The following is a 56,927-nucleotide window of genomic DNA, read 5'->3' on the forward strand; positions in this document are numbered from 1 at the left end:
CACCAGAGCTCGCCTTGCCTTCTGGAGCGTCCCCTCTCCCCTCGAGGGAGAGGGACAGGGAGAGGGGGTAAAGCCGGCCACTCAGGCGGCCGAGTCGGCCATGAACTCCTTGGCGAACTTCTGCAGAATGCCGCCGGCGCCGTAGACCGACACTTCCTCGGCGGTGTCCAGGCGGCACAACACCGGCACTTTCTCCACATCGCCATTGGCGCGGTGAATCACCAGGGTCAGGGCGGCGCCCGGCGCCGGTTCACCTTCCACGTCGTACACTTCGGTGCCATCAATGCCCAGCGTCTTGCGGGTGGTGCCCGCTTCGAACTGCAGCGGCATCACGCCCATGCCGATCAGGTTGGTGCGGTGAATGCGCTCGAAGCCTTCGGCGACGATCGCTTCCACGCCGGCCAGGGCGACGCCCTTGGCGGCCCAGTCGCGGGACGAGCCCTGGCCGTAGTCGGCGCCGGCGATGATGATCAGCGGTTGTTTGCGTTCCATGTAGGTCTCGATCGCCTCCCACATGCGCTTCACTTCCCCGTCCGGTTCCACCCGCGCCAGCGAGCCCTGAATCACTTTGCCCTGCTCGTCGGTGACCATTTCGTTGAACAGCTTGGGGTTGGCCAGGGTAGCGCGCTGGGCGGTGAGGTGATCGCCCCGGTGGGTGGCGTAGGAGTTAAAGTCCTCCTCCGGCAGGCCCATTTTATCCAGATAGGCGCCGGCGGCGCTGTCCAGCAGGATGGCATTGGACGGCGACAGGTGGTCGGTGGTGATGTTGTCCGGCAGCACCGCCAGCGGGCGCATGCCTTTGAGCGCGCGCGCCTCGGCCATGGTGCCTTGCCAGTACGGCGGCCGGCGGATGTAGGTGCTTTGCGGGCGCCAGTCGTAGAGCGGGCTGGCGGCCCGTTCGTCGCCGCCTTTCTTCTCGAACATGGGAATGTAGGTGGCTCGGAACTGCTCCGGCTTAACACTGGCTTTGACGATGGCATCGATCTCGCTGTCGTCGGGCCAGATGTCCTTGAGGCGGATCGGCTTGCCGTCGGCGTCGTGGCCGAGCACGTCTTTCTCGATGTCGAAGCGGATGGTACCGGCGATGGCGTAGGCCACCACCAGCGGCGGCGAGGCCAGGAACGCCTGCTTGGCGTAGGGGTGAATGCGGCCATCGAAGTTGCGGTTGCCGGACAGCACGGCGGTGGCGTACAGATCGCGGTCGATCACTTCCTTCTGAATCGTCGGGTCCAGCGCGCCGCTCATGCCGTTGCAGGTGGTGCAGGCAAAGGCCACCACATCGAAGCCGAGGGTCTGAAGCTCGGGCAGCAAATTGGCTTCTTCCAGGTACATCTTCACGGTCTTGGAGCCCGGCGCCAGGGACGATTTCACCCAGGGTTTGCGCACCAGACCCAGCCGGTTGGCGTTGCGCGCGATCAGGCCGGCGGCCACCATGTTGCGCGGGTTGCTGGTGTTGGTGCAGCTGGTGATGGCGGCGATGATCACCGCGCCATCGGGCATCTCGCCTTCTTTTTCTTCCCATTTCCCAGCCACGCCACGGCTGGCCAGCTCGCTGGCCGGCAGCAGTGAGTGCGGGTTGGAGGGCCCGGCCAGGTTGCGGCCGACACTGGACAGATCGAAGCGCAGCACGCGCTCGTAGTCCACGTTCTTGAGGGCGTCGGCCCACAGACCGGTTTCCCGGGCGTAGGTTTCCACCAGCGCCACCTGGTCGTCTTCACGACCGGTGAGCTTGAGATAATCGATGGTCTGATTATCAATAAAGAACATGCCGGCGGTGGCGCCGTATTCCGGGGTCATGTTGGCGATGGTGGCGCGGTCGCCCACGGTCAGGCTGTCGGCGCCTTCGCCGAAGAATTCCAGATAGGCCCCCACCACGCGTTCCTTGCGCAGAAACTCGGTGATCGCCAGCACCAGATCGGTGCCGGTGATGCCCGGCTTGAGCTTGCCGGTCAGTTCCACGCCGACGATATCCGGCAGGCGCATCATCGACGGATTGCCGAGCATCACGTTTTCCGCTTCCAGGCCGCCCACGCCCACGGAGATCACGCCCAGGGCGTCGACCATGGGGGTGTGGCTGTCGGTGCCCACGCAGGTGTCCGGGAAGGCCACCCCACCGTTGACCTGCACCACCGGCGACATTTTTTCCAGATTGATCTGGTGCATGATGCCGTTGCCCGGCGGAATCACGTCCACGTTATCGAAGGCGGTCTTGGTCCAATTGATAAAGTGGAAACGGTCCTCGTTGCGGCGCTCTTCCACCGCCCGGTTTTTCTCGAAGGCGTTGTCCTCGAAACCGGGATGCTCCACCGCCAGCGAGTGATCGACGATCAGCTGGGTGGGCACCACCGGATTGATTTTCGAGGGATCCCCGCCCTGCTCGGCGATGGTGTCGCGCAGGCCGGCCAGATCCACCAGCGCGGTCTGGCCGAGAATGTCGTGGCACACCACCCGCGCCGGGTACCAGGGAAAATCCAGATCGCGCTTGCGTTCGATCAGCTGCTTGAGCGAATCGGTCAGCGCCGCCGGCTCACACCGGCGCACCAGCTGCTCGGCAAGAATGCGGGACGTATACGGCAGCCTGTCGTAGGCGCCGGGCTGAATCGCCTCCACCGCCGCGCGCGTGTCGAAATAGTCGAAGTCGGTGCCGGGAAGGCGTTTGCGGTATTCGGTGTTCATGGGTGGCCTTGGGGTTACCTGGGTGGGTGGAAAAGCGCCGGACGCCGGACGCCAGACGCCGGACGCTAGACGCCGGACGCTAAACCCCGGCCTGAAAGGCTCGGCTTGTTTCCTGCCAGACAGCGAGGCGTTGGCGGGAAACACGCCAATCCTGGACGCCTAGGGTTTAGCGTCCGGCGTCCGGCGTCCGGCGTCTAGCGTGTCGCATTAACGCTCAGCAATCGGCACAACCTTACGCGGCTCCGGACCAACGTAATCCGCGCTGGGACGAATAATCCGGTTGTCGGCGCGCTGTTCGAACACATGGGCGGCCCAGCCGGTCAGGCGGCTCATCACGAAGATCGGTGTGAACAGCTTGGTGGGAATGTCCATGAAGTGGTAGGCGGAGGCGTGGAAGAAATCCGCGTTGCAGAACAATTTCTTCTCGCGCCACATCACCTCTTCACAGCGCACCGAGATGTTGTAGAGATTCTCATCACCGACATCCTTGGAGAGCTTTTCCGACCAGTGCTTGATGATGGCGTTGCGCGGGTCGGATTCGCTGTAGATCGCGTGGCCGAAGCCCATGATCTTTTCCTTGCGCTCGAGCATCCCCAGCATGCCTTTCTCGGCGTCTTCCGGGTCCTTGAACTTCTCGATCATCTCCATCGCCGCTTCGTTGGCGCCGCCGTGCAGCGGGCCACGCAGGGTACCGATGGCGCCGGTCACGCAGCTGTGCAGATCACTCAGCGTGGAGGCGCAGACGCGGGCGGTGAAGGTGGAGGCATTGAACTCATGCTCCGCGTACAGAATCAGGGAAACGTGCATCACCGTTTCGTGCAGCTCGTTGGGCTTCTCGCCGCGCAGCAGATGCAGGAAATGAGCGCCGATGGAATCGTCGTCGGTTTCCGTTTCCACCCGCACGCCATCGTGGCTGTAGCGATACCAGTAGCAAATAATGCTCGGGAACGCCGCCAGCAAGCGGTCGGTGGCATCCTGCTGCTGCTCGAAGTTCTGCTCGGTTTCCAGATTGCCGAGCATCGAACAACCGGTGCGCATCACGTCCATCGGGTGCGCGTCCTTGGGAATCCGCTCAAGCACTTCCTTGAGCGCCTGGGGCAGGCCGCGCAGGCCCTTGAGCTTCTTCTTGTAAGCGTCCAGCCGTGCCTGGTCGGGCAGTTCGCCCTTGAGAATCAGATGCGCGACTTCCTCGAACTGGCAGTTTTCCGCCAGGTCTTTCACGTCATAGCCGCGATAGGTGAGCCCGGAACCGGTTTTGCCCACCGTGGAGAGTGCCGTTTTGCCGGCGACCTGGCCACGCAGGCCGGCTCCGCCGAGTTGCTTCTCTGCCATCGTCCTTTTCCTCTTTATCGGTTGAAACGAATCAGTTTGATGCGGCCGACGCGGTTACGCCTTGCCTTTGGCGAACAGCTCATCGAGCTTACGTTCGTAGTCGTGGTAGCCAAGGAAATCGTACAGTTCCATGCGTGTCTGCATGCTGTCCACCACGTTTTTCTGGGTGCCTTCTTCGCGGATGGCGCGGTACACGTTCAGTGCCGCCTGGTTCATCGCCCGGAACGCGGACAGCGGGTACAGAATCATGCTGGCGCCGGCGTCGCGCAGCTCATCGCGGGTGAACAACGGGGTGGCGCCGAATTCGGTGATGTTGGCCAGCAGCGGCGCGCCGTCGAGCCCCTTGGCGAACGCTTGGTAGTCTTCCAGGGTGTGCACCGCCTCGGCGAAAATGCCATCGGCGCCGGCGTCCAGGCAGGCGCGGGCGCGGTCCACCGCCGATTCCAGGCCTTCTTTCTGGAACGCGTCGGTGCGCGCGATGATAAAGAAGTCGTCGTCGGTGCGGGCGTCGGCGGCGGCTTTGATGCGGTCCACCATTTCTTCCTTGGACACGATCTCTTTGTTGGGCCGGTGGCCGCAACGCTTCTGCGCCACCTGGTCTTCCAGATGCACGGCGCCGGCGCCGGCGCGGATCATCTCTTTGATCGCCCGGCCAATATTGAAGGCGCCACCCCAGCCGGTGTCGATGTCCACCAGCAAGGGCGTGTCGCAGGCGGCGCTGATGCGGCGCACGTCCTCGAGCACGTCGTTCATCGACGTCATGCCCAGATCCGGCAGCCCGTAGGAGGCATTGGCGACACCGCCACCGGACAGGTAAATCGCCCGGTAACCGGTCTGTTCCGCCATCATCGCGGTGTACGCGTTGATGGTGCCGATGATCTGCAGAGGTTGTTCCTCGGCCAGGGCTCGGCGGAAACGGGCGCCCGCGCTTTCGGTACGGCTCATGATGCTCTCCTGATTACGATTTAAAGCCGGCGCCGCCGGCCTGCTGTTCAATGTTTTCCCGCGCACGGCTGATGTGGCGGCGCATCAACAGCTCCGCCATTTCGCCGTCCCGGGCCTCGATGGCCTCGACAATGCGGCGGTGCTCGTTGAGGGCTTTCTGCGGCCGGTTGGAGGTGGTGCTGAACTGGTAGCGATACATGCGTACCAGGTGATAGAGCTCGCCGATCAGCATGCGGATCAGGGTGCCATTATGGCTGCCCTGGATGATGCGATAGTGAAAATCCAGATCCCCTTCGCGCTGAAAATAGGCGGTGTCCTCGCGCAGATCCTGCTGCTGCTCGTGCTGGCCCAGCAAATCGGTGAGCCCGGCGACCTCGGCGGCACTCATGTTTTCGGCGGCGAGCCGCGCGGCCATCCCTTCAAGTGCTTCGCGCACATGGTAGATTTCGATCAGGTCGGCGAAGCTCAGCGACGCCACCCGGGTGCCGACATGCACTTCACGCTCCAGCAGCTTGCGCGACTCCAGCCGCCGGATCGCCTCTCGCAGCGGCCCACGGCTGACGCCATAGCGGCCCGCCAGCCCGGTCTCGCTGACCTTGCTCCCCGGGGCGATCACACCGCGCACGATGTCGTCCTGCAGACGCGCGAACACCCGCTCCGCCAGGGTGCGGGTGGTGTCCTCGGAAAGACGATGCGGATCGGACGCCATGGAGCCTCATTGTCGACAATGAAATGAACTGGGGGCGACTTTATACCTGAAAGGTCTCGGTTTCAATTGCCATTGTCGACAATCATGCCGGTCGCGTCCGTGCGCCGGGATCGCTAAACTAAGCCGCTTCCCGGGCCATCGCGCGCCCCTGTTTGCACGTCGGTGCCCTGTTTCTATGCCCGCACAGCCCCATGCCGCCTTTGTCAGAGAGGGTTCCCTGGTCACCCTTGGACCACCGGACGCCCGACTTGAAGCCGCCGGCGCGGACGCGTTGCGCGCCCTGCCCGGCCGCGTGGCGGCGGCCATGGCGCAAGGATTCCGCTTCGCCTGTGGGATGATCCCCTATGAATGCGGCGCCCATCTGCACCGGGTACCCGCCGCCACCGCCGCCGCCCGGGTGTATTTGTACCGCCAGCCACCGCACGACAGCGCCCTACCCTCGCCAGGGCCGTTCACCCTCACCGCCGCATTCCGCGCTGAACAAAGCGCGCGTCAGTACCAGGCCGCTCTGGCCCGCATCAAGGCGTATCTGAGCGCCGGCGATTGCTATCAGGTGAATTACGCGCAGCGCTTCTCGGCGCGCTGGCAGGGCGATCCGATGGCGGCCTTCCTGCGCCTGCTGGCCGCCCACCCGGCGCCACACGCCTGCTTTATGCGCCACGGCGACGACGCCGTGTTCGGTGTTTCGCCGGAACGCTTTCTGCGCGTTCGCGGGCGCCGGATCGACAGTGAACCGATCAAGGGCTCAAGGCCACGGGGAAAAGATCAACACGAAGATCGGGCGCTCGGCGAAGCCCTGCTCGGCCATCCCAAGGACCGGGCGGAAAACCTGATGATCGTGGATTTGCTGCGCAATGACCTGGGCGAGTTCTGCGCCCCTGGCTCGATCCGTGCCGAACCGCTGTTTGAACTGCGCCGTTTCAGCAACGTGCAGCATTTGGTCTCCACCGTGCACGGCACCCTGCGCGAGGGCATCGACCCGCTCACCGCGCTGATCCGCGCCTTTCCCGGCGGCAGCATCACCGGCGCCCCGAAAAAGCGCGCCATGCAGATCATCGAAGAGCTCGAACCCGCCCCGCGCGGCGCCTATTGCGGCACTTTTTTCCACCTCGACGAACACGGCAACCTGGACAGCAACATCCTGATCCGCACCCTGCAAACCGACGGCGAGCGCATCCACTGCCACGGCGGCGGCGGCATCGTTTACGACTCCAACGCCGATGAGGAGTATGAGGAGAGTTGGTTTAAGGTCAGGAAATTGATGGAGGCGCTGGAAATTCAGTGTTGAAAGTTGAAAGTTAAAAGTTGAAACGCGGTAGAGGCTACCCGGTTCGACAAGGCAGTGCCCGCGCTTGCCAAAAACACACAGTTTCGGCCAGAGGCCGCGGTACGACGTTTCGGTATCGGCCTTTCAACTTTTAACCTTCAACTTTCAACTCTGTTATACCGGCAGCGCTCTGTCGCTGGCCTTAACAATCTCCCGTTTCAGGTCTTCGTAGCTGTGCACGGCGGGGAATTGGGGGAATTCGGCGATCACGTTGTCCGGGGCGTGGAACAGGATGCCCTGGTCGGCTTCGCTGAGCATGGTGGTGTCGTTGTAGGAGTCGCCGGCGGCGATGATGCGGTAATTAAGCGTGTGCAGCGCTTTCACCGAGGCGCGTTTGGGGTCTTTCTGGCGCAGCAGGTAGTCGGTGATGCGGCCGTTTTCGTCCACCGCCAGCCGGTGGCACAGCAGGGTCGGCGAGCCCAGCTTGCGCATCAATGGCCGGGCGAATTCGTAGAAGGTGTCGGAAAGAATGATCAGCTGAAAATGCTCGCGGGCCCATTCCACGAACTCCACCGCGCCGTCGAGTGGTTCCAGGGTGTCGATCACCGCCTGGATGTCCGGCAGGCCGTAGCCATGCTGATCGAGAATGCCGAGCCGCATCTTCATCAGCTCATCGTAGTCGGGGATGTCCCGGGTGGTGGCGCGCAGTTCCTTGATGCCGGTTTTTTCGGCGAAGTTGATCCAGATTTCCGGAATCAGCACCCCTTCCAGATCGAGACAAAGCAGTTCCACGGTGATCCCCTTGGCGGTTGTTTGGCGGGCACAATGTAGCCGCCGGCCCGACGCATTGCAACGGCGCCTGGCGGGCTGTTAGCGCACCGGCAAGTCGAGCCCGGCGAACAGGGCGTCGCGCTCCTCGCGGCTGCCGGCGTGCACGGCGGCGTCGACCCGCTCGCGGGTCAGATGGGGGGCGAACAACTGCAGGAACTCATACATATAGCCGCGCAGGAAGGTGCCCTTGCGGAAACCGATGCGCGTGGTGCTGGGTTCGAACAAATGGCCCGCGTCCAGATTCACCAGGCCTTTGTCTTCCACCGGGTCCACCGCCATGTGCGCGACAATGCCCACACCCATGCCCAGGCGCACATAGGTTTTGATCACGTCGGCGTCGGCGGCGGTGAACACCACCTTGGGCTCCAGGCCCCGTTCGGCGAAAGCGTCGTCGAGCTTACTGCGGCCGGTGAAGCCGAATACGTAGGTGACCAGCGGGTACTCCGCCAGTGCATCCAGGGTCAGCGGTTTAACCTGGGTCAGAGGGTGGCCTTCGGGCACCACCACGGTGCGGTTCCAGCGGTAGCAGGGCATCATCACCAGGTCGCTGAACAGATCCAGCGCTTCGGTGGCGATGGCGAAATCAACACCGCCGTCGGCGGCCATCTCGGAAATCTGCATGGGCGTGCCCTGATTCATATGCAGCGAGACATCCGGGAAGTGCCGGGTGAACTGCTGAATCACCGGTGGCAACGCGTAGCGGGCCTGGGTGTGGGTGGTGGCGATACTCAGTTCGCCTTTGGTCTCGTCACGGAACTCCTGCGCCACCCGTTTGATGGCGTCGGTTTGCTGCAGGATGCCGCCGGCGATTCTGAGAATCGCCTCCCCGGCTGGGGTCACGTGGGTCAGGTGTTTGCCGCTGCGGGCGAACACTTCCACCCCGAGCTCGTCTTCGAGCATGCGGATCTGTTTGCTGATCCCCGGCTGGGAGGTATAAAGCGCCTGCGCGGTCGCCGACACATTAAGGTCGTGGCGCGCCACTTCCCAGATATAGCGGAGTTGCTGCAGCTTCATCAAAAGCTCCTTGCCAAAGGCAATTCGCGGTGCCCTGGGGAACCACGGAAATCAGGTACCGCCGGGCCACGATGGATCAAGGCCAACCCGGCGACCCGTCATCATGGCCACCAAGACCGATTGCGTTATAAAAATATAGGCAGCTATTCATTCAAAGCATAGATGCAGTGAACCCGACTGGCAACGGCGTCGATCACGGCTCCGAGCGGCGATTGGAAATGCCATGGGGCACGTGCCCGGCGGCGACGTGCTCGCGGGCGGATTCGCAGTGGCCCTGTTGATCGTCGAAAAACACATCGGCGCCGAACGCCTTCAAGAACGGCCCTTTCGGCAACCCGCCCAGGAACAGGCTCTCGTCAATGCGCACGCCCCAGGTGCGCAGCGTGCGCACCACCCGCTCATGAGCCGGCGCCGAGCGCGCGGTGACCAGCGCCGTGCGGATCGGGCAGTCGTCCACTGGAAACGCCTTTTGTATCTGATGGAGCGCGTCCAGGAAGGGTTTGAAGGGCCCGTCGCTGAGCGGCTGACGCGCCGCCAGCCGTTCGTTCTCGGCGAACGCTTCCAGGCCGTCGCTTTGGAATAACTGCTCGGACTCATCGGAGAACAGCACCGCGTCGCCATCGAAAGCGATTCGCAGCACGCCATCCTGGGGGTCGAGCGGCCCGCCGGCGAGGATGGTGGCGGCCGCGTAGCCGGCGTCCAGTACCTGGCGAACGTCCTCCGGATCGGTGGACAAAAACAGATGGGCGCCAAACGCCGACACGTAACGGTGCGGGCTCAGACCGCCGGCGAAGGCGGCGCGGGTAATCGGCAATTTATGGTGTTCGATGGAGTTGAACACCCGCAGACCGGTGTCCGAGCTGTTGCGCGAGAGCAGAATCACTTCCACCCTGCCACGCCCGGCTTCGTGCTGATTGATCGCCAGCAGCTTGGTGACCAGCGGGAACGCATCGCCCGGCCTGAGCACATCGTCTTCGTGGGCGGTCTGGTATTCCTGGAACGCATCCAGCCCCTGGCGCTGGTAAACCGCGTGGCTGTCGCTGAGGTCAAACAGCGCCCGCGAACTGATCGCGACCACCAGTTTGCCATCGAATGAGACCGGCATAGCACACCTGCTGAACGTGGATGAAAAAGTATTACCGCTGAACCGGCAAACCACAATGGCCGGCCGGCCTTTTCGCCCGGTTACGAAAATTGACCGGAAAGCCGTGATCCGCCCGCGCGCGGCGGTTGTCCAGCCGAAAAATGTGACATACAGTTTCAGGCAATCCGGTGTTCGGATTGCATCGATACCACCACGGGGAAAGGGAGTGATTCATGGCCGCTAATAAAGTACGAGATCGTCTCGACGAACTGCAGTCGCAAATCCGTAAACTCGCGGAGCGCTTCGACAAAGAAAGAGAGAAACAGATCAGCCAGTTGGAATCGCAATTGGATAAATCCCGGCAACGGCTCAACGATGAAGTTCAGCGTCGTCGGGAAAGCCTCAACCGGGTGGAAAAACTGCAAGCCGAATACCGTCAGAAAGCCAACGCCACGGTGAAGCGTCAGCTCGACCGTGCACGCAACACCGTCGACGACGCGCGCAAACGGGTGGACGAATCCGAAGCCCGCAAGCGTTTTCTGGAAACCGAGGTGCGGGTGCTGAAAGCCACCGCCAAACAGGCCAACAGCCTGGCCCGCGTGATCAGCCAGTATCAGAACGACCTGGAGAAGCGGGCCAAGGAGATCGAGAGTAAGGTTGCGCCGGCGAAAAAAGCCGCCAAAAAGAAGGCCGTGGTGAAGAAAGCCGCCGCGCGCAAGACGCCGGCGAAAAAAACGGCAAAAAGCAGCGCGTCAAAAAAAGCGGCCTCGAAAAGCAGCTCCGCGAAAAAGAGCCCGGCAAAGAAAAGCGCCGCCAGGAAACGTCCGGCCAGGAAAGCAGCGGCTAAAACCACCGCCACTACTCCCTCCGCCACCTCCTGACTCACCACCGCGAGCCTCGGCCAGGCCGGGGCTCGCGGTATCCGGGTCGCCCGCGATCAGGGCCGCAACGATTCTGGTTGCAACTATTCTGGTTGCAACAACAGCGATTCGAAGTACGCCACCACCGGCTGGCGGTACTGTTTTTCCATGGCGGGAATGCCGCGCTCCACCGACGATGCCGACGCCTTCTTGATGGTCGCCCGGGCGCCAGCCACCAGCCCCCGGTTGATTCTGCCCAGTTCCAGATTGCCCACGGTCTTATCCAGGTAATTTTCCACCGCGCCACTGCTGATACCGTCCATCACCTCGACCAGATGCGCCATCTGCCCATCGCCGTTGGCGAACTCCTGGAACACCAGCGAGGCGCGCTCGGCCAGCGACGGCGCCAGCGGGTAGCCCACGTACACCTTGCCGTCTTTTTCCAGGCGCAGCGCGGCGAAGTGTTTGGCCAGGGCTTGCTGTTCGCCGCTGCTGGTCTTGCGCATTAACCTGGATGCCAGGCCGTGGGCGGCCTTGCTGATCACTTTCATGGCCCCGAGCATGACGTTCACCGCGGTACCCTTGGCCTTGACCGCATCGATGGGCCCGGTGAAATAGGTGTGCAGCACTTCGTCGAGAAACGGGTCCATGATCGCCTCCAGTCTGGCAACGTGGTTACCGTCAGGCTGGCTGTTCACCGCTTCGATAAAAGCATCGATGCGCTCACGCAGAAGATCGGAGGCCGGGAAGGCGACATAGAGCGTGGATTGAGTCATGGATATCTGCTCGGCTTACTTGGGAGCCGCGCATGATACTTCAAGCCTTTTGTTCAGCGGGCCGCCACGCCGACTGGCGGGCGCGTCAATAGAGCCAGTCTCCCCCACGGCCAGGCCTTGACGGCGCCCTCACGACACCGCCAGGCGCCAGTCATCGATGACCCCGGCCAGCCGCTGGGTGGCCGCGCGCACCGCTGGCGCTTGGGCCAGCTCCAGGTCGCGACGGCGGCGGTCCTCGCCATCGCGGGCAACACGGCTCAACTGGCGGCGGTTCTCACCGCGGTGGAACACCGCGCAATCGTGGGCAAGGCGATGCAAGGCGGCGACATCCACGCGCGGCTGCAGGCCACCGGGCAAACAATCCAACAGCACACTGATGCGAATGCTCGCCTCGCTGCTCTCAACCTGATTTTCCAACAGCGCCCGGCACAGGATGCCGAGACTGTCGAGGATCTCCCGGTAGCGCCGCGCCTGATCCCGCCGCCGCTGGCGCCGCGCCATCCATCGCCACGCCAGCGCGCCGAGCGCCGCGCCAATGGCCAGCCCGAGCAGCGCCGCCAGTACTAACTTCCAGGCCATGGCCAGACATCCTCCGGGTGAAACGTGACGTCCACTTGATGGCCGTGCCGTGCCGCGCTGACGCGGCGCCGCCAATCCCACGCCGGCAGCTGCCAGCGCGGTGTTTCTTCGCTGATCCAGTAGCCTTGGCGCAACAATTCCCGGGCCACGCCGCGACCGGCGGATTCCGCCAGCGCCCGGCTGACCAGCGGCCCCTGACCGTGCTCGCGTTGCGGCCGCGCGGCATCACCGGCCAGCGCCACCAGGTAATGACATTCCACCTGCAACGCCAGTGGATGCAGCTCGACGCGCTGTTGCCCGCGACGCAACACCAGGGGCCAGTGGAGCGATTGAATTTGTTCATCCATGGCGCCATTGTACATGCCGGAGCACCGCCCGGAATCCACCTGGCCAGTGTGCTTGCCGTTCATTCCGCCACGCCCTGGAGATCACCCCTTTGAAGACCGCCCTGCCCGCCTGGCTGGCGCCTTGGATCGACGTGCTGGAACCCTGGCTGCCCGTGCTCACGCTCACCGGCGTGGTGATGGCGATTGTCTCCACCTTGGCGATACCGTGGATGGTGGTGCGCATGCCCCAGGACTACTTCAACAGGCGCCGCCGCCCCACCGGGCTGCGCGGACCGCTGGCGTGGCTGGTGTGGGCGCTGCGCAACGCGCTGGCGGTGCTGTTGCTGGTGGCCGGCATTCTGATGCTGGTGTTGCCCGGCCAGGGTTTGTTGACCCTGCTGATCGCCCTGATGGTCAGCACCTTTCCGGGGAAATACCGCCTGGAACGCGCTATCATGCGGCGCCGAAGCGTGCTGCGCGCGGTCAACTGGATTCGCCGCCGCTACCATCGCCCGCCCCTGAATCCGATCCAACAGCAAGAGAGAGCCCCAGATGCCGATTGACAGCCCCGCCATCCGCTGGTTGGACGATCATCTGCTGCTGCTCGACCAGCGCCGCCTGCCCCACCAAACCGAATGGTTAAGCATCCAGAACGCCAGCGACGCCGCCGACGCGATTCGCGACATGGCGGTACGCGGCGCGCCGGCGATCGGCATCGCCGCGGCCTATGGCCTGGCCCTGGAAGCCCGCCTTCTGGGTGAGCGCGCCAGCCTGGAACGGCTGGCGCCAGCGTTGGAGAGACTCGCCAGCAGCCGGCCCACGGCGGTCAACCTGTTCTGGGCGCTGGCGCGCTTGCGGGAACGCGCCGCCGACCTGCGCGGCGACGCCCTGGCGCACCGCCTGATCCGCGAAGCGGAGACCATTCACCAGGAGGATCAGGCCGCCAACCAACGGCTCGGTGAGTACGGCGCCGCCCTGCTGCCGGCCAACGCCACCGTCTATACCCATTGCAACACCGGCGCGCTGGCCACCGGCGGTTACGGCACCGCGCTGGGCATTGTCCGCGCCGCCTGGCGCGGCGGTGTGCTCAACAGCGTGATCGCTGGCGAAACCCGCCCCTGGCTGCAAGGCGCCCGGCTGACCAGTTGGGAACTGATGCAAGAAAACATTCCGGTCACCCTGGTGGCCGACAGCGCCGCCGGCCTGCTGATGGCCCAGGGCAAGGTGGACGCGGTGGTGGTCGGTGCCGATCGCATCGCCGCCAACGGCGACACCGCCAACAAAATCGGCACCTACAACCTGGCGGTGCTGGCCCGTTACCATGATTTGCCGTTTATTGTCGCCGCGCCGCTGTCCACCGTGGACCCACGCATGGCCGATGGTGGCGGCATCGTCATCGAGGAACGGGATGGCAACGAAGTGCGCCAACTGGGCGGGCAGGCCATCGCCCCCGCCGACGTGCCTGTCTACAATCCGGCGTTCGACGTTACTCCGGCCGCGCTGATCTCCGCCATTGTCACCGAGCACGGGGTAATTCAGCGACCCGACCGCGACCGCGTGGCGGCCCATCTGGAGAACGCGAGATGACATCCAGACCGTACTCCACCAGCGCCTTCCGGGAGGCCGCCCGCACCCTGGCCGCCACCGGGCAGCGTCTGTACCGGCAGGGCTGGTCGCCGGCCACCAGCAGCAATTACTCCATGCGGCTGAACGCCGGCCACGCGGCGATCACCCGTTCCGGGCGCGACAAAGGGCTGTTGCAAGAAACCGACATCATGGTGGTGGACCTGGACGGCCACCCGGTGGCCGACCCGGGCCGGCCTTCCGCCGAGACCCTTCTGCATACCCAACTGTACCGGCGCCTGGATCAGGTCGGCGCGGTTCTGCACACCCACAGCCACGCGTCCACGGTGCTGACCATGCACTGGCCAGACAATGCCCTGGTGCTGGAAGGCTATGAACTGCTGAAGGCGCTTGATGGTGTGCAAACCCACGACACCCGGCTTACCATTCCGGTGTTCGACAACACCCAGGACATCGCCGCCCTGGCCCATCAGGTGGACCAGGCGATGGACCGGGGCGAAGCCGGCCACGCCTATCTGATTCGCGGCCATGGCCTTTATACCTGGGCCGCCGACATGGCGGCCTGCTACCGTCAGCTGGAAGCCCTGGAAGTGCTGCTGGCGGTGGAACTGGATCGGCGCCGGTTGCCCCCGGCGCATTGAGTGCCCATTGACTATAAGTCACCGCGCCGCCGGGCCGGCTGGCGCGAACGTCGATAACGAGGATTCCACAATGAGCAACCTGAAGGTTTTTCGCGACGGCGAGCCTGGCAGCCCGGAGTTGATCGTCAACGACAAGCTGGCGATGGCCGAGGAACTGGCCAAGGTCGGCGTGCGCTACGAACAATGGCAGGCGAACGCAAAACTGAGCGACAACCCCGGCCAGGACGAGGTGATCGAGGCGTACCGCGAGGACATCGAGCGCCTGAAACGCGAAGACGGCTACCAGACCGTGGATGTGGTCAGCATGACGCCGGACCACCCGCAGAAAACCGTGGCGCGAGGCAAATTCCTTGATGAACACCGCCATAGTGAAGATGAAGTGCGCTTCTTCGTGGAAGGCCAGGGGCTGTTCACCCTGCACATCGGTGAGCGGGTCTACGAGGTGCTGTGCACCAAGGGCGATCTGATCTCGGTGCCGGCCAACACGCCGCACTGGTTCGACATGGGCCCCAATCCGCGCTTCGTGGCGATTCGCCTGTTCAACAACGAGGAAGGCTGGGTGGCGAAGTTCACCGGTGAGGACATCGCCCTTCGTTTCAACCGGCTGGAGAACTGAGCCGATGAGCGTGCGGGCCATCCTCACCGACATCGAAGGCACCACCAGCAGCATCTCGTTCGTCAAGGAAGTGCTGTTCCCCTACGCGGACCAGGAAATGGCACCGTTTCTGCGCCGTCACTGGGACACCCCGGAGGTGATCGAACAGATCCAGGCGGCCCGCGCCGACAGCGGAGAAGCCCTGGCCGACGCGGACTCCGCCGCCACGCTGTTGCGCCGCTGGATCGCCGAAGACCGCAAGATCACCGCACTGAAAGCGCTGCAGGGCATGATTTGGCGGGCCGGCTACGAGAATGGCGATTACCGGGCTCACGTTTACCCCGACGCCGCTCAGCAATTGCGCCACTGGCACAACCAGGGCCACGAGTTGTACGTCTACTCCTCCGGCTCCATTGCCGCCCAGCAACTGTTCTTCGGCTACAGCGAAGCGGGCGATCTGACACCCTTGTTCAGCGGTTACTTCGACACCACCAGCGGCGCCAAACAAGAGCCTGAAAGCTACCGGCGCATCCAGGCCGCGATCGGTCTCGCCGCCGCCGATATCGTGTTTCTCTCGGACATCGAAGCGGAGCTGGACGCGGCCCGGGAGGCGGGCCTGGCCACCATCCTGCTGGATCGCGAAGGCGCCATCGCCGACAGCCGCCACCCCAGAGTGACGTCATTCGACGCCATTGAGCTGTGAACACCCACCCCACGCTCCGGCGCGGCGCTCAGCGGCAGCGGTAAATCAGAAATTTGCTGTTGCTGGCGATCACTTCCACCTGCTCGAACAGCTTTGCCAGCGGCCGCTGATATCGCAGATGCCGGTTGGCCACCACCCGCAGTTCGCCGCCCGCCGCCAGATGGCGCCGGGCGTGCCGAAACAAGGTGCGCGCCACCTGCTCGTCCACCGCGTGGCCACGGTGAAACGGCGGGTTCAATAGAATCAGATCGAACCGTTCTTGTCGGCCGTCCAGGCCATTGCCCAAATGAAAGCGGTGCCGGTGTGACGGCCCGAACAGCGCCTCCGCGTTAGCCCGCGCGCTCTCCACCGCCAACGCCGATTCGTCGCAAAAGGTGACCCGCGCCGCCGGGTTGTCCGCCGCCAGCGCCAGGCCCAGCACGCCGTTGCCACAGCCCAGGTCCGCCACGTCGCCGGCCACGCCGGTTGGCAGATGCTCGAGCATAAAGCGCGCGCCGATGTCCAGATGCTGGCTGCCGAACACGCCCGGCCCGGCCTGCAAGCGCCAACCGCGCTCGGACACGGCGACCCGCGCCGGCTCCGGCGCCCGCGCCAGCGCGCCGCCCGGCGCCACCGCCTGGAAACGGCGTGCCTTTTTCCAGCCGAGCCCGGCCTGGCCATTGCCCAGATAGCGCTGCATCAGCGGCACCAGTTGCGGCGGCAGATGTTTGTCCATACCGGCCAGCCAGATCGGTGTGCCAGCGGGCAGCGAGGTCGCCAGCCAGGCAAGCTGCGCTTCCAGCAAGGCATTCTCTTTGGGCACCCGCATCAGCACCTGGTCCACCGACGCTGGCGGTTGCCGCCAGGGCCACAGCCAGCCGCCCTCCGGCAATTCGACGCCGTTGTCCCGGGCGTTGGCCTCGGCGGCGCACCACGCCAGCCAGGAATCCCCGGCGCTCCACGCCGGGCCGCTCGCCAACGCCGACAACCACAGAGCGCCACACTGATCATTGACCACCAGCGTCGCCGGGCCCCGTTGCTCCTGTTGCCCGCTGCGCCAGAGATACAGATCGGCGGCGTCCCAGGCGCGCAGGGTTTCATCACGGCGGCGGGGCCAGCGTCGAAGCGTCAGAGGAGCGAACGGAGAAAGGGTCTCGGCCATCAATAATCACGATTTCGGGTACCAGCGGGGGCCGCATTGTGCCTCTCGTGGCGGGGATTGGCCAGAATATAGGCGGCCGGCAAAAAAGCCGGGCAAAACGGTGGCATTCTAAAATTTCGCTGCTAGAATACGCCCGCACATTCGGAGTATAGCTCAGCCTGGTAGAGCACTACGTTCGGGACGTAGGGGTCGCAGGTTCGAATCCTGCTACTCCGACCAAATTAAAAAAGCCGGCCCTCGGGTCGGCTTTTTTATTGTTCGTATTTGTTGGTCGCCCCCGGTCTGCGCGCCCGCTCTGTTCCCCACTGCCGTCCCATCATTGGGGTTTGGCGTGCCTGCGTGTTGCGTGAAAGCGTGCCCGCCTTCTCCGCCGAAAGCCGAAAACGCCGGCCACCGCCGCGGCGGCCGGTAGACCTTTATCGATCCTTAATAGGTATAAACCACGGAAACAGTGGTTTCCTGGTCGGTCTTGTGGGTGCCCGCCGGCACTTCGGAATCCCGGGTCACCAGGTAGCTCAGGCGCATGGCGAAGTGATCGTTGATCTTCGAGGTCAGCGAGGTTTCCGAACGCAGGGTGGTGTTTTCTTCGCCCACTTCGGAAATCAGGTTCTGCTTGAAAGTGGCGTTGGGATTGATCACCCACTGATACTTGCCAGCAAAACGAGCAATCGCGCTTTCCTGTTTGTCATCGCAAGAAAAGTAAGAGTTCTCCGGCTCGATACACTCCACGCGATAACCGGGACCGGCTTCAAGATCCAGGGTGTGGGCAGTGGTGTCGATAAAGCGGCGGCCAAGACCGAACGCGTAGCTGGCCTGGTACTGATAGCCGGAAAAAGTGTCTTTCTGATAGGTCAGAACGTTGAACAGGTAATTGTTATCATCAAACTTGCGGTCCAGCTGGTAGGACGCATAGTAACGCTCAGCGGTGCGCTCGTCGTCACCGGTGTCATCGTCTTCACCGGTGGTGTTGACCGCTTCGGCCTTGGCGGTCTGTCGCCAGTCAAGCCCTTCGTGGGTGGCGTTGGCCTTGCCGACGATGGATTCGGAATTGCTGTTCCCGCTTTTCAGAAGATACGCGGCTTCCAGTTCGATGTCCCAGGCGCGCTCCTCCGCGCTCTCGGTCTGATCCGTGCTTTTCCCCGCCACTTCCTGGGCATGAACCAGCGCGGGCATCACCGCGACCCCGCACGCCAGAGCCAACCACTGCTTGTGCATCTTACCTCCTACTGCTTTTATTCCAAATTGACGATAAGAGAAGTCTTTTCAGCAATCAGGTCCGTGGACACGCCAGCACGCCGGTGAAATCAAGCCCAACACCTACGCATCGATGCGCACAACCGCGCTGGAGCCGGGGAGCTGGCCAGCAGTGTCAAGAACAGCCTGATTGGAAATTGCCGCCGGGCAGTGTACCCGAAAGCACCGTCTCGTTGGGTAACGGCGTCCCAGCCGCTATAATGCGCGCCCGGCCAATCCACGGAGTCCCCGATGTCCCTTTCCCGTCGTGAACAGCTCAACGCCCTGCTCCGAGAACGCATTGTCATTCTCGATGGCGGCATGGGCACCATGATCCAGCGCCTCAAACTCAGCGAGGCTCAGTATCGTGGCGAGCAATACGCCGACTGGCCCAGCGACCTGAAAGGCAACAACGACCTGCTCAGCGTGACTCAGCCGGATATGATCGAAACACTGCATCGCGACTATCTGCTCGCCGGCGCCGACATCATCGAAACCAACTCCTTCAACAGTACCGCCATCGCCATGGCGGACTACGACATGCAGGATCTGGCCCGCGAGATCAACGTGGCGGCGGCGCGCGTCGCCCGCCGCGCCGCCGACGCCGTGGCCACGCCAGAGCGGCCCCGCTTCGTGGCCGGGGTGCTCGGCCCCACCAACCGCACCGCCAGTATCAGCCCCGACGTCAACGATCCCGGGTTCCGCAATGTCCGCTTCGACCAGCTGGTGGAAGCGTATCTGGTGGCGGTGGACGGCCTGCTGGAAGGCGGCGCCGACCTGATCCTGATCGAAACCATTTTCGACACGCTCAACGCCAAGGCAGCGGTGTTCGCGGTCGATCAGTATTGCCACGAACATGGCCTCGACCTGCCGATGATGATTTCCGGCACCATCACCGACGCCTCCGGCCGCACGCTCACCGGGCAAACCACCGAGGCGTTCTACAACTCCCTGCGCCACGCCCGGCCGGTCTCCATCGGTCTGAACTGCGCGCTCGGGCCGATGGAACTGCGCCCCTATGTGGAAGAGCTGTCACGGCTTTCCGAGTTTCCGGTCTCCGCGCACCCCAACGCCGGCCTGCCCAACGAGATGGGCGAATACGATCTCGACGCCGCCACCATGGCCAAGGAAATCCGTGGCTGGGCCGAGCGCGGCTTCCTGAACATCATCGGCGGCTGCTGCGGCACCACCCCCGAGCACATTGCCGCGATGGCCGAAGCGGTGGCTGACTGCGCCCCGCGAGTACTGCCGGAGATTCCGGTGCATTGTCGTTTGTCCGGTCTGGAACCGTGCAACATCACCCCGGAATCGCTGTTCGTGAACGTTGGCGAACGCACCAACGTGACCGGCTCAAAACGCTTCCTGCGATTGATCAAGGAAGGCGACTACGACACCGCCCTGGACGTGGCCCGCGATCAAGTGGAGAACGGCGCGCAGATCATCGACATCAATATGGACGAGGGCATGCTTGATTCCATGGAGTGCATGGTGCGCTTCCTGAATCTGGTTGCCGCGGAACCGGAGATTTCCAAGGTTCCGATCATGATCGACTCGTCCAAATGGCCGGTGATCGAGGCCGGCCTGAAGTGCATCCAGGGCAAGGGCGTGGTCAACTCAATCTCGCTCAAGGAAGGCGAGCAGGCGTTTCTGGATCAGGCCAGATTGATCCGGCGCTACGGCGCCGCCACCGTGGTGATGGCGTTTGACGAAAATGGCCAGGCGGAAACCCGCGACCAGAAAGTGGCGATCTGTACGCGCGCCTATAAGCTGCTCACCGAAGAGGTGGGGTTCCCACCGGAAGACATTATTTTCGACCCCAATATCTTCGCCATCGCCACCGGTATTGAAGAACACAACAACTACGCGGTGGACTTCATCGAAGCGGTGGCGGAAATCAAACGTACTCTGCCCCACGCGCTGATCTCCGGCGGCGTCTCCAATGTCAGCTTCTCGTTCCGCGGCAACGACCCGGTGCGTGAGGCGATCCATGCGGTGTTTCTTTATTACGCGATCAAGAACGGCATGGACATGGGCATCGTCAATCCCACCCAGTTGGCGATCTACGCGGACATTCCCGCCGAGCTGCGCGACGCGGTCGAGGACGTGGTTCTCAACCGTCGCGAAGACGGCACCGAACGGCTGCTCGACCTGGCCGAGCAGTACCGGAGTTCCGGCGCCAAGGAGGCCAAAAAGGAAGATCTGGAATGGCGTTCCTGGCCGGTGGAAAAACGCCTTGAGCACGCCCTGGTCAAGGGCATCGCCGACCATGTCGAAGACGACACCGAACTGGCCCGGCAGAACGCCGAGCGGCCCCTGCACGTGATCGAGGGCCCGCTGATGGATGGCATGAACGTGGTCGGCGACCTGTTCAGCGAAGGCAAGATGTTCCTGCCCCAGGTGGTGAAATCCGCCCGGGTGATGAAAAAGGCGGTGGCCTATTTGCTGCCGTTCATGGAGAAAGAAAAGGAAGAGCTGGGCACCCAGGACGAATCCAATGGCCGTATTTTGATGGCCACCGTGAAGGGTGACGTGCACGACATCGGCAAGAACATCGTCGGCGTGGTGCTGCAGTGCAACGGCTACGAGGTCATCGACCTGGGCGTGATGGTGCCGTGCGATAAGATTCTGGAAACCGCGAAAAGCGAACGGGTGGACATCATCGGCCTGTCCGGTCTGATCACGCCGTCACTGGACGAAATGGTACACGTGGCCAGTGAAATGGAGCGGCTTGAGATGGACTTGCCGCTGATGATTGGCGGCGCCACCACCAGCCGCATTCATACCGCGGTGAAGATCGATCCGAGTTACCGCAATGCCGTGATCCATGTCGCCGATGCATCGCGGGCGGTGGGCGTTGCCTCCAAGCTGTTGTCCAAGGAGCACCGGCCCGATTATGTCGCCGGCATCAAAAGCACCTACGAAGACCTGCGGGTGCGCCGGCGTCAGCAGCAGGTGGATCGATCCCTGGCCAGTATCGACAGCGCCCGCGAGCACCGCTTTCAGCCGGACTGGGCCGGCTACACACCACCCGAACCTGTCGTAAAGGGCATCAAGGTATTCGACGACTATCCGCTGGACGAACTGGTTGAGCGCATCGACTGGACGCCGTTCTTCCAGTCCTGGGAGCTGGCGGGGAAATTCCCGCGCATTCTTGAAGACAAGGTGGTCGGTGTGGAAGCCACCAAGCTCTACCACGATGCGCTGGCCATGCTGAAAAAGATCGTCGACGAAAAATGGCTGACCGCGCGCGGCGTGATCGGCTTCTGGCCGGCGCACTCGGACATGGACGACATCCATCTCTACCGCCAGCCCGGTGACGATCAGCCGTTCATGACCCTGCATCACCTGCGTCAGCAACTCGACCGCACCAAGAACCCGACCAAGCCGGACTATTGCCTCAGTGATTTTATCGCGCCGGCGGAGAGCGGCAAGACCGATTGGCTGGGCGGCTTCGCGGTGACCAGCGGTATCGGCATTGATGAACATGTGGCCCGTTTCGAGGCGGACCACGATGATTATTCATCGATCATGATCAAGGCGCTCGCCGACCGTCTCGCCGAAGCCTTCGCGGAACGCCTGCACGAGCGGGTACGCAAGGAGTTCTGGGGCTACGACAGCGATGAAGCCCTGAGCAACGACGAGATGATTTCGGAAAAATACCGAGGCATCCGCCCCGCTCCCGGCTACCCGGCCTGCCCGGATCACACCGAAAAAGCGTTGCTCTGGGAGTTGCTGGAACCGGAAAAGAACGCCGGCATGACGCTCACCGAATCCTACGCCATGCTGCCGGCGGCGGCGGTGTCCGGCTGGTATTTCTCGCACCCGGAATCGCGCTACTTCGGCACCGGCAAACTGGGCCGCGACCAGATGGACGACTACGCCGGCCGCAAAGGCATGCGCCGTAAAGAGATCGAAAAGATGGTGCCGCATTTGCTGGGGTACATCGAAGACTGAGCAACATAGATAGCTACAAGCTACAAGCTGCAAGCTGCAAGCTGCAAGCTGCAAGCTGCAAAAAGACGACTGCGTGGTTGTCCTTGTCGCTTGCGGCTTGTAGCTTGCGGCCGCTACCTACAAAGCGGGGCCTCTGCTTTTGCACGGCCCCGCCCGGTCCCCTTCATCCTGTTCACCGCTCCCAACCTCTATACTGCCGCGCTCGCCATCCAGGGTGGCGGTCTGCCCATCCACGACGCTGTGCATGATGTCGCCAACGCCCCAGATCGCCGGGATGCCGCAGGCCACCGCCAGGCTGGCGGCGGCGTTGGCGGGGTCTTGCTCGGCGATCACCAACGCGCCCGCTTGGGCCAGCCAGGGCACCCAGCTCGGGTCCGCCTGGTCGATCACCAGGATCTCCCCGGCCTGCAGCCGGTTCAGTGCCCAGGCGCTGCACACCCGCCGCACCGGCCCACTGACCCGCCCCGGCACCAACGTCCGGCCACGCAACAGCGGGCTGGGCCGTTCACCGCCGCCGAAGCCGAAACCGATGCGGTCCATCTTCCAATCCGGTGCGCCGGATAAGGCGTCTTCCAGATAACGAAGTTTGCGCTGGCCGATCACCTCGCCGCTGGCGGACTCCGGCACACGGCGTTGCATCCACAATGGCCAGAGTTCGTCGAAATAGAGAAAGTGAATGTCGTCCACATTGGCCAGCAGCCGTGCCTCCACCAGCACCGCCGCCATCGACACCAGCACGTGCCGGGCATGGCCGCCAAGCTGGTAACGTAACTGCCGGGCCTGGCGCGCCAGGGCCAGCGTGGCGACCGCCGGCTCGCTGATGGGCGGCGCCAGGCGGCGTGCGCTCAGTGGGGCCCGCAAGCTGCCCCATTGTGCCGGCCTGTCTTTCAGCGGGGCATGCACCGGGTCGGCGCCAGGGCGCAGATCGCTGTTCGCCAGGGCCGCCACGTTATCGTTCAGCACCGCCTCCAGCGCCTGCGTCTCCTGGTCGGTGAGCAGCGACCTCAGCGGCAGCGGCCGCTCCCTACCACAAGCCAGGTCGGGCAGATCGAGATAAACCAAGGCCCCTTCCTCGGCTGCCAGCCGCTCGCCCAGCTGATCCAGGGCCATCAACGCCCGCCAGAGTCGCTCGCGGTCGCTGCCGTCAAGGCGCCAGCGACGCACACGCCGGCCCAGGGTGCCCAGTCGCCGGCCCCGCCGCCACTGACTCCAGCGCCCTGGACGCGACGCGCTGACTTGATTCTCCAGCGGTTGCCAGGCCGGCGGCACCCGGCGCAGCAGACCCGGGTGCGTTGGCAACAGGCGGCGAAAAAACTCGCTGTTGGTGTACAGGTGACTTTGTTGACGGCGGTACGGCTCGATTTTCTCAAGATCGCGCCAGCCCTGGCGCGCCACCAGCTCCTGCCAGAAACCGGTCTTCATCCAGCGCCCGGCCAGGGTGTACCACAGCGGCGACACCGCCTGATTGAACAGGGTCGCGGCCGCGCGGCGCGTCCAGACTTCCTGGGGCACCGGCAGCGAGCCCACCGGCAGTGTCTGCAGCAGCCACAGTTGCTCGCCATCGTGAACCCATTCGCCAGCCTGGGGCCGCTCGAAGCCGTGCCGTAACTGGCTGCCCAGGGCCAGCAATTGCGCCTCAGGCACCACTTCATTGAGTGCCGGCCGTTGCCCGTCACCGTCGTAGACCAACGCGCCGCGCTCGTCAAAGATCAGCCGCTGTCGGGCCTGTTCGCCGTCCAACACACCCTCCACCACCATGTGAGCCAGGTCCTGGCGTAACGGATGGCGGGTGAACAAAACGCCGGCGGCGCGCTGGCGCGGCAGCGCCTGAATCACCACCCTCGGCGGCGCGGGATCGCGGTTGAACATCGACCACAACGCCGTCGCCAGCGCCTCATCGGAATCCAGGTTGGCCAGGCTTTCCCGTTGTGAATCCGGGTTCATGCTGCCTTGATGGAGCACCCAGTAACGATCGCCTTCTCGCCATTCAGGCAAAGCACCCAGGGCCGCCACCAGTTGATCGCGACTCAGCCCGCGCAGGCTTTCGGCGCCAATCCGCCAACTCGGCGGCACCGGCAAGCCGGCGGCGGCCCAGCGTTGCACGTTCTCGTCGCCGTGGGGGTCGGCGGCCAGTCGTTGCATCAGTTCGCTCCGGTTAACGATCGAGGCGGCGCGCCATTGCCAGGACGCCGAAATAAAGCAGGGGCGCCAGCAACGCGGCGCCGGCGCCGATCATGGCGGCGATACCGCCAAACAGCACCGGCGCTTTCATCAAGGTGCTCATCAACGAATCCTGCCAATAAAAGAACCATTCATGGTCGGCGGGAAACAGCCAGATATGGAATTGGTAAAACACCGCCGTGGGGCCGGCCACCAGCAGCCACAACGCCAGCGCCGCCAGCGGCAGCGCGGTGGCGGCCAGGCGCGCGCCCCAGCCCGGCAGCACCCGCCGGCGCAGCAGCCAGGCGCAGGTCAGCGCCAGCACAGCGGCGGCCAGCATCAGCCAGCGGCCGACATCAATCAGGTTGGCCACATCGCGCAGGTGCCGCACTTCGGCGTCGCGCAAAAGCGGCAGGGGGCGCCCATAGCGGTTGCGATAATCAATCTGCTCCAGGCCCTCGCCGCCGTTGTGCACGGCCACGCGAATGCGATGAAACAGCGCCTGGTGCTGCCGTGGCGAGAGGCGTTCCAGGTCCGGCCGGTGATAGCGGTTCTGCGGCGCATAGCGGTCGATATGCTGCTCGATGTGCAGCGTTTGGTACCAGAATCGATAACCGTAATCGAATTGCGCGCAGACGCTCCAGGCCAGCCCCAGCGCCAGCACCAATACGCACGCCGCGTAGCCCAGCCACAACGGCAACGCCAGCGCGCCGGCCGGCGGCTTTGGTTTCGAGCGCGCCGCCGTCAACGGGACAAAGAGGCGCGCAGCGAAGCGGTGCCGGGCTGATTGCCGGCGCTCATCTCCAGCGTATCCAGCGCCACGCCCTGCTGCTCCAGTGAATGCAACCACAGCAGCATCTGGCTGGCCGGCTGATCTTCCATCTGAATGCGCACCGAGCGGTCGCCATTGGGGGTAAAGCCACGCAGCGTTAAACCGTAGGTCTGCACCGAGCCACTGATCTCGCTAACCCAGTTCGCGCCCAGGGTATCGCTGACGTTTTTGTCGCCGCCGCGTGCCGCGCGCACCGCCGGCGCGTTGTTTTCGATCCAGCTCAGGGTTTCCTGATTGGCCAGATAACGTTGCCGGGCGTCCTGGCGGGCCTGCCAGCTGGGCTGCCAGATCAGCCAGTAGATCAGCGCCGCGCCAATCAATACCGCCAGCAACTGCAGGGTACGCTGCTCACGAGGTTCGCGCTGTTGATACCAACTGATCGCCGGCGCCATTTGCTTGCGCAGCTTCAGCCGTGTCTCTTCAATCTGCTTGTTCATCCCGCCTGCTCCACCTTGACTCGCGCGGTGACGCCACTGGCGCCATTGCGGTAATTGGCGATGGTCGCGTTAACGCCCTTTTCGCGCAGCGCCGTTTGCAGCTTCTCGAGCTGGCTGTATTCCTTGGCACCCAGGTCCAGCAGCAGGCTGCCGTCGCGCTGATCGAATTGCAGTCGCTTGGGTTCCACCTCGCTGGCGTTGAGTGTGCTCGCCACCGCCGGCAGCAGTGCGAACAGCGCGCCACCGGTTTCACCACCGCCGCTGGAAAGCCGCGCCAGACGCGCTTCGAACTGGCGGCGCAGGCCGGCGGTGGCGCGATCGCCGGGGAACAGTGTCTGGTACAATTTGGCGGCCTCGGCGAAGCTCTGATCGGCGGCCTGGTTATAGCGCCATTGCTGGGTCCATACCGCCACCAGAGCGAGCACGAACACCGCCGCCGCCAGCCCGATCACCGGTTTCCAGGGCGCCCAGGGCGACGGTCCGGTTTTCTGATTCTGACGCTGCACATACGGGCCTTGCAGCATTTCCACGCCCTGGCCGGCGGCCAGCGCCGCGCGCAGGCGCTCACACAGGGACAGGGCGTCCTCGAGGTGGGTGAATTCCTCCGCCGCCGGTTCCTGTTCACCGCCGCGCAGGGCCATCAGCGCGTCGCGCTGGGCGGCGTCGGCCACCAGCGCCTGCTCACGATCCAGGATCATCGCGCCCCAGCGGTCCACGCCGATGATCAGCGGCGCGTCCGCCTGCAGCAGATCGGCGTCCGCTTTCAGGGTCAAGGGCCGCACCTGGTGTTCCCGGCACAGCATCAGCAACCCCTCCAGCGGCGCCCGGCCAACCACCGCCACCGGGTAACGCCCGTGGTCGCTTTTGCCGGCGGCGAACCACAGGCTCTCCGGCGCTTCCAATAACTGCTCCTCGAGCAGAAAAGGCAGCACCCGCTGCAGGTGGCGGGCCTGCTTGCGCGACAGGGTGACGCCGGTGAGCAATGCTTCCGTGCTGGTCAGCACCACACTGACGGTGCCCCCGTGAACCGCCGCCAGCGCTTCGCTTAGCGTCATTTCCCGGGGCGTCTGCCCGGCGCCGGTTTGCAACAGCACGCCGGCCTCGGCCAGCGTTTCCTTGAATGCCCCCGGGGCCAGATAAATCAAAGCGGTATCGGCCAAAATTTCAGTCCTTTATCAGGGTCTGTTGTTGTTTCATCGCAAGCCGCTGTGCCGCCCGCAACCCGAAGCGGCGCGGTTCGCCTGGAACGCTATGACGCGCCGGGCAAGCCTTCCAGCACATTATTATCATTTTCCACATTGTAAAAGGGGTTGCAGGCGGGTTCGAGGGGAGCCAGCAGCGGTTTCACCTGGCGGCTGAACACCTGGGTGCCATCGGCGCCGCCGCTGGATGCCCGTTTCACGCGGGTCACCAGGCGGCTGGTGTTGCCGCTCACTTCCACGTCGACCATCACCTGAAAGTACTCGCTGGCGACCCCCAGGCGCTCGCTGATCGCCTGTTTCTGTTCCGCCTCCATGGAGTTGAACGGCTCCTGCTGCATGATCGCATTGACGTCGCTGATCGGCTCCTCCTGGCGCAGGGCGATCACCGCGTCGGCGGCGCCATCGGTGCCCAACACCGCCGCCAATACCGCTTTCGGGGCAGTGTTGAGGTTCAAAGTGGTGTCCGACGGCAGCGCCGAGAACAGCCCCCACAGGGCCGGGTCTGGAAACAGATCGGCGGCGGTGAAATCGCGCAGCGCGCGCAGCTCGCTTTCATGGGCGACCGGCATATTCGGGGTACGGCGGCTGCGGTATTCCGCGTCCTCCGCGCCTTCCACCGAATCAACGATGTTGTTGCTGTCGATCCAGTCGGCCATTTCATTGGCCAGCAATGACGCTTTGGAGGGGTCTGGCAGGGTTTGTTCAAGCAGGCGCTGGAGCATCTCCTTGGCCTGGTCATTACGGGTAAAACCGGCACCGTTGCCGGTCACCAACCAGTTGAGGTTGAAACGACCCTGCAGATCCTGAACGCTGGCGCTGAGAATGGCGTCCTCGTAGGGGGTGGCGGGCAACGCCACCGCCCACTGCTCCTGGGAGCAGTCGTCCACCATGGCGTTGTTGAGGTTGTCGTCTTCCAGGTCGTCGATCAGGCCCTGAATCGCCACCACCTCCACCGCCATCGCGTATTGATAGCGCTTGTCCCAATCCAGCAGGTTTTCGGTGCGGGTGCGAAAGCGGTCCTGGCGGAACATCACTTCGGTGGCCACCGCCGCCAGAATCGCGAACAGCATCAGCACGATCACCAGCGCCATGCCCTGCTGGCGGCGACGCGAGGCGGGTTTCATTAAGCGCGCAGCGGGTTTCATTGAGTGCGCAGCGGGTTTCATCAAGAGGCCCATGGGTTCAACACCGTGCGGAAATAGCGGTGCAGCCGCTCTCCGTTGTCCAGCTCAATGTCCACCTCGATGCTCTTGGGCAACCGCTGCTGCCACACCGGCTGGCCGGCCAGCGCCGGGTCCGGCCAGAACTCCCGCCATAGCCACTGGCCGTCCAGGTCGCGATCCAGATAACGCACGGTGAAGTGCTTGACGTTCTCCAGCAGCACCTCTTCCTGGTATTCGGTGGCCACGTTGGTGTCCAGTACCGGCCAGTAACGACGATAGAGCTTGTCGTCCTCGTAGGCGTACATCACGCGCTGCATTTCGCTGCGGCGGCGCAATTGGAACGGGTTGGACCAGCCCAGCCGGGTGAACTCGACGAAATCGTCACGACCATAGATGGCCGGTTGCGGATCGCCATAGGGGTCGCGCACCGGGCGGGAGATCATCTGCTCGAAATCCAGGGTCAGGAAGGTGACCGCGCGCTGGGCACTCTCCAGCTCGGTGGCGCCTTCGTTGAGCTGGTCGCGGCTCTCCAGGGCGCCGCTGATGAATTGCACCGCCACCATGTACATCATGGCGAAGATGGCCACCGTGACCAGCACTTCCAACAATGTGAAACCGCGCTGGCGCATCATCCCCCCGTCAGATCCTCATTGCCGGCCGGCGTGCCGTTGCCGCCACTGCCGGCGGCGCGGCCGGTGTCTTCCGCCGGCTTGCCGATCAGGCTCGCCAGGCTGTAGGCCAGTGGCTTGTGGTCGTCGTCGATCACCGGGCCGACGTCGATGTCAACGCGCCGGGTGTCCGGGTAGGGACCGGCGCTGATCTTGGTTTCGATCCACCACTCCTGCTCGCCGCGCGTCACCACTTCGTCGTTGCTGCCGGTGTTCGGCCATTGCTGGTAGACCTGCATTTCCACCAGTTTGTCGGCGGCCACCAGATAGGCCCGGCGGGTGTCATCGATATTGCGGTAAGCCACCGCGCTGGCGCCGAGCGTCTGGCCGAGAGCGACCATTGCCAGGGCCAGCACCGCCACCGCCAGCATCACCTCGATCAGGGTGAAGCCACCCTGGCGCGCCGCCGCGCTCATTCGTCGCCACCCAGAAAGTCACCGTCGATCAGACTGTCGTCGTCATCCCGGTTCTTTTTCCGGTCCTGGGCGGTCAGCTTCTCCTGTTCTTCGTCGTGGTCCGGATCACGGACCCGGCCCAGCACCGTCAGCTGGCGGCGTGCCTCCAGATCGACGTCATTGCGCGAGCGCACCGTAAAGGTAATCCCGGTGGTCTCGCCACTGGGGAAAAAGAACACCTGCGGCAGGATTTTATTTTCTTGTTCCTGGCTCTCGCGCTCCCGGCGCTGCTCGGGAGTCTCTTTGGGGGCGTCGTCGAACATGCCGCGCTCGCTGTCGCCGAACGGGTTCTGATTGACCAGCCGTTCGGCCATCTGCGCCAGCGTCACGTCGTCTTCTTCGTCGTCGGTCTCGGGTTCGTCAAGTTGCCAGCTCAGCTCCAGGCTTTCCGGCAGCTCGCGGGCCTGCAGCCCGTTGCCCTGGGCCGGCACGAACTTGCGGGCGCCCACGTCGTAGACCAGCGGCGTCCAGCCGGTGTCCTTGATGCGTAACGCCATCAGCTTGCCGGAGAACAGACTCTCTTCACTGAGCATGGTCAGCGTGTCGGAAAGCTGGGCGACCTCGCCGTCCAACTGACGGGAGTCGTCCACCCACACGGGCACCACCAGCACCGCCAGTGACAACATGGCAATCAGCCCGACCACCACCAGTATTTCAACCAGGGTAAAGCCGCGCTGGCCGCGCTCCGCGTGGAGGCGCCCGATTTCACCGCGCACAAACGTCATCAGCGTGGCTATTTGCCGTTATCGCGCCAGCTGATGTCCGCGTCGGTGCCGTCGCCACCTTCGGCGCCATCCGCGCCCAGCGAGTAGAGATCGTAGGGGCCGTCCACACCGGGGCTGATGTATACATAGGGGTTGCCCCAGGGATCTTCCGGCACGCTGGGCAGGTAACCGCCTTCCGGCCATTTCTTCGCCGAGGCGGGACGCTCGACCAGACCATTAAGGCCTTCTTCGGTGGTCGGGTAGCGGCCATTGTTGAACTTGTACATGTCCAACTGCTGAACCACCCGTGACATATTGGTCTTGGCGATGTCCACTTTGGCCTGCTCGCCCTGGCCGATCACATTGGGCACGATCATCGCCGCCAACAGGCCGATAATCGCCACCACCACCATGATCTCCAGGAGCGTGAAACCACCCTGGGCGCGTTGCATCGTTTTCATGTTTCACCTTTCTCGTTTTGTGTAAAACCACTTCCCTGTCAGGGACTGCCGGTCGCCGGGCAACCCGGAGACACTACCCTACCCCGCCATGAAATTGTTCATCTGCATGATCGGCAACATCACCGCCAGCACGATAAGAATCACGAACCCGGCCATCATCAGCAGCATCATCGGGCCCAGCAGCCCGACCATGGTCTGGATCGTGCTGTTGAGTTCGCGCTCTTGATAGTCCGCCGCCCGGCTGAGCATGTTGTCGAGCTCGCCGCTGGTTTCGCCACTGGCGATCATCTGCACCAGCATGGGCGGAAAGTAACCGCTTTTATCCAGGGCGCGGCTCAGATTGCCGCCCTCGCGCACCCGCGCCGCCGCGTTCTGCACCGCCTCGCGAATCGCCAGGTTGCCCACTACCTGGGAGGCAATGAACAGCGCGTCCACCAGCGGCACGCCGGAGCGGCCGAGAATACTCATGGTGCTCGCCAGGCGGGCGCTGTCCGAGGCGCGCATCATGGTGCCGATCAACGGCAGCGTGGCCAACCGGCGATGCACCCGCATGCGGAAGCCGTCGTCGCGCATCGCCCTGGCGAAGGCGAAGATCGCGCCAATCACGATCAGCGCCACCAGCCAGCCCCAGGCACGCACGAAATCACTGAGCGCGATCACCGCCACCGTGACGAACGGCAGAGCCTGCTCGCGATTGGCGAACACCGCCACCATCTTGGGCACCACGAAGGCCATCAAAAAACCGATGATCAGCACCGAAAATACCATGATAAAAGCGGGGTAGATCATCGCCTGACTGACCGTTCGGCCGGTGTCGTCACGGGTTTCCAGATAATCGGCGAGCTGTTCGAGCACCTGTTCAAGATGGCCGCTCTGCTCGCCGGCCGCCACCGTGGCCCGGTACATTTCGGGAAAGGCGCGCGGGTATTCGGTCAGGGCCTTGGCCAGGCTGAAGCCCTCCAGCACCTTGGCGCGCACCGCCATCACGATGCGTTCAACGCGGGGATTGCCCGCCTGTTTGGCGACGGCGCCAAGCGCCTGCTCCACCGGCAGACCGGATTTCAGCAGCGTCGCCATTTGCCGGGTAATCAGCGCCTGTTCGCCACCCTTGAGCTTGCCGGAGCCGGAAAAACGCGCACTGAACCCCCCACCAGTGTGACGGTCACGGGCTTCGGACACTTCCAGCGGCACCCAGCCCTTGGCGCGCAATTGCTGGCGCACCTGGCGGGCGCTGTCCGCCTCGGTGGTGCCGCGTTTAACCTTGCCCCTGTGGTCCAGGGATCGGAATTCGAAAGCCGGCATGTCAGTGTCCGCCCGCCATCGTCATTACTTCTGAGTTCACCCACATCCCTCCTTGCACGGTGGCCGGCCGGTGGCGGCCACGAAACAGCGCGGCGTCGTCCGGGTTTTCCACCCGATCCGACGGCCGCGCCGTGTCCCCGGTCAGTCTTCCCGGGTGACCCGTAATACTTCTTCAATGGTGGTGGCGCCGGAGAGCACCTTGCGCCAGCCGTCTTCGCGGATACTCGGCGTCAGGGTGCGCGCATGACGGGTGAGCTGCAGCTCGCCGGCGCGGTCGTGAATTAACTGGCGCATGGTGTCATCGATAATCACCAGCTCATAGATGCCGGTACGGCCGCGATAGCCCTGCTGATTGCAGTGCTCACAACCCGTTGGACGGAACAGGGTGACCTCCTGGTCCGGCGCCAGGCCAATGATTTCGCGTTCACCGGCGCTGGGCTGATAAGGCGTTTTGCAATCGTCGCAGAGCACCCGCACCAGCCGCTGGGCCAGCGCGCCCAACAGCGAGCTGGACAGCAGAAACGATTCGATGCCCATGTCCTGCAACCGCGTCACCGCGCCCACCGCGGTGTTGGTGTGCAAGGTGGAGAGCACCAGGTGACCGGTGAGCGATGCCTGCACCGCGATCTCCGCGGTCTCCAGGTCACGAATCTCACCGATCATGACCACGTCCGGATCCTGGCGGAGAATCGCGCGCAGGCCGCGCGCGAAGGTCATTTCCACCTTGGTGTTGACCTGGGTCTGGCCAATGCCTTCCAGCTGATATTCGATCGGGTCCTCAACGGTGAGGATATTGCGCGAAGCGTCGTTGAGCTCGGTCAGCGACGCGTACAGAGTGGTGGTTTTCCCCGAGCCGGTGGGCCCGGTGACCAGAATAATGCCGTGCGGTTTGTGGATCAGCTCACGCATGTGGGCATCGCAAACTTCGCCCATGCCCAGGTGCGACACCTGCAGCCGCCCGGCCTGTTTATCCAGCAAGCGCAACACCACCCGCTCGCCATTACTGGAGGGCATCGTCGACACCCGCACGTCCACGTCACGGCCACCGAGCCGCAGCGAGATGCGGCCATCCTGGGGCACCCGCTTTTCGGCGATGTCGAGCCGCGCCATAACCTTGATCCGCGACACCAGCAGCGGCGCCAGCTCGCGCTTCGGCGTGAGCACTTCGCGCAACACGCCGTCCACGCGCATACGCACCACCAGGCGGCGCTCGAAGGTTTCAATATGAATGTCCGAGGCGTCCTCGCGGATCGCCTCCTGGAACAGGGCGTTGATCAGGCGGATGATCGGCGCGTCGTCTTCCTGCTCGAGCAGATCGGAGGTCTCCGGCAGGGAATCGGCCAGGCTGGCCAGGTCCAGGCCTTCCAGATTGTCCGCCGCCTCGGCGGCGGCCCCCCGCTGCTGCTCATAGGTGAGCGCCATGGTGGTGCTGAAAGTGCCATCGTCCATCGTCACCAGCGGCGGCAGACCGCCCAACCAGCGTTGCACCTCGCCCAGAGCCGGCAACGACACGTCCTGGCGGCAGCAAAGCTCATGCCGGCCGTCTTTTTCCCGCAGCAATACACCGAACCGCCGGGCAAACCCGTAGGGCAGTAACAGCGGCCCGCCGTTGTCCACGGGCAGTTCGCTTTGCTCAATGATCGCTTCCGCTTCGTTCATCTCAGTACCTGTCCATCAGAGTTCCGACAATCTCGCTGTTGCTATCGGAGAGATCCAGAAACTGGAAGCCGGCGTGGTATTGGTCCACGTCATTCCGGCCCGCCCCTTCCAGGGCCTCGCTCCATATCACCCTGGCGTTGAAGCTCAGAGTGTTAACGCCGCCGATCTGGTCGGGCAGCACCATGCCCAGTTGCAACCGCTGGCCGGGTACCACCTCGCGACGCAGCAACAGCTTGAAGCCCCCCGGGCTCAAATTCTCCAACCTGCCCACGTTACCACCGGTGTCGCGGTCGAACACCACCAGTTCGCGAAACAGGCGCTTGCGCGGTTCACGGCGGCGCTCATCGCGCGGCTCACCGGCTGGATGCGAGTCGCGCCGGCGCAGCACCAGCACCACGCCGGTGAAATCGCCGCTTTCGCGCCTGACCGGGCTCGCGCGCACGCTCAGCGGCACCGCCTCGCCGCCCGCTCCCGGCGTTGCCGCCAGTTGCGCTTGCCAATCACCGCCCTTGGAGCAGCGACCAAACACCTCGCTGTGCCGCCATGCACTCTCAGCGGCGTCCGCCGTCAGCGGCAGTCCTGGCTCATTGAGCAACAAGGGCGCCACCGGTTCACCCAACAGAGCCTCGCGGTCCACATCCAACAAGGCGCCGGCGGCGTCGTTGCAGAAGGTGATCCGCCCGCCGGCATCGACGCCGATCACGGCGTCACCGAGGGCGTGCAGCAAGCGCTCGTTTTCGTCCTTGAGGCGCTTCATCTGCACCACCGCCTGTTCCAACTTCCGACGCTGACGGTCCAGCTCCAGAAATACATTGACCTTGGCGTCCAGGATCTGTTCATCCACGGGCTTGAAAAGATAGTCCACCGCACCATTGCGATAGCCCTGGGAAACATATTTGCCCTCTTTGGAGAGCGCGGTCACGAAAATGATCGGGAGATGGCGGGTCTTACGGTTGCGGCGCATCAGGGTGGCGACCTCGAAACCGTCCATATCCGGCATCTGCACGTCCAGCAGCACCAGCGCGAAATCGTGCTTGAGGGCCAGGGCCAGGGCCTCATTGCCGGTTTGCGCCATCACCAGGTTGCGGTCATCGGCGTCCAGCAACGCCTCCATGGCGATCAGGTTCTCCCGGCGGTCATCAACGACCAGGATGTTCTGTTTCTTCATCTCACAACCCAAAAAGAGCCCGTTCACAATCTTTATGGCAGCGCGCCAGCCAGATACGGGCCGATCCGTTCCAGATCGAGCGTTTCTCGCACCGCGCCTTTGGCAATGGCCGCTTCGGGCATTGCCGGCGCTTCACTGCTGGCCGGCGACTGCGCCAGGGTCATGCCGCCCCGGCGGCGAATATAGTCCAGGCCTTCGGCGCCATCTTCATTGGCCCCGGTCAACACCACGCCTATCACATTTCCCCCATAGATGTGGCCGGCGGAAAAAAACAATTCATCAATCGACGGGCGCGAAAAATGCACCGGTCGGGACATAGACAAGGCGACCGTCCGGTCACGGTCCACCAGCATGTGGTAGCCCGGCGGTGCCACGTAGACGTGACCGGCCCGAATCGGCTCTTTGTCCCGTGGCGAGATCACCGGCAATCGGCAATAGCGACGCAACAACCAGGCCAGGCGATTATCGGCGCTGGCGTTCTGGTGTTGCACCAACAGCACAGCGGCGGGAAAGTGCGCCGGCAAGCTGGTCAGAATCCGTGAGTAGGCATTCAGCCCGCCCCAGGATGCCCCCATTACCACCGCTTCCATGCGCGTCACCATGGCGCCGCTGCGCATCAGCCACCGTTCTGTCGATTGCGCTTCTCCGCCTCGTAGGCGGCACGGTGCGCCTGGGCTTCTTTCAGCTTGGCCTGCAGATCGCGGCGCTGCCGGTCCAGCTCCAGGAAGAAATTCACCTTGCTCTTGAGAATCAGCGGGTCCAGCGGCTTGAAAAGATAATCCACCGCGCCGGCCTGATAGCCCCGGAACACGTATTTTTTTTCCTTGCTGATGGCGGTGACGAAAATAATCGGAATGGTCTTGGTGTCGTTGCGCTGGCGCATCAATTCCGCCACTTCGAAGCCGTCCATGCCAGGCATCTGCACATCCAGCAGCACCAGCGAGATGTCCTCCTTGAGCAGAATCTTAAGGGCATCCTGGCCGGATTCGGCTTTTAGCAATACACGGCCCTGATCTTCCAGAATCGCTTCCAGGGAGACCAGATTGGCGGGCTGGTCGTCGACCAACAACAGTTTCTGCTCGATCATGATCTTCTCAATGTTCAGTGAACGACCCGGCGATCCGCGCGCGGATCGTCAAGTCCGGTGTAATTGTGTCTTTCGGAATATCCGCAGTGGCTTGTTGACCACCTCGAAAGCCTCTTCATTGCCACTAAAGCGCAGGCTCTCTTTCGTGCCAAGGCAGAGAAAGCCGCCCATATCCAGGCTCTCCGAAAACAATTGAATCACTCTGCCCTGCAACTGCCGATCGAAGTAAATCAAAACGTTGCGGCAGAGTATCACATGCATTTCGCCAAACACCTGATCGGTGGCCAGGTCATGATCGGCGAACACGATATTGCGTTTCAGACGCTGATCCATGATCACGCTGTCATAGCGCGCGGTGGTGTAATCACTGAGTGAGTGGCGGCCACCGGCGCGGCGGTAGTTGTCCGCGTATTGTTTAAACGCATGGATCGAATAAATGCCCTTCTTGGCCGCCGTGAGTACGTTTTTATCGATATCGGTGGCGTAAATCATGGCGCGCTCATAAAGCTGTTCTTCTTCGAGCAGAATCGCCATGGAGTAAATCTCCTCACCGGTGGCGCAACCGGCATGCCAGATCTTGATAAACGGAAACGTTTTCAGGATCGGCACCACCTCATTGCGAAACGCGCGATAGAACTCCGGATCGCGGTACATTTCAGTGACGTTGATGGTGAGGTCGTTGAGCAGGGTGACGAAGAACTGGCGGTCACGCAAAACGTGCTCGGTCATTCTCAGCACCGAGGGCAATCCGGACATCGACAGGCGGTGCAGCACCCGGCGGCGCATGGACGCCTGGCTGTAGCCACGGAAGTCGTAGCCATAGCGCTGGTAGATCGCCTCCAGCAGCAGACGGATTTCGATGTCCTCCAGGTTCACCTGATCGTCGCTGATCGTTTGCTCGGAGTTCATCGGCCTTCCTATTTATGCAGCCAGACCCGCATCAGCGAGGTCAGCCTGCTCATGTCGATGGGCTTTGAACAGTAGTCGTTGGCGCCGGCTTCCAGGCATTTGGCGCGGTCGTCCTTCATCGCTTTCGCGGTCAACGCGAGAATCGGCAAACCGGTGAAGCGCGGTTGTTGGCGAATCCGCCCCATCGCTTCGTAGCCGTCCATTTCCGGCATCATGATGTCCATCAACACGATGTCGTAGTCAGGAGTATGCTCCAGCGTATCGACCGCCTCACGGCCGTTGTTGGCGATGTCGATATTGAAACCCAGTTCTTCCAGCTGGGCCGAGAGCGCATAGATATTACGCATGTCATCGTCCACCAGCAGCAGGCGTTTGCCTTCGAAGATGTCGTCGCGCTGCTCGATCAGCTCCGGACGCTCACGGCGATGCGACGGCAAGGTCGATTCCAGCCAGTGCAGAAACAGCGAGGCTTCGTTCAGCAACCGTTCGTGGGAGCGCTCGGTCTTCAGAATGATGCGGTCGGCGTATTTTCGCAGGCGCGCTTCCTCGTCACGGCTGAGGTCCTTGCCGGTATAGATCACCACCGGTACCGCGTCGTAGTCCTCGTTGGCGTGCAGCCGTTCGAGCAGTTCGAAGCCGCTCATATCGGGCAGCGTCAGATCCAGGATCATGCAGTCATAGACGGTCTCGCCCAGCGCCGCCAACGCTTCGCCGCCGCTGGTGACGGCGGTGATCGCCACGCCTTTCTGGTCGAACAGTTCGCGGATGCTCTCATGCTGGGCTTCGCTGTCTTCCACCACCAGCAGCCGCCGCACGTTTTTCTCGATGGCGGTTTCGATCTTGGAAAAGGCATGCAGGATCTGCTCCGGATTGACCGGCTTGGTGAGGAAATCAATCGCGCCCAGATCCAGTGCTTTCTTGCGTTCATCGCGACCGGACAAAAAGTGCACCGGGATATCCTGGGTACGGGCATCGGCCTTAAGCCGCTCCATTACCTCCCAGCCATCAATACCCGGCAGGCCGATGTCCAGGATAATGGCGCTGGGGCGATGCCGGCGCGCGTACTCCAGGCCGCTCTCGCCGTCGCTGCAGACATGGCTCTCCAGACCGTAGTCGGCGGCCAGGTCGACCAGAACCTTGGCGAACGCCTGATCGTCTTCCACCACCAGCACGGTTTTTTCGCGCACCACGAAACCGTCGTCCGGCTCCGCGTCGGCGCTCGGCCGGGTCGAGGCGGTGTGCGCTTCGGCGTTGGCGCCAACATCGGTATCGGGGGCCGCGCCGGGCGCCGCTTCCAGGTCGTCGGCACTGCCCTCGGGCAGATAGAGCATAAAGGTGGAGCCGTGTCCGCTGCCGGCGCTGAACAGGCCGATCTCGCCGCCCAGCAGGCGCGCCAGCTCCCGGGAAATGGTCAGGCCCAGACCGGTGCCGCCGTACTTGCGACTGGTGGTGCCATCGGCCTGCTGGAACGCTTCGAAAATCAGTTTCTGTTTCTGTTCAGGAATACCGACACCGGTGTCGGTGACCGCGAAGCGCACCGCGCTGTCGCGCTGAAGGCGTCCGGGGATCCGCTCTTCCGGCCCGGGCCTGTCGATGCGCAACGTCACGCTGCCCTCATCGGTGAACTTGAGCGCATTGGAAAGCAGATTCTTGATGATCTGTTCGAGCCGTTGCCGGTCGGTGTAGAAATGCTCGGGCATGTTCTCGCCAATCTCGACCTGGAACACCACCCCGCTGTTCTCCGCCACATGGCTGAAATGACGGCGGAAATGCTCACCCAGCTCGGCGGGGCCGATGCGGTCCGTCATCACGTCCATCTTGCCTTCCTCGATTTTGGAAATGTCGAGGATGTCATTGATCAGGGAGAGCAGATCGGCACCGGCGGAATGGATCACCTGGGCATGCTCGATCTGCTTCTCTTGCAGATTGCCGCGCTTGTTCTGGCTGAGTGCGTTGGAGAGGATCAGAATCGAGTTGAGCGGCGTGCGCAACTCGTGGGACATGGTGGAGAGGAACTCGGATTTGTATTTCGACGACAGCTCCAGTTCCTTGAGCTTGTCTTCCAGCTCCTGGTGGAGCATTTCCAGTTCCTTGTTCTTGGTGCCCATCGCCGCTTTTTGCTCGCCCAGCAGCTTGGCCTGCGCCTCCAGCTCCTCGTTGGTGACCCGCAGTTCTTCCTGCTGAGCCTGCAGCGATTCCTCGGAGGCGCGCAGGGCCTGGGTCTGGGACTCCAACTCCTCGTTGATCGCCCGCAACTCCTCCTGCTGCTGTTGCAGCCGGGATTCGGACGCGGACAACTCCATGGCCTGTTCTTCAAGATCCTTATTGACCTGGGCCATCTCTTCTTTCTGGCGGCTCAGCAACTGCGCCTGTTGCTGGGTGCGTTCCAGCATCTCGGCCACCCGCAGACGACTCTGAGCGCTGTGCAGCGCCACGCCGATCAATCCGGCGCCCTGCTCCAGAAACTGGCTGTCGCCCTCACTGAAAGGCTGAAACGCGCCCAGCTCAAGCACCCCTTTCAGCTCGTCTTCGTGCAGCACCGGCACCACCAGCACATTGCGCGGCGGCGCCTTGCCGGTGCCCGAGGTGATCACCAGATATTCCTCCGGCACTTCCTCGAGAATGATCATCTTGCGTTCCAGCGCGCACTGGCCGACCAGCGATTCGCCCAAGGCGAACCGGTTGGCCAGGTGTTTGCGGCGCTGCATCGCGTAGGCGCTGCTCATCGCCAGGCTTTTGTCGTTGGCGTCGTAGCTGTAGAAAGCGCCAACTTGCGCGCCGACCACGGGCACCAGATAACCGAGCAGATTGGCGCTCAGTTGTTCCACGTCCAGTTCGCCGCGCATCAGGGTATTGAGTTCCGCCAACTGGTTTTTGACACGTTCATCGCGCTGCTGTTGCTCGGTGCGCGTTTTCAGCGCGTCTCGCATTTTGCGAATGGCGCGAATCAGGTGGCCGGTTTCGTCACGGCTGTCGCTGTGGATCTCGGTATCCCAATGACCGCTGGCGATGCTGTCGGCGGCCTGGGCGGCGTCTTCCAGCGGGCGGGTAATGGCCCGTGTCACGCGCAAGGCAATGAATCCGAGCAAGGTGAAGGCGACACTGCCCAGGGCCAGCCCGATCAACTGAGTGTTGCGGTTGTCTTCGCGGCTGGCATTGAGATTACGGCGGAAGCTCTGGTAGCGCTCCGCTTCGAAGGCCTGGTGCTGGTCTTTGTAGTTGGCTTCCAGGCGCTGCAGATCGGCCAGCCGGGAGGCACCATCGACCACTGACGCGGGCGCCCGGATCAGGGTCTCGGCGACGTCGTTGGCTTTAGTGATGTAGGTAATGAAGGCGGCGCGCAGGCGGCCCACCGGCTCGCTCAGGTTGGGGTCGAGCCGTTCGATGTCGCCAAGGCGCTCCAGGAAGCGGTCCGAGCGCTGCCGGGCATCGTCGACCATGGAGACGTCCATGCCTTTGGTCGCGGCGCCGTAGGCGTTGCTGATCGCCAGAAACTCCACGTTATTGGCGTTGACCAGCTCAAGAACGGGAAAATCGTGATTCTCCACCTGGGCGAGGTGGTGAATGTTGGTTTCGGCAATGTAGTAGCTGTACAGAAAATAGGCGAGAAAGAGAACGATCCCCAGCGCTGCCACGGAAAGAATCTTCAACCGCACGGACAGATTGCGGAACCACTTCATCAACGGCGTCCCCCTGAAAGGCCTTTTCGGCTCGTTATTGTTCATCCTGGATCGCCATGGCCGGCCCGCTGGGCATTGAGCCTGACGGCTGATCGTAAGACGAAAGCATTAAACTACCAGAAAGCGCTTAATGGCGGCAATAAACCGGCGAGCGGGGGAACGGACCGGCATCACATTCGCCGAGCATGGCGGCGGCGAGGGAAAAGCATGGTGCCCGGGGCGGGACTTGAACCCGCACGACCCAAAGGTCAACGGATTTTAAGTCCGTTGCGTCTACCAATTTCGCCACCCGGGCGGAGGGAGGCTGTCATCTTGGGCGGGCTAAACTGGAGGCGCGGGTCGGAATCGAACCGGCGTATACGGAGTTGCAGTCCGCTGCATAACCACTCTGCCACCGCGCCGTTAACCTGGGAATAAAAAACCCCGGCATGAACCGAGGTTCTTTTAAATCTGGAGCGGGAAACGAGACTCGAACTCGCGACCCCAACCTTGGCAAGGTTGTGCTCTACCAACTGAGCTATTCCCGCTTTTTCATCGCCAGGATCACCCTGACGCGAAGCAGCATTCTACCCAAGCCCGGATCGCTGTCAACCCTGTTTTTTCAGCTTTTTCAGTACTTTGCCCCGATCGTGCCGGGCATCGCCGGCACCCTCAGGGGCGCCGGCGCGGGGCCGCCCGGAACTGCGGCGCCGCGGCGCGCAGGTAGCGCAGCATCGACCACAACGTCAGCGCCGTGGCCACGTACAGGCAGGCATAGGCCAGCCACAACAGAGCGGTCATCTCCACGCTTCCACTGACCATGTGCGCCGGTTTGAGCCCCAGCAGCATGGTGATCGCCACCATCTGCGCCACCGTTTTGATCTTGCCCATGGAACTGACCGCCACCTTGGAGCGCTGCCCCAGCTCGGCCATCCACTCACGCAGCGCCGACACGGTGATTTCCCGGGAAATGATCACCATGGCCGGCACCACCATCCAGATGGTCGCATGCACTTGCACCAGCATCACCAGTGCCACCGCCACGATCAGTTTGTCCGCCACCGGGTCAAGAAAAGCACCGAACGGGCTGGTCTGGTTGAGCTTGCGGGCCAGGTAGCCGTCCAGCCAGTCGGTCAGGCCGGCGGCCAGGAACAATGCGGAGGCGAGCACGTCGCTCCACTTGAACGGCAGATAAAACACCACCACCAGCACCGGAATGGTCGCCACGCGAATCAGCGTGATGATATTGGGAAGTGTCAGAATGCGTGCGTGCTTGGACATGAATGCCTTGTCAGCCGGAGCGGGAAGAAAGCGAGTATAGCGGAAATGGCGGCGCGTCTCATGATCCCCGCCCGCCCACCGCCGGGCCTCGCTACTCGTGGAACCAATTGTACAGCGTGTCGGCGGTCTGGGCGTTAATGCCCTCGACCCGGGCGAGTTCCTCCCGGGAGGCGTTACGCAGTTGTTTGAGGCCGCCAAAATGGTTGAGCAGCGCCTTGCGGCGTTTCGGCCCCACCCCGGGGATGTCCTCCAGGCCGGAGCGCCGCGCCTTGCCGCGCCGGGCACGATGGCCGGTAATCGCGAACCGGTGCGCCTCGTCGCGAACCTGTTGTAGCAAGTGCAAGGCGGCACTGGCCGGGCCAGGCACCAGTTCGCGCCCGTCCGGCAGGTACAGCACCTCCAGGCCGGGGCGGCGGCTAGGCCCCTTGCCAATGCCCATCACCAGCATCTGGTTATCCAATTGCAGTGCCTGCACCACGTCGAAGGCTCGCTGCATCTGGCCCTTACCGCCGTCGATCAACAGCAGGTCCGGGAGCTTGCCTTCTTCTTTCACGACCCGCTGATAGCGGCGGCGCACCGCCTCTTCGAGGGCTTGATAGTCATCGCCGCCGATGTCCGGGGTGACATTGAAACGGCGGTAATCGGTCTTCCGGGCGCCGTGCTGATCGAACACCACGCAGGAGGCCACCGCCCGCTCGCCGCCGGTGTGGCTGATGTCGAAACATTCGATCCGGCGCAGCGGCGCGTCCGCCTCCAGCAGTGTCTCCAGGCCATGGAAGCGCTGTTCCAAATGCTGCCGCGCGGCAAGGTCGGCGAGCAGGGATTGTTCGGCGTTGGCCCGTGCCATGTTCAGCCAGGCCTGGCGCTCGCCGCGCACCCGCGAGGCCAGCCGGATGCGCCGCCCCAGGTGGCTCTGCAAGGCCTCCTGCAAGGCGGCCTGACCGGGCAGCTCGCCAGGCAGCACGATTTCCTTGGGGATCGACTGGTCATCGCGCTCGCCCAGGTAATACTGGCTCAGGAACGCCTCCAGAATCTCATCACTGTCCTCTTCGCCACGGGTCTCCGGGCGGAAGCTGCGATGGCCCAGGATGCGCCCCTGGCGCACCATCAGCACCTCGACCACCGCCAGACCATGGCGGGCCTGCACCGCCACCGCGTCCACATCGCCGCCGCGATCGCTCTCCACGTGCTGTTTTTGCTGCACCGCCTGGATCGCCGCCAGTTGGTCGCGCAATTCCGCGGCGCGCTCGAACTCCAGCCCGAGCGAGGCCTGTTCCATTTCCCGGGTCAGCCGGTCACTCACCTGGCGGCTGCGCCCGGACAGGAAATCCATCGCCATCTGCACCTGGGCGGCGTAGTCCTCTTCACTCACCAATTCCACGCACGGCGCCGTGCAGCGACGAATCTGATACTGCAAGCAGGGGCGCGTGCGGTTGCGGAAAAAGCTGTCCCGGCAGTTGCGCACCCGGAACACTTTTTCCACCAGCGCCAGCGTCTCGCGCACGCTGCCGGCGCTGGGATAGGGCCCGAAGTAGCGGGCCCCGGGGCGGCGCTTGCCACGGTGAAAGGTAATGCGCGGATAGCGGTCCGCGGTGGTGATCTTGATATAGGGGTAAGATTTGTCGTCGCGCAGCAGAATGTTGTAAGGCGGCCGCAGGGATTTGATCAGCGATTGCTCAAGCAGCAGCGCCTCCGCTTCACTGCCGGTGACGGTGGTTTCCACCGCGGCGATGCGGGCCACCAGGGCGCGCGTCTTGGCGCCGGTGACGTTACTCTGGAAATAGCTGCCCAGGCGTGCGCGCAAATCCCGCGCCTTGCCCACGTACAGCACCTGGCCGTCGGCATCGAGCATCCGATAGACACCGGGTTTGCGGGCGCAATGGGCCAGAAATTGCTTGGCGTCGAACTGAGACAAAAGAACTCCGGGCGGTCGGGTGACTGGCTGCGAGCCCCGGATAGGATGGCCACCGGCGGCTGTCTGTCAAGCCTTTCAGCGCCGCCGCCCGGCGGTGATCAGGCCGGATTCAGCTCGTTGGCATCCACCAGGCCGTGACGCACCGCCACCAGGGCCATTTCCACGTCACTGCTGATGCCCAGTTTATCGAAAATACGGTACCGATAGGTATTGACGGTTTTCGGCGACAGACAGAGCTGATCGGCCACATCCTGCACTTTATGGCAGTTGACGATCAGGATCATGATTTGCAGTTCACGCTCGGAGAGCAACTCCAGCGGCGCCGCGCTGGCCGCCGCGAACGGACGCAGCGCCATGGTCTGGGCGATTTCCGGGCTGATGTAGCGCTGTCCGGTGTGCACCATGCGGATCGCCCGCAGCATTTCCTCCAGATCAGCGCCCTTGGTCAGGTAACCGGCGGCACCGGCCTGCATCAGCCGCGACGGGAAAGGTTCGTCCTCGCACACGGTCACCGCGATCACCCGCAGGCCATCGTCCTGGCGCAACATGCGTCGGGTCGCCTCGAGCCCGCCAATGCCGGGCATCTTAATGTCCATCAGCACCACATCCGGGTTGAGCTCCTTGGCCATGGTGACCGCCTGCTCACCCGATTCCGCCTGCCCGACGATACGGATTCCTTCCTGATCGCCCAGAATACGGGCGATGCCCGTTCTTACCAGATCGTGGTCATCGACCACCAATACCTTGATCATGACAAATCTCCCCCACTTGGCATCCCTGACAGTGGTTATCGTTATGGTACCTCGCCGGGCCGGTGTGACCGGACACCGCCGACGCCGCTAACAAGCCTAGCGCGCCACCGCTTCGCTGCCTAGGGAGTTCGCCAGACGTTAGTCGCATTGACGCCCGCTTTCCGCGGGAGTAAATCTGTGCACAGTGGCAAAAGGCGACGAATAAGGACAAGACAAGGACAAGACAATGAGTGCAATCCTGCTCCTGGTACTGGGCCTGGGCGGTATGGCCGCCGGCTATTTTTTCTATTCCCGGTTTATCTCCAAGGCCATCTACAAGCTTGATCCGGATTTCCAGACCCCGGCCCACGAGTTCGAGGACGGGGTCGATTTCGTGCCCACCAATAAATTCGTGCTGTGGGGTCACCACTTTACTTCGGTGGCCGGCGCGGCGCCCATTGTCGGCCCGGCCATCGCGGTGATCTGGGGCTGGCTGCCGGCGTTTCTGTGGGTGGTGTTCGGCACCATCTTCTTCGCTGGCATCCACGACAGCGGCGCGATCTGGGCCAGTGTGCGCAACCGCGCCCAATCGGTGGGCTCACTCACCGGCGTGGTGGTGGGTGGCCGCGCCCGAGGCGTGTTCATGATCGTCATCTTCCTGGTGCTGCTGATGGTCAACGCGGTGTTCGGGGTGGTGATCGCCAGGCTGCTGATCAAGAACCCCGGCGCGGTGGTGCCGGTGTGGGGCGCGATCGCCGTGGCGCTGGTGATCGGCCAGTTGATCTACCGCCGCAAGATGAACCTGGCGCTGGTCTCGGTGGTCGGCGTGGTGGCCTTGTACGCGCTCATCTATGTCGGCCCCTCGGTGCCGATCAGTCTGCCGGAAAGCACTTTGGGCCTGTCCGCCAACGCCGCCTGGATTCTGATTCTGTTCGCCTACGCCGCGGTCGCCTCGTTGCTGCCGGTGTGGATGCTGCTGCAGCCCCGCGACTACATCAATGGCCTGCAGCTTTTTGTCGGACTGATCCTGCTGTACGCCGCGGTTCTGATCGCCAACCCCCTAGTGGTGGCGCCGATGATCAACTTCGGCGTGCCCGAGAACACGCCGTCGATGATTCCCTTGCTGTTCGTGACCATCGCCTGTGGCGCCATCTCCGGGTTCCATGGGCTGGTGGCGTCCGGCACCACCTCAAAACAGCTCAATAAGGAAACCGACGCCCGTTTCGTGGGCTATTTCGGTGCCGTCGGCGAAGGGGCTCTGGCCCTGGCGGCGATCATCGCCGCCACCGCCGGTTTCGCCACGCTGTCCGACTGGCAGGCGGTCTATTCCGCCTTCGGCCAGGGCGGCGTGCAGGCGTTCGTGGACGGCGGCGCGACGATTCTCAGCGCCGGAACCGGCCTGGACGCGGCCGTCGCCGGCACCATGCTCACGGTGATGGCGGCGCTGTTCGCCGGCACCACCATGGACACCGGCTTGCGTCTGCAACGCTATATTTTCCAGGAATGGGGCGAAATCTATAACATCGGCTGGATGCGCAAGGCGTTCCCGGCCACCGCCCTGGCAGTGTTCAGCTGCCTGGTGCTGGCGTTCGGCGCCGGTGGCGCGGACGGCTCCGGCGGCCTGATGATCTGGCCGTTGTTCGGCACCACCAACCAGTTGCTGGCCGGCCTCACCCTGCTGGTGATTACGGTGATGCTGGTGCGCCGTGGCCGGCCCACCTTCTACACGCTGGGGCCGCTGGTGTTTCTGCTGGTGATGACGCTGGCCGCCCTGTTGCTGCAGGTAAAAAGCTTCTACCTTCAGGAAAACTGGTTCCTGCTCGGCCTGGATCTGGTGGTGCTGGTGGCGGCGATCCTGGTGACCCTGGAATGCGCCGCCGCGCTGCGCCGCCAGAAGCGGCTGCGCGAGGAGGAAGTCAATTCGTGAGCGCACCGCGCATCGTTGGCAAGCTCAAGCACTGGTACCAGCGCGCCGGCGACCTGGGGGCGGAGTATTACAACGCCCCCTACCGCGCCGCCATCGCCCGGGCGCGGCGTGATGAAGACGATCTGCTGATGCTGATGGTGTTCGCGGAAAGTCTCGGCATTCCCAACCCGGCCAGCTGGTACACCCTGGAGTTGCAACCGCTGCTGATGGACCGTTTCCATGAGTGGCACCGCCGCATGGGCATGCCGCACTCGCCGCTCGACCAGTTCCGCTGTTGCTGATGACGTCACTGGATCTGAACACGCTTCTGGATCAACGCCGATTGCTGATGGTGGGCGGCAAAGGCGGGGTCGGCAAAACCACTGTGTCCTCCGCCCTGGCGCTCGCCGCCGCCGGCCGCGACCGCCGCGTTTTGCTGGTCTCCACCGATCCCGCCCACAGCCTCGCGGACGCCTTTGACCGGGAAATCGGCGATCACCCCACCAAGCTGGCCGCCAACCTGACCGCGCTGGAGATCGATCCGGACCAGGAAGTGGATCAACATCTGGAGCGGGTGCGGGCGCAGATGGCCCGTTACGCCGGTGCCGACCAGCGCCCGGAATTGGAACGCCAGTTGCGCCTCAGCCGGCAATCCCCCGGCGCCCAGGAGGCCGCGTTGCTGGAGCGCATCGGCCGCTTGATCGTCGACGAGAGCGCGCGCTACGACCTGATCGTGTTCGACACCGCCCCCACCGGCCATACGCTGCGGCTGCTCAGCCTGCCGGAGATCATGGCCGCCTGGACCGAAGGTCTGCTGAAACAAAACCGCCGTGGCGATCAGCTTGGCAAGGTGCTCGCGCACCTGACCCCGGGCCGCGATCTGGACAGCCCACTCAGTGAGCCGGAGCACCATGAGCTGGCCGGTCTGGATGATCGCGCCCGCGCCCTGGCCGCCCCGCTGTTGGAACGGCAGCGGCGCTTTCATCGCGCTCGCCGCCATCTGGCGGACCCGCAACACAGCGCCTTCCTATTCGTGCTGACACCGGAGCGACTGCCAATTCTGGAAACGGAACGGGCGGTGGCCAGCCTTCACGACGCTGGCATTCCGGTGGCCGGCGCGATCATCAACCGGGTGCTGCCGGATCAGCTGGAAGGAGAGTTTTTCCGCGCCCGCCACCAGCGCGAACAGCGCTTGTTGGAAGAAATCCAGCAGCGCCTGGGCCGGTTGCCACGCCGGCAGGTGCCGCTGCTCAGCGACGACATTCAGGGCGTCGATGCGTTACAGCGCTTCGCCACGCTGCTCAGCCGTTAGCCGCCCGCGAATACACGTCCGCTTCCTTAAGCATGAAAGTGCCACGTCCGGTGGCCAGCTTGCGGCCCTGTTGATCGAGAACGTCCGCGTTGCCCACCACCACGGTGCGGCCAGCCTTGACGATCTCGCCGCGAGCGATGATCACACCCGGGCCTGACGGGCGCAAAAAGCTGACGTTCAGATCCACCGTGAGCGGCCCGCTGTCGCGCTGGCACACGGCGCGAGCGCAACTGCCGAGTACCGTGTCGATCAGCACGCAATAAATGCCCCCATGCACCATGCCGTAGGACTGCAACAGATTGGCCGTTATCGGCAGTTGAATCTCCACCGCGCCGTCGTCACGTACCCAGTTCACCGCCACCCCCAGGTGCTGGCGAAACGGATTGCCCCGGTTCCAGCGTTTTTCGTCCTCTGTGGTCCAAGCCATGGTGGTCGATTATCCTCCGCGTCAATGAAAAGAACGGCCTCGCCTGCCGAGCCGCGCATTGTATACTGTATACAGAAAATGACACACTCGCCGGCACCACCGGCACCAGCTTCAGAGGTCTCGATGCCCAGCCCGAAAAAAACGCCCTTCGCCCCGGTCCGCCGCCGCTCAATGGAAGAAGAGCTGTATTTGCAGATGCGCGAAGCGATTCTCAGCGGCGACATCGCCGGCGGCGAACGTCTGGTGCAAGAAGACATCGCCGGACGCTTCGGCACCAGCCGTATCCCGGTGCGCGATGCGCTGCGGCGTCTGGAAGCGGACGGCCTGGTGGAAACCGATGCGCGCGGCGTATACAGCGTCTCGCGCTTCGGCGTGGAAGACCTGAAAGAAACCTACAGCCTTCGCGAACTGCTTGAGGGGCATGTGGTGGCACACGCCTGCGCCCAGCTCAGCGACCAGGACCTGAACGAACTGGAGCAGTTGCAGCGCGACATGGATCAGGCCCAACAGGACGGCGACGCCGAGGCCTATGTGGCCCTCAATCAGCGTTTCCACCGAGCCTTGTACGACGCCGCCAACCAGCCCCGGGCGCAGAAAATCATTATGTCCCTGTGGCTGGGCATGCCGCCGCTGACGCCGATCACCATCGAGAATCGCATGGCGGAATCCAGCCAGGAGCACTGGACTATCCTCAAGGCCCTGCGCGCCGGCGACGCGGAAGGCGCCGCCCACGCCATGCGCGCGCACATCGCCACCGCTGGGCGCGCCCTGCTCGAACACGTCGGCACCGGCGGCGTCAGCCTGCGCTGAAGCGCGCCGTTACAGCCGCGCCGGGCGGTCCTTCCAATAGGGCTCGCGCAAAACGTGCTTGAGCACCTTGCCCGGCCCCGACAGGGGCAGTTCCTGGCGAAACTCCACCGACCGGGGGCATTTATAGCCGGCCAGCTCGGCGCGGCAGAACCCGGTCAGAGTGGCTTCATCCACCGCCATGCCAGCGCGCGCCACCACCACCGCGTGCACGCTTTCGCCCCAGGTTGGGTGGGGAATCCCGATCACCGCGCAGGCGGCCACCGCCGGGTGGCGCGCCAGGATGTTCTCCACTTCCGCGCAATACACGTTTTCGCCGCCACTGACGATCATGTCCTTCAATCGATCGACGATATAGATGTAGCCCTGCTCATCCATGTAGCCGCCGTCGCCGGTGTGCAACCATCCATCGCGCAGGGCCTCGGCGGTGGCCTCCGGCTTATTCCAGTAGCCCTGCATGATGTTGTCGCCCCGTGCGATCACCTCGCCCACCGTGCCGCGCGGCACCTCGGTGCCCTGCCCGTCGACGATGCGCACCTCCAGCCCCCAGCCGGCACGGCCGGCGGAACGCACCAGGCCGTTGCGCAACGCCTCGCCCTGGTGGTTGCGCCAGGGGTTCACGGTAATCACCGGGGCCGCCTCGGTCATGCCGTAGGACTGGGTAAAGCGGGTCATGGGCAACGCCGCCATGGCGCGCTCCAGCAACGCCTGGGAGATGGGCGAGGCGCCGTAGGTGAGAGTCTGCAGGCTGCTCAGGTCGTAGTCCGTGAACGTCGGATCGTCCAGCAACATCTGGATCATGCTCGGCACCAGCACCGCATCGGTGACGCCCTCACGGGCGATGCTGCCCAGAACCGCCTCGACGCGAAACGCCGGCAGCACCACCGCGGTGCCGCCGACGATCAATTGGCTGACCACCTTGCCGAGCCCGGCGGTGTGAAACAGCGGTACCGTCAGCAGCGTGACAAAACGCTCCGGCGGATCGGTTTCCGCCAGCCGGCCAATCGCCGACGCCCACAAGTTACTGTGCGAGAGCATCACCCCCTTGGGGAAGCCGGTGGTGCCGCCGGTGTACAGAATCACCGCCAGATGGTCGCCGCCGAAGCGGCCATCCGCCACCGGCCGCGCCGCTGCCAGCCAGGTCTCGTAGCTCAGCAGCCCCGCCGGCGTCGGCAGCTCGCCGACATGGACAATGCGCTCCAGTGCCGGGCACGCCGCCCGCAGCTCCTCCACCATGGGCAGGAAAGTGTCGTCCACCAGCAGCCAGCGGGCACCGCTGTCGTTGATCGAATAGATCATCTCCCGGGCGCTCCAGCGGGTATTCACCGCGTTGGCCACCAAGCCGCCCCACCAGAGGCCGAGGAAATACTCCAGATGCTGGCTGCCATTCAGCGCCAGCATGGCGACCCGATCACCGGGGCGCGCGCCCAAATCCTCAAGGGCGCCGGCGAGACGGGCGCAGCGCTCCGCCAGCTTCTCATAAGTGATTCGCCGCCCTTCGCAGATCACCGCGTCACGCTGCGGGAATTGCTGCACCGCCCGGTGCAAACCCTGGGTCAAATACATTGCTCACCTCAGTCCAGGGACACCCCGGAAGACTTGATGATGCCGGCCCAGAGATCGTTGTCCCTGGCCACCAACGGCTGAAATTCCGTGTAGGGCACGCCTTTCATTCGCAACGTCAGCTTGCCCATGCGTTCCACCACCGTGGGGTCATTGGCGGCGTCCACCACCGCCTCGGAGATCGTGCTGACCAGCGGTTCGGGCATCCCGGCAGGGCCAAAAATGCCAAACCACCCGGAATAATCCATGCGCTCGAAGCCCTGCTCTTTGAACGTCGGCACATCGGGCAGCGCCGCCATGCGATCTGGCCCGGTGACACCGAGGGCGCGCAAACGGCCATCCTCGATCAGTGCCAATGCCCCTTTGCCGGACATGATCACCATCGGAATCTGGCCGGCGAGCAATTCATTCACCGACGGCGCTTCGCCCCGGAACGCCACATGAATCATGTCCAGGCCCAACTGCTCGGCAAACACATGCCCATACATGTGCCCGCTGGAACCGGCACCGTAGGTGCCATAGACCGCCTTGTCCGGATGATCGCGAACGTACTCGGCGAATTCCTTCGGGGTCGACACCGGGGTACTGGCCTTGACCACCATCACCAGGCTGGCGCTGCCGGTGCCAGCAATCGGCGTCAGCGTGTTGATCGGATCGGCGAGAGCCTCTTTATAAAGATGCGGCGCCTGAATCACCGCGGTGTTGGGCAGCAATAAGGTGTAGCCATCCGGCTTTGCCTCGCCGACGTACTCCGTGGCGATCATGCCAGCGGCGCCGGACCGGTTGTCGATCACCACCGGCACGCTCCAGCGTTGCGAAAGCTTCTCACCCAGTATCCTGGCCATCACATCATTGGCGCCGCCAGGCGGGTAAGGCACCACGATACGAACGGTATCCTGCGGGTACTCCGCCAGCGCTGGCGCGCTGAGCAGCGCGCCGATCACAAAGGTCAGGGCGCCCACAAAGCCGGATAAGTAATTTGTTTTTTTCATCACCGTCTCCTTGGAAATAAGGGGTCACCAGCGGCGCGTCAGCCGGCTTCACGAATCATGTTGCGAGCGATCACCAGCTGCTGGATCTGGCTGGTGCCTTCATAGATGCGGAACAGACGCACGTCACGATAAAACCGCTCGATGCCGTACTCGGTCATGTAGCCGGCGCCGCCGTGAATCTGTACCGCCCGGTCCGCCACCCGGCCACACATCTCCGAGGCATAGAGCTTGCAACAGGAGGCCTCGGTGCTGACATTCTCACCCAGGTCGCGACGGCGCGCCGCGTCCATCACCATGCAACGGGCGGCGTAAAGCTCTGTACGGCTGTCCGCCAGCATCGCCTGCACCAGCTGAAAATCGGCGATGCGCTCGCCAAACTGCTTGCGCTCCATGGCGTAGTTCAAGGCATCGTTGAGCATCCGTTCCGCCACGCCCACGCAAATCGCGGCGATATGAATACGGCCCTTATCCAGCACTTTCATCGCCGTCTTGAAGCCCACTCCCGGCTTGCCGCCGATAATATTGCGCGCCGGAACGCGGCAATCCTCGAACACCACGTCGCAGGTGTGCGCGCCACGCTGGCCCATCTTGCGGTCCGGCTTGCCGAGACTGATCCCCGGCGTGTCCGCCTCAACAATAAACGCGGAGATGCCAGCGGCGCCCGGGGTGCCGGGATCGGTGCGCGCCATCAGCGTAAAGATGCCGGCGCCCGGCGCATTGGTGATAAACCGCTTGGTGCCGTTGATCACGTAATCCTCGCCGTCGAGCACCGCCGAGGTGCGCAGTGAAGCGGCGTCGGAGCCCGCCTCCGGCTCGGTGAGCGCGAACGAGGCCATGATCTCGCCGCTGGCCAGGCGCGGCAGATAGCGCTCTTTCTGTTCATCGCTGCCATCCATCAGAATGCCCTGCGAGCCGATGCCCACGGTGGTGCCGAACAGGGAGCGGAACGCCGGCGAGGTCTTGCCCATTTCAATCATCACCAGGGCCTCTTCCTCCATGGTGACGCCGAGGCCGCCGTATTGCTCCGGAATGGTCAAGCCAAACAGACCGATCGCCTTCATCTCGGCGACAAGGTCCTCGGGAATGGCATCGTGTTCGGCGACCCACTCTTCGTTGGGCACCAGACGTTCACGGACAAAACGGCTGATGGTGTCCAACAGCGCGTTCATGGTGTCTTGGTCACGGATCATTGTTTCTCTCCTGCCCGCTTCGCGGGTGTGCGGTGCCCGGGCCGGCTCCTGGCCCGGGCCAATGAAGAAAAGCGCGCTCAGCCGCCGGCCAGCGCGTCGCTGAAATCGCGGCCACCGGCCAGCGAGCTGCCGCCGTCCACGGTCAGCACCGAGCCGGTCACATAGCTGGCCAGCGGCGAGCACAGCATCAACGCCATGTTGGCGACTTCCTCTTTGCGCCCCAGCCGTCCCAACGGCACGCTCGCTTCCATTTGCTCAAGCGCCTGCTCACTGGGCGCCAGACGCTGAATGCCCTCGGTGTCACCAATCGGCCCCGGCACCAGGGAGTTCACGCGAATGCCGTCCGCGCCCCATTCCATCGCCAATACCCGGGTGATCATGTCGACTCCGGCCTTGGCCGCGCAGGCGTGTACCTGGTAGCGGGTCGGGTTGAAGGCCTGCGGCGCGGAAATGTTCAGTACCGCGGCGCCGGGCTTGCGCAGATAGGGGTGCGCGGTACGGATCACATTGAAGGTGCCGAGCAAATCGATGTCGACCACGGTTTTGAAGCCATTCGCGGACATGCCCAGGGCCGGCGCCACGAAGTTGCCGGCGGCCCCGGAAATCAAAACGTCGATGTCGCCGAACCGCGAGTGCGCCTGTTGCAATGCGCGCTCCACCGCCGCCGCGTCGCGCACATCGGCGCTGCATCCAGCGGCGTCGCCACCGTCAGCACCAATGCCTTCCACCGCGCGTTCGACGCGGTCCGCCGAACGGCTGATGATAAACACCCTGGCGCCACCGGCGGCGAAGGCTTCGGCGATGGCCAGGTTAATGCCACTGCTGCCACCGGCAACGAACACATGGTGCCCAGCGTACCAGCGCGGCAACGCCTCGTTCACGGCCTGTGCCTGATTGCTCATGGAATGCCTCCTCCCGGCGCGGCCGCATTAATGGCCGCACGCGAATCAATGAATGGTGATGCCGGTCTCGGCGATCAGGTTGCCCCAGGTCTTCATGTCCTCGCGCACCACCTCGGCAAAGGCATCCGAGCGACTGCCCACCGGCGTCAGACCCAAGCGCGTCAGTAACTCCGAAGTCTTTTCGTCCTGAACAATGTCGGACACTTCCTTGGAAAGCTTGTCACGCACGTTGTCATCAATGCCCGCCGGCGCCAGCAGACCAAACCAGCCATAGGCATCAAAGCCTGAGTAGCCGAGTTCTTTCAGGGTCGGCACTTCCGGTTGCGTGGAAAGCCGATCACTGCCGGTCACCGCCAGCACCCGGAAGGCACCGGTGTCCAGCTGCGAGCGCGCCGAAGCGGCATCGATGATGGCGACACGCACCTGTTTGCCCAGTAACGCATTGAGCAAGGGCGCGGCACCAGGATAGGGAATGTGCAGCAGATCCATGCCGGTCTGCTTATTCAGGTATTCGGCATAGATATGGCTTGAAGTGCCCATGCCGTAGTTGCCCATTTCGTATTCGCCGGGGTTGTCCTTGACCCGTTTGACCAGCTCCTCGAAGGTCTTCACCGGCATGTCGTCGGTGACCACGATCAGATTCTGCGAGCGGGCCACTTCCGAGATCGGCGTGAAATCGCGCACCGGATCGTAGTGAAGATTTTCGAACAGGGCCGGCGCCTGGGTGATGAAATTAATGCCGAACAGCAAGGTGTAGGGGTCGCCCTTGGCCTTGGCCACCTGGGTGTTGCCAATATTGCCGCTGGCGCCGGCGCGGTTGTCCACCACCACCGGCACCTCCCAACGGTCGGACAGTTCCAGGGCCACCGCCCGGGCCAGCGTGTCGGTGGCGCCGCCTGGCGGGTACGGCACGATAAAGCTGATCTCGCGCTGCGGGTAGGAATCCGCCTGTGCCACGCACCAGGGCAAAAGAAAGAACAATGTGCAAAGCAGGGGCTTCAAGGCCCGGATTGTTATTGGCATGTTGTCACCTTTGATTGTGGGTTCGAAAACGGATCAGGCTAGCCGGTGCTCCTCTTGGATCTGTCTCCAGAGCACTTTGCCGGCGCCGGATTTGGGCAGCGAATCGACGAATACCACCCGCCGGGGCGCTTTATAGACCGCCATCTTTTGCCGCGCCCAATCAATGATTTGTTGCTCGCTGACCTGGCCGGCGGGCCCCTCCTTGAGCACGATCACCGCCTCGACCCGTTCGCCGCTTTTTTCATCGGGAACCGAAATCACGCAGGCCTCTCGCACCGCCGGGTGGTGATACATGAAGTTTTCGATCTCCGCCGGCCAGACCTTGTAACCGGACACGCTGATCATTCGCTTGAGCCGGTCGACCAGGAAGAAATAGCCGTCCTCGTCGCGGTAGGCGAGATCGCCGGTGCGAAAGAAGCGCAGCCCGTCGCGTTGCAGAAACGCCTCGCGGTTGGCCTGATCGTTGTTCCAGTAGCCGTGCATGACCTGCTCGCCATGGGTGATCAGCTCGCCCACCTCGCCATCGGGCAGCGGCTCGCCGGTCTCCGGGTCCACCACCCTGGAGAGCACGCCGAACGTGGCCACGCCGAGACACTGGCGTTTGTTCCGCGAGACCGGATTGGCGTGCAAAAAGGCGGCGGTTTCAGTGAGGCCGTAGGATTCGTTGAAGGTGATGCCGTGGTCGTCGCTGAGGGTGCGCGCGACCGCTTCGGGCATCGCCGCGCCGCCACCGAAAATCAGCGTCAGGCTGGTAAGATCAAAGGCGGTCAAATCCTGCTTGGCGAAGAAATCCATGATCATCGCCGGCGGCGCGCCCCAGATATTGACCCGCCAGCGCTGAATCAGATCCGCCGCCAGGTCGCGGTCCCAACGGGGCATGATGACACTGGTGGCGCCGAGCATGATCGGCAGGTTCATGGAACTTTGCAGGCCGAGCATATGAAACATCGGCGCCACCGACAGAAACACGCATTCGGCGTTCAGGGCCCGCCACACCGACGACGCATAGATGGCGGTCATCAGATTGCGGTGATCAAGCAGGCAGCCCTTCGGCGTGCCGGTGGTCCCGGAGGTGTAAGGCAGCACACAGAGCTGATCATTGGCAAAGCGCTCGGCGCTGGCGCTGGCTTTCATTGCCAGGGCATCACGCCACGGCACCAGCGCCGGATCGTCGATCGCCCGCGCCGGGGCGCGCACCCAGCCCGGGGTGCTGTCGTTGTCCACATCGCCCAGGTAGTCGCTGTAACTGTGCAGCACCACCCGGTGTAGCCGCTCCGCATCCATGCAGGGGCGCACTTGCGAATACAACTCCTGGGCGCAGAACGCGACCCGCGCGCCACTGTCGCCCACGTAGTGGTCCAACTCGGCGCTGGTGCTCATCGCGTTCACCGGCACCACCGCCGCGCCGAGGCTGACCGTGGCGTAAAAGGCGATGACGAACTGCGGGCAGTTCTGGCTCAGTAGCAGAACCCGGTCTCCGCGCACCACACCACAGTGTTGCTGCAGGAAGCCGGCCATCGCCCGCACCTGACCGAGCAGATCGCGATACGTGAGCACGCCGTCGTAGAACACCAGGGCGGCACGTTCCGGAAAGCGGCGCGCCGCGGCCTCGAGATTCTCGCCCAGCGTCAGCGATGGCACCGTCAGCCGCGCAGGCATGCCTTTGGGGAAAAATCGCGCATCGGGGGAATCCATCCTGCCTCCTGTTATTGTTGTCGCGTCACTGCGTCGCCCGGGGATCACTGATCCAGCGAGCGCGCCACCACCTCTTTCATCACTTCGTTGGCGCCGCCGTAGATCTTTCCTACCCGCGCATCGGTGTACAGGCGGGCAATCGGATACTCCTGCATATAGCCGTAGCCGCCATGCAGTTGCAGGCATTCATCGATCACCTGGCAGTTCAGCTGGGTGGTCCACCACTTGGCCATCGCCGCGGTCGGCACATCCAGGGTGCCGGCCAACACCCGCTCCACGCAGTCGTCCACGAAGCGTTCCGCCACCGTGGCCTGGGTGTGGCACTCAGCGAGCTTGAAACGGGTGTTCTGCAGGTCCATCAATCGCTGACCGAACACCTGGCGCTGCTGCACATAGGCCACCGTGTCGGTGATCGCCCGGCGCATGGTGGCGGTGGCCCCCAAGGCGATCAGCATGCGTTCGCGGGGCAATTGTTCCATCAATTGAATAAAGCCTCGGCCCGGCTCGCCGCCGAGCAGGTTGGCGGCGGGAACGCGCACGTCGTCGAAAAACAGCTCCGCCGTGTCCTGGCCTTTCTGGCCGATTTTTTCCAGTACCCGACCGCGCCGGAAGCCCTGCACCTGGTCGGTTTCCACCATCAGCAACGAGATGCCACGGCTGCCCTTGGCGTGGGTGTCGGTTTTCGCGATCACACAGATCAGATCAGCGTGGTAGCCGTTGGTGATGAACGTCTTGGCGCCGTTGATCACGTAGTGGTCGCCGTCAAGGCGCGCGCTGGTGCGCACCGCTTGCAAGTCGGATCCGGTGCCCGGCTCACTCATGGCGATGGCGGCCACGCGCTCGCCACTGGCCAGGCGTGGCAGCCATTGGCGCCGTTGCGCCTCGCTGCCGTAATTGAGGATGTAATGGGCAACAATGCCGCTGTGCACATTGAGGCTGAAGCTGTTCACCAAACCCCGCGCCTGTTCCTGGCAGATCACCGCTTCATGGGCGAAGTTGCCGCCGCCACCGCCGTATTCCTCGGGAATACTGGCGCACAGCAGCCCCAGCTCACCCAGTTGCGTCCA

The 56,927-nt window shown here is 63.5% G+C and carries 51 protein-coding genes and 4 tRNA genes (1 of these 55 running past the window's edge); 13 read left to right on the top strand and 42 right to left on the bottom strand.

All coding sequences use genetic code 11. The features are described 5' to 3' along the window. Positions 1-81 precede the first annotated feature (81 nt). The 4 genes from acnD to CGS25_RS12355 form a co-directional block, all read right to left on the bottom strand. Complete coding sequence (gene acnD, locus CGS25_RS12340) at positions 82-2,676, bottom strand: Fe/S-dependent 2-methylisocitrate dehydratase AcnD (protein WP_101675656.1); 2,595 nt, start codon at positions 2,674-2,676, stop codon at positions 82-84. 207 nt (positions 2,677-2,883) lie between these two features. After that, a complete protein-coding gene (gene prpC, locus CGS25_RS12345) occupies positions 2,884-4,008 on the bottom strand; it encodes a bifunctional 2-methylcitrate synthase/citrate synthase (RefSeq protein ID WP_089031911.1) in 1,125 nt (374 codons plus the stop codon). A gap of 54 nt (positions 4,009-4,062) precedes the next feature. Further along, positions 4,063-4,953, bottom strand: a complete 891-nt coding sequence (prpB, locus tag CGS25_RS12350) for a methylisocitrate lyase (protein WP_089031912.1) — start codon at positions 4,951-4,953, stop codon at positions 4,063-4,065. Between the two features lie 13 nt (positions 4,954-4,966). After that, positions 4,967-5,662, bottom strand: coding sequence for a GntR family transcriptional regulator (locus tag CGS25_RS12355; RefSeq protein WP_101675657.1), 696 nt, complete (start codon positions 5,660-5,662; stop codon positions 4,967-4,969). A 175-nt stretch (positions 5,663-5,837) separates the two neighbouring features. Here CGS25_RS12355 and CGS25_RS12360 point away from each other — a divergent pair, with 175 nt between their 5' ends. Beyond that, on the top strand, positions 5,838-6,950 hold the full coding sequence (locus CGS25_RS12360) for an anthranilate synthase component I family protein (protein ID WP_101675658.1): 1,113 nt from the start codon (positions 5,838-5,840) through the stop codon (positions 6,948-6,950). A 153-nt stretch (positions 6,951-7,103) separates the two neighbouring features. Here the strand turns inward: CGS25_RS12360 and thrH are convergent, their stop codons facing one another. From thrH to CGS25_RS12375, 3 genes are all read right to left on the bottom strand, one after another. Further along, positions 7,104-7,721, bottom strand: coding sequence for a bifunctional phosphoserine phosphatase/homoserine phosphotransferase ThrH (thrH, locus tag CGS25_RS12365; protein WP_101675659.1), 618 nt, complete (start codon positions 7,719-7,721; stop codon positions 7,104-7,106). Between the two features lie 78 nt (positions 7,722-7,799). Continuing rightward, the gene (gene cysB, locus CGS25_RS12370; protein WP_089031916.1) at positions 7,800-8,774 is read right to left on the bottom strand and encodes an HTH-type transcriptional regulator CysB; all 975 of its coding nucleotides are present in this window, start codon (positions 8,772-8,774) and stop codon (positions 7,800-7,802) included. Positions 8,775-8,967: 193 nt separating this feature from the next. After that, complete coding sequence (locus tag CGS25_RS12375; protein ID WP_101675660.1) at positions 8,968-9,879, bottom strand: 5'-nucleotidase; 912 nt, start codon at positions 9,877-9,879, stop codon at positions 8,968-8,970. A 212-nt stretch (positions 9,880-10,091) separates the two neighbouring features. Between CGS25_RS12375 and CGS25_RS19030 the strand changes: the two genes are divergently transcribed. After that, positions 10,092-10,739 carry a hypothetical protein gene (locus CGS25_RS19030; RefSeq protein WP_157933824.1) on the top strand — a complete coding sequence of 216 codons (648 nt, stop codon included), beginning with the start codon at positions 10,092-10,094 and terminating at the stop codon, positions 10,737-10,739. Between the two features lie 83 nt (positions 10,740-10,822). On the opposite strand, the gene CGS25_RS12390 is transcribed toward CGS25_RS19030, so the two are convergent. The 3 genes from CGS25_RS12390 to CGS25_RS12400 form a co-directional block, all read right to left on the bottom strand. Further along, on the bottom strand, positions 10,823-11,494 hold the full coding sequence (locus CGS25_RS12390; protein WP_101675662.1) for a hypothetical protein: 672 nt from the start codon (positions 11,492-11,494) through the stop codon (positions 10,823-10,825). Positions 11,495-11,623: 129 nt separating this feature from the next. Beyond that, on the bottom strand, positions 11,624-12,073 hold the full coding sequence (locus CGS25_RS12395; RefSeq protein WP_101675663.1) for a DUF2489 domain-containing protein: 450 nt from the start codon (positions 12,071-12,073) through the stop codon (positions 11,624-11,626). After that, complete coding sequence (locus CGS25_RS12400; protein ID WP_101675664.1) at positions 12,058-12,483, bottom strand: PA4575 family protein; 426 nt, start codon at positions 12,481-12,483, stop codon at positions 12,058-12,060. The genes CGS25_RS12395 and CGS25_RS12400 overlap by 16 nt, the downstream gene beginning before the upstream one ends. A 26-nt stretch (positions 12,484-12,509) precedes the next feature. Here CGS25_RS12400 and CGS25_RS12405 point away from each other — a divergent pair, with 26 nt between their 5' ends. The 5 genes from CGS25_RS12405 (at position 12,510) to mtnC (ending at position 15,922) form a co-directional block, all read left to right on the top strand. Next, the gene (locus tag CGS25_RS12405; protein WP_089031921.1) at positions 12,510-12,962 is read left to right on the top strand and encodes a hypothetical protein; all 453 of its coding nucleotides are present in this window, start codon (positions 12,510-12,512) and stop codon (positions 12,960-12,962) included. After that, a complete protein-coding gene (gene mtnA / locus CGS25_RS12410) occupies positions 12,952-13,986 on the top strand; it encodes an S-methyl-5-thioribose-1-phosphate isomerase (protein ID WP_101675665.1) in 1,035 nt (344 codons plus the stop codon). The genes CGS25_RS12405 and mtnA overlap by 11 nt, the downstream gene beginning before the upstream one ends. Continuing rightward, complete coding sequence (locus tag CGS25_RS12415) at positions 13,983-14,624, top strand: methylthioribulose 1-phosphate dehydratase (RefSeq protein WP_101675666.1); 642 nt, start codon at positions 13,983-13,985, stop codon at positions 14,622-14,624. The genes mtnA and CGS25_RS12415 overlap by 4 nt, the downstream gene beginning before the upstream one ends. A gap of 70 nt (positions 14,625-14,694) precedes the next feature. Continuing rightward, positions 14,695-15,240, top strand: coding sequence for a 1,2-dihydroxy-3-keto-5-methylthiopentene dioxygenase (locus CGS25_RS12420; protein ID WP_089031924.1), 546 nt, complete (start codon positions 14,695-14,697; stop codon positions 15,238-15,240). A 4-nt stretch (positions 15,241-15,244) separates the two neighbouring features. Continuing rightward, positions 15,245-15,922: an acireductone synthase gene (gene mtnC / locus CGS25_RS12425; protein ID WP_101675667.1), complete on the top strand. Its 678-nt coding sequence runs from the start codon at positions 15,245-15,247 to the stop codon at positions 15,920-15,922. Positions 15,923-15,950: 28 nt separating this feature from the next. Here the strand turns inward: mtnC and CGS25_RS12430 are convergent, their stop codons facing one another. After that, a complete protein-coding gene (locus CGS25_RS12430; RefSeq protein WP_101675668.1) occupies positions 15,951-17,063 on the bottom strand; it encodes a methyltransferase in 1,113 nt (370 codons plus the stop codon). Between the two features lie 142 nt (positions 17,064-17,205). Here CGS25_RS12430 and CGS25_RS12435 point away from each other — a divergent pair. Further along, a tRNA-Pro gene (locus CGS25_RS12435) sits at positions 17,206-17,282 on the top strand. 207 nt (positions 17,283-17,489) lie between these two features. Here the strand turns inward: CGS25_RS12435 and CGS25_RS12440 are convergent. After that, a complete protein-coding gene (locus tag CGS25_RS12440; RefSeq protein ID WP_089031927.1) occupies positions 17,490-18,278 on the bottom strand; it encodes a DUF481 domain-containing protein in 789 nt (262 codons plus the stop codon). A gap of 270 nt (positions 18,279-18,548) precedes the next feature. On the opposite strand from CGS25_RS12440, the gene metH reads away from it, so the two are divergent. Continuing rightward, complete coding sequence (gene metH / locus CGS25_RS12445) at positions 18,549-22,250, top strand: methionine synthase (protein WP_101675669.1); 3,702 nt, start codon at positions 18,549-18,551, stop codon at positions 22,248-22,250. A 117-nt stretch (positions 22,251-22,367) separates the two neighbouring features. Here the strand turns inward: metH and CGS25_RS12450 are convergent, their stop codons facing one another. The 22 genes from CGS25_RS12450 to uvrY form a co-directional block, all read right to left on the bottom strand. After that, a complete protein-coding gene (locus tag CGS25_RS12450; RefSeq protein WP_101675670.1) occupies positions 22,368-24,392 on the bottom strand; it encodes a PEP-utilizing enzyme in 2,025 nt (674 codons plus the stop codon). A gap of 13 nt (positions 24,393-24,405) precedes the next feature. After that, positions 24,406-25,110: a lipoprotein intramolecular transacylase Lit gene (locus tag CGS25_RS12455; RefSeq protein WP_232802394.1), complete on the bottom strand. Its 705-nt coding sequence runs from the start codon at positions 25,108-25,110 to the stop codon at positions 24,406-24,408. Between the two features lie 44 nt (positions 25,111-25,154). Next, positions 25,155-25,679, bottom strand: coding sequence for a type II secretion system protein GspM (gene gspM, locus CGS25_RS12460; protein WP_101675671.1), 525 nt, complete (start codon positions 25,677-25,679; stop codon positions 25,155-25,157). Beyond that, entirely contained in the window at positions 25,676-26,839 is a 1,164-nt protein-coding gene (gspL, locus tag CGS25_RS12465; protein ID WP_089031931.1) for a type II secretion system protein GspL, read from the bottom strand. The genes gspM and gspL overlap by 4 nt, the downstream gene beginning before the upstream one ends. An 89-nt stretch (positions 26,840-26,928) precedes the next feature. Continuing rightward, a complete protein-coding gene (gspK, locus tag CGS25_RS12470) occupies positions 26,929-28,005 on the bottom strand; it encodes a type II secretion system minor pseudopilin GspK (RefSeq protein ID WP_157933825.1) in 1,077 nt (358 codons plus the stop codon). A 41-nt stretch (positions 28,006-28,046) separates the two neighbouring features. After that, entirely contained in the window at positions 28,047-28,676 is a 630-nt protein-coding gene (gene gspJ / locus CGS25_RS12475) for a type II secretion system minor pseudopilin GspJ (protein WP_198588784.1), read from the bottom strand. Next, positions 28,673-29,128, bottom strand: coding sequence for a type II secretion system protein (locus CGS25_RS12480; RefSeq protein ID WP_101675672.1), 456 nt, complete (start codon positions 29,126-29,128; stop codon positions 28,673-28,675). Before CGS25_RS12480 ends, gspJ begins: the two co-directional genes overlap by 4 nt. Beyond that, positions 29,125-29,892, bottom strand: a complete 768-nt coding sequence (locus CGS25_RS12485) for a type II secretion system protein (protein WP_101675673.1) — start codon at positions 29,890-29,892, stop codon at positions 29,125-29,127. The genes CGS25_RS12480 and CGS25_RS12485 overlap by 4 nt, the downstream gene beginning before the upstream one ends. 8 nt (positions 29,893-29,900) lie before the next feature. Then, a complete protein-coding gene (gene gspG, locus CGS25_RS12490; protein WP_101675674.1) occupies positions 29,901-30,332 on the bottom strand; it encodes a type II secretion system major pseudopilin GspG in 432 nt (143 codons plus the stop codon). A 78-nt stretch (positions 30,333-30,410) separates the two neighbouring features. Then, entirely contained in the window at positions 30,411-31,634 is a 1,224-nt protein-coding gene (gene gspF / locus CGS25_RS12495) for a type II secretion system inner membrane protein GspF (protein WP_101675675.1), read from the bottom strand. Positions 31,635-31,775: 141 nt separating this feature from the next. Then, the gene (gspE, locus tag CGS25_RS12500; protein ID WP_101675676.1) at positions 31,776-33,293 is read right to left on the bottom strand and encodes a type II secretion system ATPase GspE; all 1,518 of its coding nucleotides are present in this window, start codon (positions 33,291-33,293) and stop codon (positions 31,776-31,778) included. Between the two features lies 1 nt (position 33,294). Then, the gene (locus CGS25_RS12505; protein ID WP_089031937.1) at positions 33,295-34,461 is read right to left on the bottom strand and encodes a response regulator; all 1,167 of its coding nucleotides are present in this window, start codon (positions 34,459-34,461) and stop codon (positions 33,295-33,297) included. Positions 34,462-34,493: 32 nt separating this feature from the next. Then, entirely contained in the window at positions 34,494-35,078 is a 585-nt protein-coding gene (locus tag CGS25_RS12510; protein WP_232802395.1) for a chemotaxis protein CheB, read from the bottom strand. Then, a complete protein-coding gene (locus CGS25_RS12515) occupies positions 35,078-35,548 on the bottom strand; it encodes a response regulator (protein ID WP_089031938.1) in 471 nt (156 codons plus the stop codon). Before CGS25_RS12515 ends, CGS25_RS12510 begins: the two co-directional genes overlap by 1 nt. Before the next feature lie 48 nt (positions 35,549-35,596). Continuing rightward, on the bottom strand, positions 35,597-36,457 hold the full coding sequence (locus tag CGS25_RS12520; RefSeq protein ID WP_089031939.1) for a CheR family methyltransferase: 861 nt from the start codon (positions 36,455-36,457) through the stop codon (positions 35,597-35,599). A gap of 8 nt (positions 36,458-36,465) precedes the next feature. Continuing rightward, positions 36,466-40,137: a response regulator gene (locus CGS25_RS12525; RefSeq protein ID WP_101675677.1), complete on the bottom strand. Its 3,672-nt coding sequence runs from the start codon at positions 40,135-40,137 to the stop codon at positions 36,466-36,468. A gap of 208 nt (positions 40,138-40,345) precedes the next feature. Beyond that, positions 40,346-40,432, bottom strand: a tRNA-Leu gene (locus CGS25_RS12530). 32 nt (positions 40,433-40,464) lie between these two features. Continuing rightward, a tRNA-Cys gene (locus CGS25_RS12535) sits at positions 40,465-40,538 on the bottom strand. Positions 40,539-40,588: 50 nt separating this feature from the next. Next, positions 40,589-40,664, bottom strand: a tRNA-Gly gene (locus CGS25_RS12540). Positions 40,665-40,788: 124 nt separating this feature from the next. Continuing rightward, positions 40,789-41,397: a CDP-diacylglycerol--glycerol-3-phosphate 3-phosphatidyltransferase gene (gene pgsA / locus CGS25_RS12545; protein ID WP_089031941.1), complete on the bottom strand. Its 609-nt coding sequence runs from the start codon at positions 41,395-41,397 to the stop codon at positions 40,789-40,791. A 91-nt stretch (positions 41,398-41,488) separates the two neighbouring features. Beyond that, positions 41,489-43,312 (bottom strand): excinuclease ABC subunit UvrC, encoded by a 1,824-nt coding sequence (gene uvrC / locus CGS25_RS12550; protein ID WP_101675678.1) that lies wholly within the window; start codon positions 43,310-43,312, stop codon positions 41,489-41,491. A 98-nt stretch (positions 43,313-43,410) separates the two neighbouring features. Further along, positions 43,411-44,064, bottom strand: a complete 654-nt coding sequence (gene uvrY / locus CGS25_RS12555) for a UvrY/SirA/GacA family response regulator transcription factor (RefSeq protein WP_101675679.1) — start codon at positions 44,062-44,064, stop codon at positions 43,411-43,413. 226 nt (positions 44,065-44,290) lie between these two features. On the opposite strand from uvrY, the gene CGS25_RS12560 reads away from it, so the two are divergent. Genes CGS25_RS12560 through CGS25_RS12570 form a run of 3 tightly spaced genes read left to right on the top strand, consistent with a single transcriptional unit; the run spans position 44,291 to position 47,261 of the window. Beyond that, on the top strand, positions 44,291-45,970 hold the full coding sequence (locus CGS25_RS12560) for a carbon starvation CstA family protein (protein WP_089031944.1): 1,680 nt from the start codon (positions 44,291-44,293) through the stop codon (positions 45,968-45,970). Positions 45,971-45,981: 11 nt separating this feature from the next. Continuing rightward, positions 45,982-46,251, top strand: coding sequence for a cory-CC-star protein (locus tag CGS25_RS12565; protein ID WP_089034485.1), 270 nt, complete (start codon positions 45,982-45,984; stop codon positions 46,249-46,251). Further along, entirely contained in the window at positions 46,251-47,261 is a 1,011-nt protein-coding gene (locus tag CGS25_RS12570; RefSeq protein ID WP_101675680.1) for an ArsA family ATPase, read from the top strand. The genes CGS25_RS12565 and CGS25_RS12570 overlap by 1 nt, the downstream gene beginning before the upstream one ends. Here the strand turns inward: CGS25_RS12570 and CGS25_RS12575 are convergent. Beyond that, positions 47,251-47,688 carry a PaaI family thioesterase gene (locus CGS25_RS12575; RefSeq protein WP_101675681.1) on the bottom strand — a complete coding sequence of 146 codons (438 nt, stop codon included), beginning with the start codon at positions 47,686-47,688 and terminating at the stop codon, positions 47,251-47,253. The genes CGS25_RS12570 and CGS25_RS12575 overlap by 11 nt on opposite strands. 123 nt (positions 47,689-47,811) lie before the next feature. Between CGS25_RS12575 and CGS25_RS12580 the strand changes: the two genes are divergently transcribed. Beyond that, positions 47,812-48,498, top strand: a complete 687-nt coding sequence (locus CGS25_RS12580) for a GntR family transcriptional regulator (protein ID WP_198588786.1) — start codon at positions 47,812-47,814, stop codon at positions 48,496-48,498. 9 nt (positions 48,499-48,507) lie between these two features. Here the strand turns inward: CGS25_RS12580 and CGS25_RS12585 are convergent, their stop codons facing one another. The 7 genes from CGS25_RS12585 to CGS25_RS12615 form a co-directional block, all read right to left on the bottom strand. Continuing rightward, positions 48,508-50,061: a long-chain-fatty-acid--CoA ligase gene (locus CGS25_RS12585; protein WP_101675682.1), complete on the bottom strand. Its 1,554-nt coding sequence runs from the start codon at positions 50,059-50,061 to the stop codon at positions 48,508-48,510. An 8-nt stretch (positions 50,062-50,069) separates the two neighbouring features. After that, positions 50,070-51,050 (bottom strand): Bug family tripartite tricarboxylate transporter substrate binding protein, encoded by a 981-nt coding sequence (locus CGS25_RS12590; RefSeq protein ID WP_089031948.1) that lies wholly within the window; start codon positions 51,048-51,050, stop codon positions 50,070-50,072. A 38-nt stretch (positions 51,051-51,088) separates the two neighbouring features. Continuing rightward, complete coding sequence (locus tag CGS25_RS12595; RefSeq protein WP_101675683.1) at positions 51,089-52,240, bottom strand: acyl-CoA dehydrogenase family protein; 1,152 nt, start codon at positions 52,238-52,240, stop codon at positions 51,089-51,091. 77 nt (positions 52,241-52,317) lie between these two features. After that, positions 52,318-53,142, bottom strand: a complete 825-nt coding sequence (locus tag CGS25_RS12600; RefSeq protein ID WP_101675684.1) for an SDR family oxidoreductase — start codon at positions 53,140-53,142, stop codon at positions 52,318-52,320. A gap of 45 nt (positions 53,143-53,187) precedes the next feature. Further along, positions 53,188-54,165, bottom strand: a complete 978-nt coding sequence (locus tag CGS25_RS12605) for a Bug family tripartite tricarboxylate transporter substrate binding protein (protein WP_101675685.1) — start codon at positions 54,163-54,165, stop codon at positions 53,188-53,190. A gap of 33 nt (positions 54,166-54,198) precedes the next feature. After that, entirely contained in the window at positions 54,199-55,860 is a 1,662-nt protein-coding gene (locus tag CGS25_RS12610; RefSeq protein WP_101675686.1) for a long-chain-fatty-acid--CoA ligase, read from the bottom strand. Between the two features lie 44 nt (positions 55,861-55,904). Continuing rightward, positions 55,905-56,927, bottom strand: partial view of an acyl-CoA dehydrogenase family protein gene (locus tag CGS25_RS12615; protein WP_101675687.1) — the 3' portion only. It continues 150 nt past the right edge of the window; 1,023 of the gene's 1,173 nt are visible here — the last part of the coding sequence; its start codon lies off the right edge, out of view; the stop codon is at positions 55,905-55,907.

The organism is Alloalcanivorax mobilis, from assembly GCF_002864685.1.
GTDB lineage: Bacteria > Pseudomonadota > Gammaproteobacteria > Pseudomonadales > Alcanivoracaceae > Alloalcanivorax > Alloalcanivorax mobilis.

Excerpts from the sequence above, each read along its gene's own strand:
- acnD (WP_101675656.1), bottom strand. The coding sequence starts at position 2,676 with ATGAACACCGAATACCGCAAACGCCTTCCCGGCACCGACTTCGACTAT.
- prpC (WP_089031911.1), bottom strand. The coding sequence starts at position 4,008 with ATGGCAGAGAAGCAACTCGGCGGAGCCGGCCTGCGTGGCCAGGTCGCC.
- prpB (WP_089031912.1), bottom strand. The coding sequence starts at position 4,953 with ATGAGCCGTACCGAAAGCGCGGGCGCCCGTTTCCGCCGAGCCCTGGCC.
- CGS25_RS12355 (WP_101675657.1), bottom strand. The coding sequence starts at position 5,662 with ATGGCGTCCGATCCGCATCGTCTTTCCGAGGACACCACCCGCACCCTG.
- CGS25_RS12360 (WP_101675658.1), top strand. The coding sequence starts at position 5,838 with ATGCCCGCACAGCCCCATGCCGCCTTTGTCAGAGAGGGTTCCCTGGTC.
- cysB (WP_089031916.1), bottom strand. The coding sequence starts at position 8,774 with ATGAAGCTGCAGCAACTCCGCTATATCTGGGAAGTGGCGCGCCACGAC.
- CGS25_RS12375 (WP_101675660.1), bottom strand. The coding sequence starts at position 9,879 with ATGCCGGTCTCATTCGATGGCAAACTGGTGGTCGCGATCAGTTCGCGG.
- CGS25_RS19030 (WP_157933824.1), top strand. The coding sequence starts at position 10,092 with ATGGCCGCTAATAAAGTACGAGATCGTCTCGACGAACTGCAGTCGCAA.
- CGS25_RS12390 (WP_101675662.1), bottom strand. The coding sequence starts at position 11,494 with ATGACTCAATCCACGCTCTATGTCGCCTTCCCGGCCTCCGATCTTCTG.
- CGS25_RS12395 (WP_101675663.1), bottom strand. The coding sequence starts at position 12,073 with ATGGCCTGGAAGTTAGTACTGGCGGCGCTGCTCGGGCTGGCCATTGGC.
- CGS25_RS12400 (WP_101675664.1), bottom strand. The coding sequence starts at position 12,483 with ATGAACGGCAAGCACACTGGCCAGGTGGATTCCGGGCGGTGCTCCGGC.
- mtnA (WP_101675665.1), top strand. The coding sequence starts at position 12,952 with ATGCCGATTGACAGCCCCGCCATCCGCTGGTTGGACGATCATCTGCTG.
- CGS25_RS12415 (WP_101675666.1), top strand. The coding sequence starts at position 13,983 with ATGACATCCAGACCGTACTCCACCAGCGCCTTCCGGGAGGCCGCCCGC.
- CGS25_RS12420 (WP_089031924.1), top strand. The coding sequence starts at position 14,695 with ATGAGCAACCTGAAGGTTTTTCGCGACGGCGAGCCTGGCAGCCCGGAG.
- mtnC (WP_101675667.1), top strand. The coding sequence starts at position 15,245 with ATGAGCGTGCGGGCCATCCTCACCGACATCGAAGGCACCACCAGCAGC.
- CGS25_RS12430 (WP_101675668.1), bottom strand. The coding sequence starts at position 17,063 with ATGGCCGAGACCCTTTCTCCGTTCGCTCCTCTGACGCTTCGACGCTGG.
- CGS25_RS12440 (WP_089031927.1), bottom strand. The coding sequence starts at position 18,278 with ATGCACAAGCAGTGGTTGGCTCTGGCGTGCGGGGTCGCGGTGATGCCC.
- metH (WP_101675669.1), top strand. The coding sequence starts at position 18,549 with ATGTCCCTTTCCCGTCGTGAACAGCTCAACGCCCTGCTCCGAGAACGC.
- CGS25_RS12450 (WP_101675670.1), bottom strand. The coding sequence starts at position 24,392 with ATGCAACGACTGGCCGCCGACCCCCACGGCGACGAGAACGTGCAACGC.
- gspM (WP_101675671.1), bottom strand. The coding sequence starts at position 25,679 with ATGAACAAGCAGATTGAAGAGACACGGCTGAAGCTGCGCAAGCAAATG.
- gspK (WP_157933825.1), bottom strand. The coding sequence starts at position 28,005 with ATGAAACCCGCCTCGCGTCGCCGCCAGCAGGGCATGGCGCTGGTGATC.
- gspJ (WP_198588784.1), bottom strand. The coding sequence starts at position 28,676 with ATGATGCGCCAGCGCGGTTTCACATTGTTGGAAGTGCTGGTCACGGTG.
- CGS25_RS12480 (WP_101675672.1), bottom strand. The coding sequence starts at position 29,128 with ATGAGCGCGGCGGCGCGCCAGGGTGGCTTCACCCTGATCGAGGTGATG.
- CGS25_RS12485 (WP_101675673.1), bottom strand. The coding sequence starts at position 29,892 with ATGACGTTTGTGCGCGGTGAAATCGGGCGCCTCCACGCGGAGCGCGGC.
- gspG (WP_101675674.1), bottom strand. The coding sequence starts at position 30,332 with ATGAAAACGATGCAACGCGCCCAGGGTGGTTTCACGCTCCTGGAGATC.
- gspF (WP_101675675.1), bottom strand. The coding sequence starts at position 31,634 with ATGCCGGCTTTCGAATTCCGATCCCTGGACCACAGGGGCAAGGTTAAA.
- gspE (WP_101675676.1), bottom strand. The coding sequence starts at position 33,293 with ATGAACGAAGCGGAAGCGATCATTGAGCAAAGCGAACTGCCCGTGGAC.
- CGS25_RS12505 (WP_089031937.1), bottom strand. The coding sequence starts at position 34,461 with ATGAAGAAACAGAACATCCTGGTCGTTGATGACCGCCGGGAGAACCTG.
- CGS25_RS12510 (WP_232802395.1), bottom strand. The coding sequence starts at position 35,078 with ATGCGCAGCGGCGCCATGGTGACGCGCATGGAAGCGGTGGTAATGGGG.
- CGS25_RS12515 (WP_089031938.1), bottom strand. The coding sequence starts at position 35,548 with ATGATCGAGCAGAAACTGTTGTTGGTCGACGACCAGCCCGCCAATCTG.
- CGS25_RS12520 (WP_089031939.1), bottom strand. The coding sequence starts at position 36,457 with ATGAACTCCGAGCAAACGATCAGCGACGATCAGGTGAACCTGGAGGAC.
- CGS25_RS12525 (WP_101675677.1), bottom strand. The coding sequence starts at position 40,137 with ATGAAGTGGTTCCGCAATCTGTCCGTGCGGTTGAAGATTCTTTCCGTG.
- pgsA (WP_089031941.1), bottom strand. The coding sequence starts at position 41,397 with ATGTCCAAGCACGCACGCATTCTGACACTTCCCAATATCATCACGCTG.
- uvrY (WP_101675679.1), bottom strand. The coding sequence starts at position 44,064 with ATGATCAAGGTATTGGTGGTCGATGACCACGATCTGGTAAGAACGGGC.
- CGS25_RS12560 (WP_089031944.1), top strand. The coding sequence starts at position 44,291 with ATGAGTGCAATCCTGCTCCTGGTACTGGGCCTGGGCGGTATGGCCGCC.
- CGS25_RS12570 (WP_101675680.1), top strand. The coding sequence starts at position 46,251 with ATGACGTCACTGGATCTGAACACGCTTCTGGATCAACGCCGATTGCTG.
- CGS25_RS12575 (WP_101675681.1), bottom strand. The coding sequence starts at position 47,688 with ATGGCTTGGACCACAGAGGACGAAAAACGCTGGAACCGGGGCAATCCG.
- CGS25_RS12580 (WP_198588786.1), top strand. The coding sequence starts at position 47,812 with ATGCCCAGCCCGAAAAAAACGCCCTTCGCCCCGGTCCGCCGCCGCTCA.
- CGS25_RS12585 (WP_101675682.1), bottom strand. The coding sequence starts at position 50,061 with ATGTATTTGACCCAGGGTTTGCACCGGGCGGTGCAGCAATTCCCGCAG.
- CGS25_RS12590 (WP_089031948.1), bottom strand. The coding sequence starts at position 51,050 with ATGAAAAAAACAAATTACTTATCCGGCTTTGTGGGCGCCCTGACCTTT.
- CGS25_RS12595 (WP_101675683.1), bottom strand. The coding sequence starts at position 52,240 with ATGATCCGTGACCAAGACACCATGAACGCGCTGTTGGACACCATCAGC.
- CGS25_RS12600 (WP_101675684.1), bottom strand. The coding sequence starts at position 53,142 with ATGAGCAATCAGGCACAGGCCGTGAACGAGGCGTTGCCGCGCTGGTAC.
- CGS25_RS12605 (WP_101675685.1), bottom strand. The coding sequence starts at position 54,165 with ATGCCAATAACAATCCGGGCCTTGAAGCCCCTGCTTTGCACATTGTTC.
- CGS25_RS12610 (WP_101675686.1), bottom strand. The coding sequence starts at position 55,860 with ATGGATTCCCCCGATGCGCGATTTTTCCCCAAAGGCATGCCTGCGCGG.